The sequence below is a fragment of the Segatella copri genome (assembly GCF_051861805.1).
Classification (GTDB): domain Bacteria; phylum Bacteroidota; class Bacteroidia; order Bacteroidales; family Bacteroidaceae; genus Prevotella; species Prevotella copri_M.
This window is the reverse complement of sequence record NZ_CP146520.1, coordinates 3,580,343-3,638,013: the sequence shown is the minus strand read 5'-3', so window position 1 is coordinate 3,638,013 and position 57,671 is coordinate 3,580,343. Positions and strand designations below refer to the sequence as shown.

Sequence of the window (57,671 nt, the reverse complement as noted above, 5' to 3'; positions counted from 1 at the left end):
ATGAATACGTCTTTCTGTATTCTTGGCTACAGGAATCTTTATATTGAAAATATACTCTGCACCTACTACCAGCTGTATTGGATACATGATGTTGATATTCAATCTTGCACCAAGAGGGAAACGGGCTGAGTTAGAAGTAGCGCCCCTTGCGTATGAGGTATCTCTTGGACCAGCTTGTGATCTGGTAGGGCCATTTGGTGATGCTTTTTTAGAAATGAAGAACATTGTTTCCCATTGTGCTAAAGCGTATGGCTCGATTTCGAGGCAATGAGCAAACTCGTAGCCAATACCATAACCAAAACCTAAGTTGGTAATGAGTGGACTGTATACAAGAGCTCCATTATCTGTAGAATAGAGACGCTTTTCAGACTTCTCGTATCCACCCACACCAAACATCATGATGAAATATTGAGAAATTCCGGCAGGACTCAATTTGAAACGGTGATCGTAAGTGAAGTTGAGGTTGCCGGAATGATCCATATAATTGGCAGAGATTGTCCAACTGGCATTTTGGCTTGGCTGGTATACTGCGATATCACCTCTTTTGTAAGACGCCTGTCCACCTGCAAAGGTATAGAGATTGGCAATGCTATCCATTACGTTGCAAGCTCTGGCAGTACTTACTCTTGAAGAATACAATTCTCCATTTTTCTCCTTGGTACGGTAGATGACGACTTTATCTCGGTCATCAATGCCATTAACATAACCGATATTCATTCTGAATGGGTGGCGACTGATAACCTGACCACGAATGGCAAAAGCGGGAACCTCTGTAGCAATCTTCCTCAGAGTCTTTATTTTTAATTTCTGGACAGTAGACTGAGTCTGGCCATTGTTGGATTTCAAAGTGTAATTGTCATTCTTTGCCACTCCTGATGCTATATAAGAGATGGTTACTTTTATCTGATTATACTTCTCCATGTCGTTCCAGCTATTGAATACCTGCTCGAGTATATCCTTATTGATGTTTATTTTGTATGCACTCCAGCGGGCCTTGTCGCCTAATCCTGGTCTTTCTTTGATACATTCGTTGATGAAGATGTATTGGTTCTCCAAGATTGGCAAATAGTCTTCCTTCAGAATATTTTCCTTGCCAATAACACCGATGGCAGCACGTTCATCGTCTGCCTTGAGCACGTTTTTAAGCGCAAGGTCTTTCAACTTTTCTTCAGAAAGTGATGTTCCGTTATAATCGAGCAAGGCATCCAGTACCTTCTTGCCAAGATTTGACTGGTTCCAATATTTGCATATTTCCTTTGGCGACATATTTTTAGGACAATCAGGAGTAATGCCTAATGAATAGAACTTTTCTGTATTTTCTAAAAGCTGGTAATCACCTGTGATTCCCACGATGTTGCTCTTTGAATCATAGAATACTTTTTTCTTGGCAGAGAGCGGAGTGCCCATGATGCATAATAGCAGGATGGCAATCAGATATTTCATATTGTTATATTTCATTGTTGTAATTGATTATTTTGAATAAACTGGACGGATAAGGATACAACGCCTTGCAGCTTCACATTGTACGATGGTCTTCTCTTCTGGGTCGAACTCATATACATCGTAATATTCCCCATTGTCTGTTATGGTGCCTGCTCTATCTGATGTGTTATAGTTTAGGCTAAAATGTGGAAGTATGATTCTCTTTCCGGAAGGTCCTGTTATGAGCCAATAAGTATCATGGTCCTCCCATTGACATTTATCAATAAGCTCCTGCCATTCTGCCTTTGTTGGTATATGCCAGTCTTTACCCATATATTTGGTCACAACATCATACTTAGGATTTCCTGCTATATTCTGGGGAGAGTTCTTGTCGCTATTAGAGACTTGTGGCCAGTCGTCGAGTGCTCCCCAGGCATAGCTTCCTCCCGCTTCCTTGATGTTCTCATAAAAAGAAACGGAATTGTGATGAAATTTTTCTACTGCAGAATTGTAGGCATTCTTCATTTCTGTTACGTATCTATCGTAGGCATGATATTCCTTTTGAAGCTTTTCCATATCCAGATATTCCAAGTATTCATCATAACTCATGATAGCAGGATACTGCTGGTTATACTCCTTGGTTCCCGGACGTTCTACATAGGTGATTTCTTCCTGTTCCTTTTTATATAGGTCATTGGCACTGATGTTTCCATCATTATCATTCAATGGATTGTTGAAATTATTGGTTGCCCACTTTACAGATAGACCCAAATCTACATATCCGTAGTATCCATCTCTACTACCATTATTTGATTTGATATAGTCAGTATAGCCATTTGGCATCAGGTATATGTAATCCTTATCTTCTTCGATATCTTTATCTGCCACTTCTTTCTTTGGTTCAGGTATGGCTTTGATAGCTTCGATAAGTTCTTGATTTCTTGTGTCTTGTGCCACGAAAACTTCCATATCGCTATCCTTGCATGATGACAAGGATAAGATTCCTCCAAGTGTGAGGAATGTAAATGCAATGTTCTTTTTAAAAGAATGATTCATATTACTGTTTATTTTATATTTTTTGTTATCATCTTAATCTGCTTCGGTTTTACCACCAGTAATAGTAGCGGTAAACAACCTTAGGACGGCTGGCTGCATAAGCTTTGGCTACAGAAGCAGCGGCACGGATGGTTGCCATCTGAACATCTTTCTCGTTTTGTGCCTTTTGAGCTTCGAGCCTAAACTCGCGGTCGCTTACGGCTTTGATCCTTGCTGCCATTTCGTTTTGCAGGTTCTTGGCTTCAGCTTGAACTTTAGCTGATGGAGATTCCATATTCTCCAATAATTCCAAAGCCTTGCTGGCTCCGTCTTCTGTAGGATTTGCACTCCATGCTGAGCGGGCTTGGCGAACAATGTCCAGATTCTTCTGTTCGAGCGAAGTTCTGCCATATTGAGCTATCAGAGATTGAGCGGTCTGGAAATCCTTATTGCTCATCGGAATAGCAAAGAGCATATTGATGGCATCTTCATATTTTCCTGAGGCTGCGGTAGATTTGGCAGTCTGAATGATATTGCCCGACATTTTATCGTAATAGTTCAATATCATTTTCTTGCCTTTGGCGATTGCTTCCTGCAATTCTTCCTGCTTAGGATTTACCTTTCTGATGGCGGAAGAGATTGCTTGGTCTTCTGAATTTCCGATACCTTTTACGTCACAGTTATAGCTGGAGTAAAGGGTGCCGTCCAAACCGTCACCTACATAAATACCGACGTTGATTTCTACAGCATTCTTCTGGGGAACCGTCTGGGTCTGACTGCTCTTCAGCTTTTGGATATGGGCTGTGATGATAAAACGGTTGTCAAATCCAGCTCCCGACATGCCATTTGCTGTTGCTATCTGTTGCAATTTGCTGATCAGCATAGAGTTGGCATTCTGGCCTAAGTTCTCTGTCTCAGGCACATAAGGGTTGAGGCTGATCAAGCCAATATCCTTTGTTGTTTGTGCCATAGTGCTAAGCGCAACACAGAATGTTGCGCTTAGGCTGATTAAAAAATGTTTTATTTTCATTTTGATAGATTCTTTTTAAGATATGTTTATTTGCCTCCCAATATAACGTATGTCTTACCGATACCGATAGGTTTGGTTGCAACAGATATGCCAAATTGTGAGAGGAATGAGGTGATAGGTTTGATGAAGCTATCCATATTGATTGCTCTAGGCTTACCGCCAAACTTGCCTTTGCTAAAGAGAGGGAAGCGTACCTGCTCATAAGAGAGGCGGTTGCGCGTATTTCCATTCTGGGTGAAAGAACCGTTCACAGTGTGTTCGTTCAGCCAATAGTCGATAACTTCGTTCAATTCGCCTGTTTCTCCATTCAAAGTAACCTCAGATTCGAAGTTTAGAGGGCAGTCGCTGGCAATCTTGAAGATGACAGAACCTTCACGACCATTGGTCGCCAAGTCTTCGAAATGTCTCTGAATACTTCCTGTGAAGTTGTCGATGAAACCCAATACAGATTCTTCGAGCAATGCAGAAATCGGAGCACCAGAGGCAGAACTTCTTCCGGTTTCACCGCCAATCTGCTTGCTTGTGGCAGCATCAATAGAGGTTACACGGAATTCTATCATGTTACGAGGGCCGTATGTGGTGCGTGTGAAGGCGATATTCACCAGAATATCAGCTTGAGCCACGCGGGTTAACATGTCGAGCTCATCTTCCACAATCTCGCCATCGGCTTTCGACTTGAAGCTTGTATCAAGCGCTTCTTCGTTTTTCAATTCATCCAAAGCACTCTGCAGGTTCTTGAGAGGATAACCGCGTTCTTGCATGATGCCGCCCATTTTGGTGATTACATTGAGTACGTCATCATTGAGAAGTGCCTTTTCGTAATCAGGTGATTTCGGGTCGTTGTCCTTCACAAAGCCTTGATTGATACACCAGGCTTTTTCTGGAATTACCATGATGATTGGTTTCATGGCTTTTGGACTGTTGATAGTCTCTACTGTAGATTGTGCAAAAGAGCTTACAGCAAAGATGAGAGCCATGAATGATAAAATGATTCTTTTCATTTTTCTTTTTAAATATGATTATTTATAATAATGTATAGTCTGTTTAGAAATAGCTATTGAGTGCTTTGATGATACCCTCATCTTCCAGGCGTTTGCGCAAGTTGTCGTACATTATTACTACATAGAGTCCCACTTTGCGGCCTTGGCTGGTTTTCACATTGTTCTCGCCAGTAGGATAGCCGGAGTTGGCATTCTGTACATAATTCATAAACTCGCCTTTTTTGAAGAAGGTATCAAAAAACTTTTTGTGCTGGTTGTAAGCATTCGGGTCTGTAACAAGTGCAGGTATCTTTCCGGCGATGTCGTTTCCTGCCACACCGGTAAAGATGCAGGCTGCTACAGCGTCTTGCATGGCTCTATCCATAGCTTTGTTTGGAGAACCAGCAATGCCCCATACTTTCAGAAATTTAGTACCCTGTTGGGCTACACGGACAATTTGTACTTCATAACTGTGGGTCATGTCGAAAGGATAGCTTTTGGCATGCACAGAAATCATAGCCATAATCATGAATACGGCTAAAAATACGATTCTTTTCATTATTATATTCATTTACTTTTGTTGTGAGTTATCTCTGTTCAAATAATTTTGGGTGCAAAGTTAATGAAAAAAAATAAAAGTAGATTGGTTCAAAACGGTTCATTTTTTAAAATGCTGTTATTTTTCTATGTTTTTTCTTTTTGCTTAGAAGCATCTCTTCTGAATCCGTCTCATCGTATGGCAGTTCATCTAATCCCCTTTTATCCTTGGCAGCCTGGTTTCTCTCCCAGATCCATTCGGTGGTAAGCGGAGTACCGACAACGATGGCTAGTTTCACCTCATGTTCACCTTGTACTCATTTCTCTCATAGAATGTGGAAGTCTACCCCCCCCTTAATGTCCATTTTCAAAACAGAAACTGTCCCTATGAGATAGGGGAGGAAGAGGGGATGTGTTTGCGATAGCACCGCCCTAACTATATAAAAATAGGTAGTTAGGGCGGTATTATCGTTTATAGATGCGCCCTAACTATGTTAAAAAAGGTAGTTAGGGCGGTACTATCCTTGCAGATTTCATTTTTTTTGTTTATCTTTGCACCGATAGAATTTAGTATAAATGAAATAAAATCAGAAAGTTATGGATGCAAACGGAATAATAGGACGTGAATATGAGCAGAAACTCATTCTGGAACGTTGTAAAAGCAACAAGGCAGAACTGATAGCTGTCTATGGTCGTAGGCGCGTAGGAAAGACTTTTCTGGTTCGAAAAATGTTCAACGACCAGTTTGCCTTTTCCTTTATTGGTATGTATGAAGTGAGCCGTGCGGTACAGCTGGAGCAGTTTCGGATGGCGTTGGCGCAGTATGCTAAGCAGACCGTGCCCAAGCTGAAAACCTGGTTTGAGGCTTTTGCTGCTTTGCGTGAATATCTGTCGGGCTTATCTCTGCAGGAACCGATTGTTCTGTTCTTTGATGAGTTGCCTTGGATGGATACGCCCAAAAGCAATTTTATCGCAGCTTTCAGTTATTTCTGGAATTCATGGGCTTCTATGGTCCCTCAACTGAAACTTATCGTCTGTGGTTCTTCCACCACGTGGATGTTGGCTAAGTTTATAGGCGATAAGGGCGGATTGTATGGTCGCGTTACCCGGCAGATCTATCTGGCTCCATTCTCTCTGGGCGAGACAGAACTGTTCTTAAACGAATTGAAAGGCCTTGCTCTTACCCGCCAGCAGGTATTGGATGTGTATATGATATTGGGGGGTATTCCTTATTATCTTGATATGCTGGAGCGTGGTGTGCCGTTAGACGTGTGCATCGACAGACTGTTTTTCTCGCAGGATTCGCCATTACGTGGAGAATTCGATTTCCTCTTCCGTTCCCTCTTTAATGACTCCAAGCATTATCGCAAGATAGTAGAGGTGCTTTCTGAAAAAATGAAGGGGATGACCCGTAAGGAATTGATGGATGAGTTGAAACTGAAAGGCGGTGGACAGTTATCAGAAATCCTGGAGAATCTGAAGAAATGCGATTTTATCAGGAAATATGCTACCATAGGAAAGAGTGAAAGGGATGCCCTATATCAGTTAACTGACTTATACTCATTGTTCTATACCCGTTTTGTGGCAAATAACAGTGGGCAGGATAAGAACTTCTGGAGTAACATGCGCAATTCGGGAAGTAGAACAGCCTGGAGCGGTTATGCTTTCGAACAGGTATGCCTACATCATATCCCACAGATCAAGAAGGCATTGGGTATTTCTGGTGTTTTGGCGAATGTTTATTCCTGGTCCTGCCGTCCTTTTGTAGATTCTACTGGTGCAGAATGGCGAGGAGGTCAGATAGATATGCTGATAGACCGTGCTGATGGAGCTATCAATATCTGTGAGATGAAATATGCCAAGGATGAGTTTGTGATAGATGCCAGCTATGAGCAGCGGCTGCGTGACAGGATGTCTTCCTTCTCTGTGGCGACCAAGACGAAGAAGGCATTGCTGCATACTTTCATCACGACTTATGGGGTGAAGCAGAATATGCATAGTGGATTGGTGAATAGTGAGGTAAGGATGAATGATCTCTTTGGATAAATGGTATTTTAATGTCCGTTTTCAAAACTGATACTGCCCCCATGAGATAGGGGGCAGGTCGGTGAAAAACGTTGAAAAATCGCCTAGAAATATCTCTTCTTCATTTTCTTCAAGAAATCCTTGGTGATAGGGAAGCCGGAGGCATCACCTATTACGGAGTCGGTATGACAGAAGGGACATTCGGCTGTAGGCGGCTCATCAGGGAGGTAATCCGTGATTTCTGATGGCGTGAAGAATCCGTTTCATCGTATGGCAGTTCATCCAATCCCCTTTTATCCTTGGCAGCCTGGTTTCTCTCCCAGATCCATTCGGTGGTAAGCGGAGTACCGACAACGATGGCTAGTTTCACCTCATCGCCACGATATACTTCCACGATGTCACCCTTCTGGAATCCTTCTCCTCCAGCTCTTCCGTTTCTAAAACTTCGAGTTTGAAGATGGCAGGAACATCCCGATGCTGTGGATGCTCAGCCAAATGCTTAAAATCTTCGTATGTCATGGGATGTTTATCTTAAGAATTTGTGAAAGTCAATCGTAATCCATCGGCTAACCCACTCTGTGTCAGGAAATCACCCATTCCAGAGTATTCACATCGTCTTTGACAGAGAAGTTCAAGCCCACCTTTACCACCTTCTTGCCGCTCATCTTGAAAGCATCGGCATAATGCCTTGCCTCTATCTGGGCGAGAGCCTCCTCGGCACTCTTGTTGAATTTCAGTTCCATCACATAGATGGTGTCGGCAGTCTCCAGCGTGATATCGATTCTGCCCTTCGCCGTATGCTGCTCCACGAGGATATCGTAGTTGGTAAGCAGGGCAAAGAGGATGTAAAGCATCTGCTGGTAATGCCCCTCGTAATTGGTGTTGTCGCAATACGGAATGGTTTCCAGGAAATCAGCCAGCATTTGCAGGGCTTCATCCATTTTACCACTATTAATATAGGAAGAAATGTCAGCTATCACAACCCTACCCGTATCTATTCCCGATCCAAGGTAGCCTGGCAACAAACTGTCGAACAGTCCCACCTCAATCTCCTTGTTAGGAAAGTCGAGCGTATAAACATCTATCTTCTTTTCGTAGTCCTTGATGGTGAGATAGCCACTCTGATACAGCAGAGGAGTGAGCGAAGTCATTCTTTCCGTTGCAGCGTCAAAGGAGGAAGCCTTAGCCCTCACTCGCCCCAACTGCGATGGCAACACATGAAACTCCCTCATTTTTTCAATCAGATAAGTAGGTGTACCGGATCCAAACCAATAAGCCTTCAGCTTGCCATCAGCAAAGCAATTGAGCAAGCTGTAAGGATTGAAGACATCAGGCGATGGCCAAGTGAAGTGATAACCATCATAATGGTCTTTGAGTTCCTGGATAGTCTCCTCCCTGCTCAGTTCCAGATGCTCGGCAAGAGCATCGATGTCATCACTCATCTGGGTCAACAGTTCCTCCTTGGTGATGCCACAGATGCCGGCATAAGGCTCGTCCATGCTCACATTCTTGATGTTGTTCAGCTCGCTGAAGATGCTGAGCTGCGAAAACTTCGTGATGCCCGTCATAAAGACAAATCGAAGCATAGACTCGTTTCCCTTCAGAGGACTATAGAAGTTGCGCATCAAATTACGAAGCTCATCGAGTTTTTCCTTTTCATGCGCCACATCCAGCAGCGGAGCATCATATTCATCTATGAGCACCACCACCTGCTTGCCTGTCTTATGATAAACTGCATTTATCAAATCGTCAAGTCGAATATTAACATCTATTCTATTGCTCTTGCAATCGAACCTAGCCTCTTGCTTTTCAATAATATCCAACAAATAACGATTCAGCTGCTCCTTCTCCATGTGCTTACCCTTGCTCAGGTCGAAGTGCAGCACGGGATACTCGTTCCACTCCTTCTCCAGCTTCTCGATGGCAAGCCCCTTGAACAGTTCCTTCTTTCCTTTGAAATAACTTTTGAAGGTAGAAACCAGCAGCGATTTGCCGAAACGGCGTGGGCGACTCAAGAAGAAATACTTTCCATCGGTATGTGTCATACGATAGATGTATTCCGTCTTGTCGATATAGAGGTTGTCCAACTTGCGGATTTCCTCAAATGTCTGAATTCCTATAGGATATAATTTTCTTGCCATTGCGTCATCGAATTAATTCATTTGCAAAGCTACAACAAAAAAATGATACCACCAAATTTTTATGAGGGAAAAGTTCTATTCTTTTCGTGGTGAAAGCTTGCGGACAATAGGTGTTGCTTGAAATCTTCGTATGTCATAGGATGGTTATCTTAAGAAGTGAAAGTCAATCTTGGGTCTAAGTTCAGGGAGACCATCTTCATCAGGTTCTATCTGATTCAAAACTGATACTGCCCCCATGAGATAGGGAAAAAGATGGGGGAAAACGTTGAAAAAAACAGCCCCCATCTGAAAGTGTATCAGATGAGGACTGTTTCTGTAAAGTATAGTTGCCTTTTTATCTGTTTCTTTGTACAGTATCGACTACAACATCGCTAGGAATCTCTGTAGGAATGTCTTCAGATGGTTCTTTGTAATTTGGATCTGGCTCATCTTGTGGAGAATCATCTTCGTCTGTGATATCTGGTGCATTGAGCTTTCCTTCCTTCTTGGCTTTCAGATACTCTTCGTATTCCTGACCATTATAGTCTATCTTTTTGAGTAAACTCTCTTTAACGGCACCCTGGTCTTTGCCGATAATATTAGTGATACAACTTATATCTCTATTACATGCATAGTTGTACAGTTCAGGTATGTCATCTGAAAAAATAGTACTTTCTCCAGAGGCCAAATCTACTCCTTGATGTACTTTCTTTGCTTTTATAACACCAGTTGAAGATTGCATGATAGTGATTTCAACTGAGTAATCTGAACCCTTTACCATTTCTGATCCTGTATTTCGGATAGGTTGATCGATTTGGCAATGAAGTCCAGTGGCATCACGTCTCCAAGCATAGTTGCCTGTTTCATTAATAAGTGAGAGCGACATGTTGTTGGAGTACTTATTGATAAGATAGCTTATAAAGTCACTACTTTCAAGCATCAGTTTGCCAAGTTCCAAGTCAGGCATCTTTTTGATTGGCACTCCTGTTTTCAGAGCAAGTTCGTTACTTACAGAGTCGAGTTTGAGGACGGAGAATGTATTGATAATCTTAAAAGTCTTGTTGTCTGTTGACTTGAAAATTATCTTTGACATTCTTGCGTTCTTGATGCTGACCATATAGCTACTGTCCTTCTCATTCTTCTGAATGTCGAGATCACCTTTCTCGATACTGTCAGGCAATGATAAGTCACCATACAGCTTTGCTGCTGGATAAATGTCATATGCTGTCGCTTTGTCACCGTCTTTGACGGCTGCGATAAACTGGTTGGTCAAATCTTCGACCGTACTCTTGTTAGAGTCGCATGATGACAGTCCTAGGACTGCCATCAATGCTATAGTTATGATACTTTTTGCTTTCATAAAAAATGCATTTGTGTCCGGATAAAATCTCAGAAGAGGTAAACCCCTCTATGTATTGAGGCTTCGGACTATTAATACTTAATTCTTTAGTTACTTTGAATATGGAATGGATATCATCTTGCTCCGTAGTGCCATAGAACTTCTTGATATGTAGATGTTGTTTAATCCAGCGAAATTGGCATGCCAATCACCTTTGTAACGGTCAATACATTTCTGGAAGTCATAACGAAAAACCAGAGACATAATCAGAGAAAATATGGTCTTCTTTGTACGCATTACAGAAAATCAGAGCTATTTGAGGCTCGTCTACAAAAGTACAAAATTTAATCCAAAAATTCAAAGAACGATATATTTAATTATTTTTCAATAACTTAGACTACATAATCCGGATTTTATCCGGACAGTAGTGGACCTCTAATTTGTAATTACCACTTTATAGCAGCCACTTTCCCGTTTTTGGTGTAGATGGCTCTAGGAAATCTTGCATTTATATATGACGCAGTCATTGCAAAGAGTCGTGTCGGGAGATATACCTTATAGCCGCTTTCTACTCTTACAAAGCCATATGCGATAAAATTAACGTCCTGCATTACAAGTTTATATTCTCGAACAATGCCCTCAGGCATACCTATGTATGGTCTAAAGTCTTCCATCGCATCGAATGCTTTTCGACCATACTTCTGTACGAGAACCTTTTCCATTTGTGCATGCTTATTCCTTGCAGCGTCTTGTATTTTCTTTTTAGCTATTTGGATTTTTTGTCCCTTGGCTTTAATAGCTTCATCTGGGGTATCATATCCATAATATGTAGGCTTGAAAACACCTGTGTTGAAGTCGAGGTTTATACCAGCAACCAATTCGTATTGTAAGTTGTCTTTATACTGATGTAATCTGTTGTCTCTTGCAGGACGTTCAAAAACAGAACAGTCTGGTCTCATATTGTCATAGATTTCTGTTCCTTTTTCTTTGAAGTAACCAAACATACATTTTCCTGAAGGGTCGTAAAGGAAAGCTTGCTCGTTACAACTATAGAAATCATTGACAAATTCTGGCATTCTTGAAGTTAGTGAGACCAAGTTATCATAATTGTCAATATCTACTTCCGGTATATTGAGAATGACTACTCTGCCATCGGAAAAAAGAATGACATCATATAAGCATCCTCCATAAATATCATCCTGACAATCTACGTCTTGATAATAAAACTTTTTCGGAGCTGGAAGTTGTTTGATGATTTCATACCATTCTTTCGGGTCTCTGCCACTTTGGCAAAGAAGATATCCGATACAAGTAGCAATCTTGTCGTTCTTGCCTAGAAAGTATTGGAATGCTTCTTTGATGGTTTTGCGCGATCCAGGACCATTCAGGTAGGGGGTTAACTCTTTCTTTATTTGTGGGACAAACTGCTCTGGATTTGAAGAATTCTTCATTCCATCAATAAAGTCTGTTAAACTTTTCTGAGCAAATCCATTAGTTGAAAATAGCAAGAAGAATGCTATAAATAAGTATTTAACAAATGTCTTCATAATTGTTATTATTAAATGTACGTTGTTTTTTATCAGTTGCGGGGCTATGAGTTTTATTTTTTTCTTTCAGATATAAATGCTTACTTTATGAAAAAATCTAATTTAAAACCTTCGTCTCCCCAATATAATTTTCCATTCTCTATTCCTAAATATCTTGAGTCATGTATCAAATTTGTGCCTTGGTATGGTTCATAAACATCAGAATCGCGCATATTGGCACCTTGCTCTTTTTCTGGATATGGAAAAGGAAAACCTACCTCTATATCTGCTGCTTCTTCTATTGTTCCAAGGCCTGCAGGACCATTGTCGCGTTCTTTTCCAGTGATATATTTTCCTGATAAACTCTTGAGTATAGGAGAATAATGCCCTGTACTTTTGTCTCTTGCAGTCTCTACAGTCCATGTATTGTCATCATTTTGCTCTCCTTCTTCAAATGTCAGTTCGTTTCCTTTGCAGGTAAGAGTCTTATTTGTACCATGCAAGAATATCTGGAACTTTGTCTCTGGTATTTCGGATTTTCCAAACATATCACCCGTTGTGAAGAAATGCTTGCGTGCAAAACTGTCTCCGCGATCTGCGGCTTTTCCATACCATTTTATTGCTGATTTGTAGTCTCTTTTGCAACCAATTCCTTTACTGTAAAATATTCCCAAAGCTCTTTGTGAATGGGCAACCCCCTGTCTGGCAGATGCTTCGAACCATTCTTTAGCCTCTTCTTTCTTTGAGGCTTTATAAAGTAGGTATGCATAATGATTTTGGGCAATAGGATCGCCTTGATTGGCTTTCTCCAAGATTTGGATACTGTCATTGTCATTTCCTGCCAATGCGAAAGATGAGCCTGCGATAAACATAGTTATCGTTAGCAGCATAAGTTTAAAAAGATTCTTCATAATAATACAATTTATATTATAGTTTATATTCTCTGCTCTTTCTGCGCCAAATACATTTGTTTTGTTTCTTGCTCTCTTCTATATCGAGAGCGAAGATTCCAATGAACTTATAGAATTCCATTCCAAGTTCGTCTTTATGACGAAAGAATGTGATGCGTAGTTTGTTGTCTTCAATGCAAGCGTTAACATGCTTCTTACGCTTTATCTCATCCTTTTCATTGAATTCTTCGAATGTGTCTTGGTCTTCCGAAAGATGGTTGCTCCACCCGCTGCGGTTATGAATATTAGGATACCAAATTTCCAGTTTCTCCTTGTTGGGTACAGAGGCTGTTCCAACTCTCAAATAGCCATGATACTTCGGCTTAGTATTGAAAACGGCGCAAATGTCATCTATAGTTCGGAGCTGATCATTGTCCTCGGCTTTAAACACACCTTTCTGTTTGTGATATTCCACAGAGAGCCATTTGCTCATATCCCACGGCTTTAAGTCTTGGATTTGATTAATGCGCTCCTTGATGAATGCTACACATTGGTCTATTTGCTGATGAATCTCATTTAGACTTAACCATTCGCCGTTTTTGTTTGGATTGCCACAGGAGATGATGAATTGGTCGTTTTGAGTTAATTTTATGATATTCTCATTTCGATAATCATCTTCTTTCTTTTGAAAGGCGTGGAAAGGCTCGTTGATTTCGACAAAAATTCCAATTTGTGGAAGATATAAGTCTGCCAAAGCATATCTTCCATTTGGAAGTTCTACTTTCTGTTGTACGACAAATCGAATTCTCATATCATCTAGTTTATCCCAGATTCGATGGATAACATAGCTTTCGGTCTTCTTGTGTTTAATGCTGAAGAAGAGGTGCTCCATGTAGTCCAATTGGTAATCAATAGGTGCTTTCTGTTGTCTCATACGCTAATCATTTACTTGTTTGTTATTTCATTCTTAGGCACAAAAAAGGTGCGAACCAATTTCATTCTGTTCTGAAGGTTCTGGACTACCTGTACACAAAGAATGAAAATCAGCTCACACCAATGGGTGTATGTTGATACCCATCCCACTAATGCGGAATGGTTACAATAATACACGATTGGCTGAACAACTTCTGACTTCGTTCTTGCGTACAATGAATTGTCCAGATTCTCAGTACGAACTAAGCATGGTTGTTTCCTTAACATGTCTGCTGTTTGTTTAGAACAGCGCTGCAAATTTACTATTTTTTTTTCAAAGTTGATCATTGTGAACTGATTTTTTTGCAAAAATAGGTGATTTTTCTATTTTTTCAGCGTTCCATTCTGTTCCATGTTTAAAATATGGGGCATTTTTAACGAAAATGTTGACTTTTTGTGTGCTGGTTGGATTTGTTTCTGTATCTTTGCAGCATGGAACAGATATTACGTGAAATGATAGAAAGGATGGTGGGGCGCAAGATGGTTGTGCCTCGTGACTTCGTATGGTTAAGCGAAAAGGTGTTGGAGCGTACCCAGCAGAGAGTGAGTGCTTCTACGCTGCGACGATTCTGGGGATACGTGAACGAAGGGGTTACTGCCAGTAAGTTTACCAAGAATGTTCTGGCAATTTTTCTCGGCTATGCGGACTTTGAGGAGTTTGTCTTGTTGCAGGGGGCTGGAGAACAGCAGAGCCAGATGGTTATGGGCAGGGAAATATCTTGCGATGATCTTTATGAGGGACAGATGCTCAAACTTTCCTGGCTGCCCGACAGAACCTGCATCATCAGGTATCAGGGAAACGGAAGTTTCAAGGTGGTGTCATCAGAAAATACCAGATTGGCGAAAGATGATACTTTTGAGTGCCGTCATTTTATCAATCATGAGCCTGCTTATCTCCATGCTTGGAAACATGGAGATAGGGAGCCGGTCACTTATGCCATAGGTAAGAAGAATGGCATTATCGTGGAGCATTATCTGGAAGATTGAAATTCCGCCAAGGTGGGCTTCACATATCTCTCAGCGGTATAGGAGGATAGCTCATAGATGATATCTGCCTTGCCGGCGATGTCTTTAGAGAATGTCTGCGGATAAGTCGTTGTGATGAATTCATTACTCTTATCGACAAACTGATTGAATGCTTCGCTCTTTTTCACTACAGACTGGATGGTGTCTATGCCGGATTCCTTCCACATCTTGTCGATTGTCTTCTTGCCTTCGGATATGAGTTCGGCGCTTTGTAAATGGGATGCAGAAGATGGCTCAGCAGCTGCTGGCTGCTGGGAATGTTTGCTTTCAGAGAGTGGGGCTGCATCACCCGCTTGCTGGCGGATGACTGTATCCTTCTTGGCTTCGTGATGTGCCGGGGGGATGCTAATGCTCTTTTTCTGCTGATGCAGTAAAGGGTAACTGATGAAGCCAAATAAGATGATACAGACCAAAGCTGCGATTCCGATACGCTTGATACCGGATGGATGGCTGTTTCTGCGAGCCATGAAATCGGCTCTGAGTTCGTCAACATTGGCATATCGCTGGGCTATGGGAGCCTTGCAACGCTTGATGATTGCTGTATAGGGTTTGCCTGGAAGTATCTTTTCCAGGATACAGCCTATGCTGAAGACGTCGTTGCGGATGTCTGCCTGCTGGGATACAATCTGTTCTGGAGAGATGTAGCCCGGTGTTCCGGCTGGCTGTTTGAGGATGGCAAAGTCGTCGGTATCTGAAAGTCCGAAATCGATGACCTTTACATGATTGCCGTTATGGGTAATCATGATATTGGAAGGCTTAAGGTCTCTGTGTACTATCTGCTTGGCATGGATGTAGTGTACGGCATCAAGTAGCTGGAGGAAGATTGCTTCTCCTTCAGTCTTGCTGCCGCTCCAGTGTTCCAGCGTGATGCCATCTATCCATTCCATCACGATGCAGATACCCATTTCCGGTATTTCTTCCATGCTGTAGACTGATACGATGTAGGGATGCTGCAGGGATATGAGAATGTCGAATTCCTTATGCAGTAAGTTCTTGTAATTTTCGTCTTGACGGTATTGCTCCTTCAATCCTTTGAGTACCCACCATCTGCCATAGCGCTTTGCCTTGCAAAGAATGTTGAATCCTTTGCAAGGTAAGGGAGTAAAGTCTGAAAATTGCTCAGACCTTCTGCTTTCTTCTATGATAATTCCAGAATATGAATCCATGTTACTCAGACTGGGTTGATAATTCGGTTGCAAAATTAACTAAATAGAGATACCCATCCCACAGAAGCGGGATGGATATGAGTATACATATTGGGGCAAACAACTGGAACTGTCATTCTTGTGTACTGCGAACTGTCCAGATTCTCAGTCCGAACTAAGCGTAGTTGCTACCTCTTTATGTCTGCCGTCATTTCTAATGGCATTGCAAATATAGGCATTTTAAAAGGAATTTTCAAGCGAAAGAGAATCTTTTAGTATTCTTTAAATTTTTACGATGTTTTTTGCCTGTATTTTTGTGGTATTTTACTTTGTGTTTTTGCGATAAATGGTATCGCATTTGCAAATATATATGAAGTTCCAGAATATGCAAATCCCCAACCTGCTAAGAAAAGCGGGTTGGGGAAATTATGATAGATTTTGCTTTCTTCAGATAATATCCGATTGTGAATTACAATGGATACTCCTCGAAAGCATAGAGTACAGTGCTTAAATAACGCTCGCCAGTATCTGGCAAGAGGGCTACAATCTTCTTGCCCTTGTTCTCAGGACGCTTCGCAATCTCGGTGGCTGCAAAGGCGGCAGCACCTGATGAGATTCCTACCAGGAGGCCCTCGGTCTGAGCCAGGTCACGACCTGCCTTGATGGCATCATCGTTCTGAATGTCCAATACCTCATCGATGAATTCTGAAGAGTAGGTCTCTGGAACGAAGCCGGCACCGATGCCCTGAATCTTGTGAGGACCGCTCTGTCCGCCGTTCAATACAGGCGATGTGGCAGGTTCTACGGCAATCACCTTCACGTTAGGATTCTGCTCCTTCAGGTACTTGGCGATACCCGAAATGGTTCCACCAGTACCTACACCGGCTACGAAGATATCAATCTCGCCATCGGTATCTGCCCAGATTTCTGGTCCAGTTGTGGCATAGTGCTTGGCAGGATTGGATGGGTTGGTAAACTGTCCCAGAATCACGGAACCCGGAATGGAATCGCGGAGTTCCTCTGCAGCCTTGATGGCACCAGGCATTCCGTCCTTGCCGCTGGTCAATCTCACTTCTGCGCCGTAAGCCTTCACCAGGTTTCTGCGCTCCACACTCATGGTTTCTGGCATGGTAAGGATGAGGTGATAGCCCTTTACGGCTGATACCAGAGCCAGGCCTACACCCGTGTTACCGCTGGTTGGTTCGATGATGGTGGCACCTGGTTTCAGGATGCCCTTCTGCTCAGCGTCTTCGATCATTGCAAGTGCGATACGATCCTTTACGCTTCCGCCAGGATTGAAGAATTCTACCTTGGCAATCACAGGAGTCTCCAAACCCTTGGATGCTGAATACTTACCCAATTCTACCAATGGGGTCTTACCGATTAAATCAGTAATCTGCTTATATATCTTTGCCATAACTGTACTCTAATTTAAATCATTAATATTTTTACTTTACGTAGGTAAATGCCTCATCGAGAGCCTCAATCAGGTCGTCGATGTTCTCAATACCGATGCTCAATCGAACGGTAGAAGGATAGATGTGCTGCTCCTCCAATTCCTCTGGGCTCAACTGAGAGTGGGTGGTTGTTGCTGGGTGGATAACCAGTGACTTCACGTCGGCTACGTTAGCCAGCAAAGAGAAGATGCGCAGGTGGTCGATGAACTCCCATGCCTCTTTCTCACCGCCCTTGATATCGAAGGTGAAGATAGAACCACCGCCGTTAGGGAAGAGCTTCTTGTAAAGCTCGTGGTCTGGATGAGAAGGAACGGCTGGGTGATTAACCTTAGCTACCTTAGGGTTGTTCTCCAGATACTCTACTACCTTCAATGCATTCTGAACGTGACGCTCTACGCGGAGGCTCAATGTCTCCAAGCCCTGAAGAAGAATCCAGGCATTGAATGGAGAGATGGTTGCACCGGTATCACGAAGGATGACCGCACGGATTCGGGTTACGAAGGCTGCTGCTCCGGCTACATCTGCGAATACGGCACCATGATAAGATGGGTCTGGCTTGGCGAGAGTAGGGAACTTGTCGGCATTTGCCTTCCAGTCGAACTTACCGCCATCTACGATGACACCACCGAGAGATGAACCGTGACCGCCGATGAACTTGGTTGCTGAGTGAACCACGATGTCAGCTCCGTGTTCGATAGGACGGATGAGGTATGGGGTGCCGAAGGTGTTGTCGATAATCAATGGGATGTTGTGGCGATGAGCAATCTCTGCCAACTTATCGATATCGGTTACATCAGAGTTAGGATTTCCGAAGGTCTCTGCATAGAGTGCCTTGGTATTGTCCTGGATGGCAGCCTCTACCTGCTCGAAGTTGCGAGGATCCACGATGGTGTAGCTAACACCCTGTGTGGATAATGTATGAGTGATGAGGTTATAAGTACCACCGTAGATGTTGTCGGCAGCTACGATGTGGTCGCCATTCTGAAGGATGTTCTGCAGAGCGTAGGTAACGGCGGCAGCACCAGAAGCGACAGCCAAACCGGCCACACCACCTTCGAGGGCAGCTACACGGTCTTCGAATACACCCTGAGTAGAGTTGGTCAAGCGACCATAGATGTTACCTGCGTCACGGAGTCCGAATCTATCGGCAGCGTGCTGAGAGTTGCGGAACACATAACTTGTGGTCTGGTAGATAGGCACCGCACGAGCGTCGGTAGCTGGATCTGGATTTTCCTGACCTACATGCAACTGAAGTGTCTCAAAGCGAAGTTTCTTTTCTGTACTCATAATCTATGTCCTTTCTTTAATTTTACGTTAATATTCAATCTATTCATTTATATAAATTGCCGCCCAGTTATCCAGTCATGATTGGCATCATGCTGTTTGTTCTGATTGACGCTGCAAAGGTACGGCGATTTTTTGGATTCTGAAATAGCACATGAGTAGTATTCCTGCTACCACGTTTGTGGTATTCGGGTGATTTTTTGCTAAAAAAGGGGCAAAATTACCTAATTTGGCCGTGATTCGTTACTTAATTTGGCTGCGTGAACCATCTCTTGTTCATTAGGCCTATTTTATTTTTATGTTTTTAACTAATTCTTATGCAGTCTTTTCGCTTTTTCACGTATCTTATATATATTGTGCACAATATCGTACACCCAACATGAAGATAGAAAAGCTGATAGAAAGAGTAAAGGCAGGTGATACTGACGCCTTAAAAACTGTTTATCAGGCGTATTCTCAAAGGATGAGAAACGCTTGCATAAAAATTACCCAAGAGGACGAGGACACGGTGGATGACCTCGTCCAAGAATCGTTTATACGTGCCTATTATTCTTTGGAAAAGCTAAAGGATGCTTCAAAGTTTGGGGAATGGCTTGTTGCCATTACTAAAAATGTATCCTTGCGATATTTAGAGAGGAAGCGTAAGATACAAGTGCTATCTTTCTCTGAAATTGGGGATGGGTTTGATGTGGAAAGTTCTTATACTTCTGATTCCAAATTGGAAGAAAAAGAACTTTTTGAGCTTATCGACAAGTTGCCTTCCGGATACCGCAACGTGTTCAGAATGGCTGTCATTGACGGCTTTTCGCATAAAGAAATTGCAGAAAAGCTTGGTATTGAGCCACATAGTTCATCATCACAATTGACAAGAGCAAAGGGATTGTTGCGTAATATGATAAACAGGCGAATGCTGACAGTCATTTCCATATTGCTCGTCAGCATACCTATATATAAATATCTGTTTTGGAAGAGAGGTACGGAAAAGGAGCAACAACCTGTAGCCAATATAAATGATGCTGCCAAGGGAAAGCGTTCTGTTGATCGTGTAACAGTGCAGCCTACTACCCAATCTCCTGTGGTTGACAAGAATATAATAGCAACGGCAAGTCCGAGCAAAATGAAATTGCCGGATTACATTGTTGTTGATTCTGTTGGCATTCAAACAGATCATGAAACTGATTTCAAAACTGATGTCGAAACTAATTATGAAAAGACTGATTCGGCAATCAATATTGTAGTAGCAATAGATAAAGATAGTGTTTCACTCGATACAATAAAACAGGTTGTTCCTGAGCTAGAAAAATTTATAGCAAAGGAAGTTACTCCAAGTTACAAAAGCAAGTTGCATCTGCTTGCCATGGGTTCTGTGGGTTCTGCATTGGCTCAGAGTGCTTATAAGATGCTTGTGGGCAAGGGAGAAGATATAACCGATGGTCCTCAACCTTCAGGTCCACAAATGTTTTCAACTTGGGAGGAATATTCTCAGTATTTACAGCAGAATGCGCATGGCAATATGTCGGAGGCAGAAAAGGCTCTTATGGAAATCGCCATCAACAATACAAACAACATCAATAACATTAAAAACGGTGGAAAAATCGTAGAGCATGAGTATCATGACAAACCAATCACATTTGGATTGTCCATGACTAAGACTATCAATAGAAAATGGAACATGGAGACTGGTCTTCAATACTCCCAACTGAAGTCTGAATTCATATTAGGTGAGGATGACTACTATGTACAAAAGCGACAGAAAATTCATTATTTGGGTATTCCTTTGCGTTTGTCATACAAGTGGTTTGGCGCAAACAGGTGGACAGCATACACTTCTGCAGGTATCATCCTGAACATACCTTTATCTGGCAAGACAGATGAACAATATGTAACAGGAACAGTAATTCCATATTCAGATAGCTGGCATTTTACCCCACCATTCCAATGGACAGTTGGTACGGGTGTCGGATTACAATATAATTTTGCGAAGAATTGGGGTGTTTATCTGGAACCGACATTCAGTTGGCACATACCTAATGGAAGTACGACGCATACCATTTGGACAGAACATCCATTTACCATTACCGTTCCTTTTGGAATCAGGTTTACATGGTAAAAACAATGTCCCATGCAGTCTTTAGAACTTTTGGTGTATCTTTAATAGTAGAAACACAAAAGTTTCTTAAGACACATGTACAAGACGAAAGAGTTCCTCAGAACAATCGTTAGAAGCGATAATCGATACTTATAAGTTGATTGAGTCAATTCGTTCAATTCAAAATTAAAAATAGATATAGTTATGGTTAAACAAGTTGTATTTTTAGTTATGGCTGCTATGGCAATGGGAGCTTGTTCTACGGAACAGAATGTCATGGAGCAGGTAAGAATGAGTGATGTGGTAAACTCTGGCTGTACATCATCCTTCTCAGCAACAGAAAGTCGTCCTGAATATTATAAAGCAGAAAAAGAAAAGCCTACACAGATGTCGGTTTCTGTTGATGCAAAAGGTATTGCTCATTTTCAAGTAACAGACCTTCAGGCAAATTGTGCAGTAAATGGATTTAGTCCTCAAGTATATTCACAAGACGGAGAAATCCGTATTGTGTTGATTCCTTTGGGAGATTCCACGATTGAGGCAGACTGTATGTGCAACTATAATGTAAGTTTCAATCTATCGAACTTAGTTTCCGGCACTTATCATGTGATGGTATATCGTTCTGATTTCTCGGGCAAATATGATTCAGCCAAGCCATGTTATGAAGGAAACATGTCCTTTGTGCCAAATAAAAATATAGAGATTGAGTTAAAATAAATAATTGAAGTTTCGCAAGTGGTTCAAGTACGGGCTGAAGGCCCAAAAGCTTCTAGCCCAGGGCATCGCCCTGGGTATAATAGCAATCAACAAGGCGCCCTGTAAGGGCAAAAGCTTTGTAAATTGCCTGATTCTTTTGAAGCTTTTGCCCTTACAGGGCGACAAACTTGCGTCCATGATTACCCAGGGCGCTGCCCTGGGCTAGGAGCTTCTGCCCTTTCAGGGCGTGTGGAGCTCACTTGCGAAACTTGAGTAAATAACAAAGTTCTCTCTGTTACTATAGCCTAAATTAAGGCGATAAATAGCAAAAAGTGGCAATAGGTGTGCGTAATCTCATAAAAAACTGTCCTCATCTGGATGGGTGTTTCAGATGGGGACAGTTTCAGTTATGTTTTGCTACATTACAGCTATATTTCTGCTACATTGCAGCTATGTTACAGTCTAAATCCTAAGCCGATGGTCATCGGGTAGCACTCGGGAGCCTTGGTCTTGTTGAGCAGCGGGGTTATTCCGGCACGGGCGTAGAGTATCACTCCAGAGTAGCCGGCACGGGCTTCCAGGTTCAGGCCGATAGGGTTGAGGTTGATATCGCCCGTTTCTGTATGCTTGTGCTTTCCTATGAAGTAGCGGGAATGCTCGTGCCAGCGGTATTCTACCGATGGACCTAACGCCAGGAATGCATCATGGCATCCTATGCGCTTCTGCCACTCCAGCATGATAGGCAGGCGGAGCACATTGTAGCTGATATAGCTTTTCTTCAGCGTCTCGCCTTCTATCGGAGTCATTGCAGATACCCCGTTTTCGGTGCTTAATACATAATTGTCCTTGAAATGGTGGTGTACCTGTCCGATGGAGAGAGAGGAGGTGAGCGCCATTTCGTTGGAAAGGCGGAAGCAGAGACTGGTGAGGGTGATGCCCCATTCCCACGACTTGGAGTCGCGACTGTGCATCTCGTTGTTGCCTCCCATGCTTCCCCTGCTGCCTGGCAACTGGCTGCAGCCGAAGAAGAAGGTTGGATAATGACTCTCCAGACTGCGCTTGCGCTTGCTCAAAGTCTGAGGGATGAAAGGCGAGGTGACAAATACCTTTTCTACTTCCTGACCATCTACGAATTGGGTCTCTGAAATCTTGGTCATCTCATTGCCGTTCATCTTATATATCTTCACAGAAGTCTGTTCACCATCCTGCTTGATGACGATGTTCTGGTCGTTCACTCTGATTGTGGTGTCGTTAGCCTCTACAGAGGCTGGTGCACAGTTGCTGTTGGTTTCAGCAAGGGCGAAGGCTGGCATCATGGCAGCCATCATCATTACGTTTTTGATATTCATAATACTATAATTTTATGTTGTTTCTTATTCTTATTGAGAGGATTCCTGAAGGAAAATGTTGTTTCTATCTTCTGGAATAGCAGAGTTGCATGATATCTTCGGGCGACAGGTCGCCTTCGATATAAATCACGGTTCCCTTGCTTTTATTCGGATTACTGAAGAGGATAAAGCGGTTGTTGCCATTGCTCAAGGGGGGCATCATGTAATAGCCGCTCACCATCTTGCCATTCTCCACCACCTCTCTGATTTTCTTTGCAGCCTTGCGGTCGGACTTCAGATAGTGGGCTATTTCCGTGGCATGGTTTTTATATACCAGGCTCTTGTATATCTTGAGCTTGTAACCTTTGAGTTGCGCATTCTGCATCGTAACCATCTTGCATCCCTTGGCATGCCCGAATCGTTGGAATATACTTTTTACGTATAGTCCCTCCTGGGCATTAGCCGAAATCGAGGCTACCACGATAAGAAGCAGTCCGATGAAGAAGCGTTTTATCAAGTTGCATCGTTTCATATTCTATACCTTATTATATATATATTATACTTTATAGTTTGATTGATTGTTTCATCTAAAAGATGAATTTATTGTTTCATCATATCCAGGGCACTGAATGGATCTTCGGAATCTGCCGAAACATCATCCAGGGCATCCAGGGCTTCATGGTGAACGAACTCCTGGTCGGTATAAACCTTACCGTCGATAACTGCATAACATTCTGGCTGAGGCTGGGCTATCTTCTGGATGCCCACAATCAGGAATGCGATGATAGCGGCGGCTGCCACAGAAGTGCCGAAATATTTGAGCCATCTGCTGCGAGAAGCTTCCTTCTTCGAGATTCTCTCTTCTTCCTTCTTTTCGATATCCTCCTTTTCTATCTCTTTCTCTTCTTTTTCTTTTAGAATTTGAGAAAGATTCATCTGTTCGAATCCGATATAACTGAAAAGGGCGCGATAGGATTCCCATTCTTCAGGAATATCATTGGCATGCTCTTCGAAATATTTTCTGAGCGTTGCCTCTTCCTCATTGGATGTGGCACCATCCATATACTTGTCGAGCAAGTTCTGTATCGTCTTGAATTCATTTGTATTCTTGAATTCATCGATTCTTTTTATTTTATCGTTCATCTTCTTTCCTCCTTCTTTATTTTGTTCTGTTCTGTTTCACGAGATTCATATAAGTCTCTCTGATTTTGAGTCGGGCTCTGGAGAGATTCTTTCGGAGATTATCGGCAGTGCATCCCGTTATCTGCATGATTTCATCGGCAGTATAGCCTTCTATCTCCTTCATGCGGAATATCTGCTGCTGCAAGGGCGGGAGCTGTGCCACTATCTGCTTGATGAGGTTTACCTCGTCCCGTTGCTCTGCCCGCCGGTCTTCTATGGGTACTTCCATCACCTTGTCGGTGGTGAAGTTCCGCTCCTCATGTCGGCACTGGTCATAAAACTTGTTGCGCATGATGGTGATGGCGAGCGCCTTGAGGTTATCTTCTGCCTGGATATTCTGGCGCATGTCCCACAGCCTGAGCATGACTTCCTGCACGAGGTCTTCGGCATTGTCGTCACTCTCAGTCAACCTTAGCGCATACGCTTTCAGGTCGCTGCGCATCGGTAGGATGATATGGTTGAATTCTTCTGTTCTCATAACCTTAACACTCTATAGACGTATGAAATTGAAAAATCGGACATCTAAAAAAAGATTTTTTTCAAAAAATGCTTTCTTTTTTCAAAGAAATATATTATTTTTGCAGGCATAAACATGAAATTTAGTAATCGAAGAAATAAAAATTAGCAATCGAAAACATTAAAAAACTGAATGGCTTATGGCATCAATAGTTTCTATTATTCCCATCGTGTTGCTGTTCATCCTGATGCTCGGCTTCAAGATGGCAGGTCATAAAAGCGCCTTGCTGACGCTCGTAGTTACCGTGTTGCTCGCTCTCTTCGCTGCTTCGCCGCTGGGCATGATTGCCCCGGAACATGCGGAGGATAGCGTGATCGCCCTGACGGGATGGGCGGTGGTGGAAGGCATCCTGAAGGCGGTGTTCCCGATTCTCATCATCATCCTGATGGCTATCTACAGCTATAATATCCTCGTGGAAAGCAGGCAGATTGAGGTAATCAAGAGACAGTTTACATCGATTACCGATGATAAGGGACTGCTCGTGTTGCTCCTTGTATGGGGATTCGGCGGACTGCTCGAAGGTATGGCGGGCTTCGGAACGGCGGTGGCGATACCTGCCGCTATCCTCATCGGACTCGGCTTCAAACCGATGTTCTCGGCTCTGGTTTCCTTAATCGGTAATACCGTGGCTACGGGATTTGGTGCCGTGGGTGTACCGGTTACTACGCTCTGCAACGAGGTGGCGGAAAGCGGATCGGCTTCGGCGGCACAGATTTGCGAGACTTCGGCCTTCGCCATTATCCAGCTGGCACCTCTCTTTATCATCCTGCCTTTCATCATCCTGACGCTTACCGATAAGCACAATCTTATCAAGAATCTCATCATCGCCCTCTGGGTGGGAGTGATTTCCGTGGTAGTGCAGTTTGTATGCGGCTATTATCTCGGTTCGGAAACACCAGCCATCATCGGTTCGCTGGCAGCCATTATCGCCATCATCGCATACGCCAAGGTGTTTGCCAGAAAGAGCAAGGTGCAGGATAAGGAAACCTTTACGCTTGCCGAGAGCCTGAAGGCATGGAGCGTTTACCTCTTTATATTGATATTCATCCTGGTTTCCGGCGCACTCTGTCCTCCGGTCAATGCTTTCCTCAAGAGTCATCTGGTGAGTGCGGTTCATCTGCCAGTGCTCGATAGCACCTTTAAGTTTGGCTGGATTTCCAATGCAGGACTGATGCTCTTCCTGGGTGCTACGATTGGTGGATTGGTTCAGGGATTGAGCCTCAAGCGACTGATGGTGATTCTTGCCCGTACCACGGTGAATCTGCGCAAGACGGTGGTGACCATCTGTTCGCTGATAGCCCTGGCGAGTGTGATGAACTATTCGGGAATGATTACTTCCATCGCCTCAGGTCTGGTGGCTGTAACGGGCGACTTCTATCCTCTGGTAGCGCCGATGATTGGTGCCATCGGAACCTTCGTTACGGGTTCTGATACCTCTTCGAATATCCTCTTTGCCAAGCTCCAGGCTCATGTTGCCAACCAGTTGGGTATGACGGGACAGAGCACATTCTTTGGTATGGAGGGTGGTCAGGAGAACTGGCTGGTTGCCGCCAATACCACGGGAGCCACGGGTGGCAAGATGATCAGTCCGCAGAGCATCGCCATCGCTACTGCAGCCTGCGATATGGAGGGGAAGGATGGAGAGATTCTCCGTTCGGCCATCCCATACGCCCTGCTTTATATCGTTTTGGGCGGACTGATGGTTTATTTTGGCTGCTAATCTTCTTCCTTATATAACAAAAGAGGATGTGTCATAAGTCCATGGCACATCCTCTTATATTTTTTGCCTTAAGGCTAATTATATTTTCCCTTAAGGCTAAATATATTTTTCCTTAAGGCTAAATATATTTTCTTCCAAGTACGCAAATCCGCCGGTACGCCTAGCGGGAAATATAACGAAATCGACATTCTATCATTTACGCATGTCTTTTCTCGTAAGCCAGGCTGTGGTCGTGTTGGTCGATATCATGCTTCGACTTGCTCTTTACCACGAGCCATACACCAGAGAATACGAGGATGGCGGCGATGGCCTGCATGCCTTTGAACACGGCGAGACCCACGATGACACTCACGGTGACTGATACCAGCGGCTGCACATAGTTATATACACTCACCACGGTAGGGCGCAGAGTCTTCTGACCAATCATCATGCAGATGTAGCCCAGATAAGTGCCGAAGAGAACCACGTAGCCCGTTTCCCACCAGGTGCTCATCGGAACATGAGCAAAGTCGATGCTCATCACGTGGCTGATGGTGAAAGGCCATATCAGGACCGTTGCCCAGAGGAACATCCACTTGTTGATGGTGAAGAGCGAATACTTAGACAGCAGGTTCTTGAAGAGCGACAGGTAGAGGGCGAAGGAAAGCTGCGCCGACATACAGAGCAGGTCGCCCCAGATGTTTCCCACCTTGGCATTGCCAGCCGTAGCACTCGTCATGATGATGATGACGGCACCTGCGCATCCCATCAGTACACCGAGCGCCTTCTTCCAGGTGATAGGCTCCTTCAATATCAGGAAGGAGAGAACCATGGCGAAGATAGGCATCGAGGTGGTCATGATGCTGGAGTTGCTAGGCGAGGTCATGTTCAGACCGATGGTGTAAGAACACTGGTTGAACACGAGGGCGAAGAGTCCGGCAGCAGCAAACTTGAAGATGTCTTTTACTGGAACATGCTCTTTCTTGGTGAATAATGAGGTGAGCCAAAAGAGGAGCGCGCCACCCAAAACACGGAAGCTCACCAGGTCGATGCCGTCGATGCCGTGAAGCATGGCATCCTTGCCTACGGGAGCCATCAGTCCCCAGAATGCGCCTGAACAGAAGAGGCACAGGTGGGCGATAAGAGGTCGTTTGTTATCCATTTTTCCTTATTTCTATTTAAATCTTCTTTATTTTGAATAAAATCGAGTGCAAAGGTACAAAAATTCGAGGAATTTTGCTATATTTGCGGTATATTTTTTAGAAGTTAAAGGAGTTAAGAAGTTAAAGAAGTTAAGACAATAGTCTTTTTTCCGTTCTTGACTATTAAAGATAGGAGATTATTCTTATGCAGAAATATGCTGATTATATCAAACAGATAGAGATAGAATCTCTCTGGAGCGGTACCAAACATATTCTTTGGAACCTCGACCGCCGTGTCAATATCCTGAGTGGTGTAAACGGCGTGGGCAAGAGTACTATATTAAATAAGGTGGTAAAGGGCCTGGCGGCTGGCGGCGAATTCCCTAGTCACATGATCAAGGGCGTACACCTGAAGGTGGAGCCGGAGGAGGCAAAGTGGATTCGCTACGATGTAATCCGATCGGTGGATAGACCGCTGATGAATGCCGAGATGATCAACAAGATAGACCTTACCCTGGTTACCGAACTCGACTGGCAGCTCTTCCAGCTGCAGCGCAAGTATCTGGATTACCAGGTGAACATCGGCAACCGCATCATCGCCGTGCTTCAGAGCGGCGAACCGGATGCCGCCTTCAAGGCTCAGCAGCTGAGCGAACCGAAGAGGATGTTCCAGAATATGATAGATGATCTTTTCAAGGATACCGGAAAGACCATCATCCGAACAGCCAATGAAATCCGATTCAACCAGATGGGCGAGCAGCTTCTGCCTTATCAGCTTTCGGCAGGAGAGAAGCAGATTCTTGCCATCCTGCTCACCGTGCTGGTGGAGGACAACCAGTCTTATATCCTCTTTATGGATGAACCGGAAATCAGTCTTCACCTGGAGTGGCAGAAGCAGCTCATCGGTCTGGTGCTGAAACTGAATCCGAACATCCAGATTGTCATGACCACCCATAGTCCTGCCGTGGTCATGGATGGCTGGATGGATCATGTAACGGAAGTGGATGATATTACTATCAAGTAAAATAACGGCTTATGGCTAAACGTTTAACCGATAACATCAACTCGCTTTACTTCGAGGCCGCCAACAGAATGACCTCGAAGAAGGCTCGGCGCAAGATTGTGGCTTACGTCGAGAGCTACGATGATGTCTTCTTCTGGCGGTCGGTATTGGGAAAGTATGAGGATGACACGCGTTATTTTGAGATTATGTTGCCTACCCGCGATAACCATCTCGACCGTGGCAAGAAGGCGGCTATCGGAAATATGCTCAAGGGGGTGGGCAAGGATATGATAGCCTGTGTGGATGCCGACTATGACTATCTGCGTCAGGGCACCACCGAGGCTTCTCAGCAGATGCTGGAGAGTCCCTATATCTTCCATACCTACGCTTATGCCATCGAGAATTTCCAGTGTTACGCCAAGGGTTTGCACGAAACCTGCGTGATGGTGACGCTGAACGATACCCATATCTTCGATTTCGAAAGATTCATGGAGGCGTATTCCCGTACAATATGGCCGCTCTTCGTGTGGCATCTTCTTTTCTATATCCGTCATCGCAAGATGTCGATGCATTTTGACATGGCTGAGTTCGACAAGGTTATCGTATTGCCATCGGTAAGAATCCAGGAACCTCAGCAGGCCATCAATTATCTCGCCAAGAAGGTAAGGGCGAAGCTTTTCCAGCTGGAGCGCCGCTTCAAGAAGTTCAAGGATGAACTTCCGGATATGATTCAGTATCTGAATGCTTTGGGGGTGAACGAGCATAACACCTATTTATATATACAGGGGCATCATCTTTTCGACTTGGTTGTGAGTCCGCTGGTTCAGAGTGTCTGCGATACCCTGCGCAATGTAAGGGAGAATGAAATCCGTGACAGGGCGGTTCATTCCGAGCAGGCACGCACCGAAATGGCTTGCTATGAGAATAGTCTGGGCAAGGTGAAAATGATGATGAAGAAGAACACCTTTTACCAGTTCTCTCCGGAATTCCAGAAGATTCAGGCGGATGTGGAGAAGTATCTGGAACAATCATCCTGAAATGAAATTGCAGAAATAAACTCTTTATATCGAAATAAAAAATGCGAGCCGGAAATGGCCCGCATTTTTTTATTTTGATATCTTATTCTTATACGTATGTCTCCAGGAACTTCAAGGTTCCTTCTACCTTCAGCGTCTGGGTGCTGGCTGGCACTACGATGCTCTCGCCGCCCTGCAGGGTAATCTCGTTACCCTCGTTGTCGGTAATCTTAGCCTCACCCTTCAGGCCTATCAGAATCACGAAGCTGTCCAACTCTGAATAATCCAGGGTCATTGGCTCATCGAGATCATAAACGGCTGTGGTGAAGTAAGGGCACTGCACCATGCTTACACCCTGGTTCTTGGCAGGAGTGTAGTTCTGGCGATAGTCTGGCAATACGGTGTAGTCGATGCACTCGGCAGCCTCCTTGGTGTGGAGCTGGCGATAGTTGCCATCCTTGTCCTTGCGCTTGAAGTCGTAGATGCGATAGGTAACATCGCTGGTCTGCTGAATCTCGGCAACGAAACAGCCTGTTCCGATGGCGTGGATTCTGCCCGCAGGAATAAAGAAGCAGTCGTCCTCCTTTACGTTATACTGAGCCAGGGCATCGGTGATGGTATCATTCTCCACCATCTCCTTATACTGCTCAGGAGTAATCTGCATCTTCAAGCCGTTGTAGAGCTTGGCATCCGGCTCACTTGGCAGCGCATACCACATCTCGGTCTTGCCGCGCTCCTTACCCTGCTTCTTGGCAATCTCATCGTTAGGATGCACCTGGATAGAAAGGTCGGTGTTGGCGTCGATAAACTTGATGAGCAGCGGGAACTCATTGCCGAAACGCTTGTAGTTTTCGGTTCCAAGGAAACTGTCCTTCAACTCGGCAACAACCTCATTGAGTTTCTTGCCCTTCATCTCGCCCTCAGCTACGATGCTCTCGTTGCCAGGAACTCCAGAGATTTCCCAGCTCTCACCTACTTTCTCTTGCTTCACGTCAAGATGCTTGAAAGCGATAATCTTGTTGCCACCCCAAATAGTGGACTTCAATAGTGGTTCAAATTTTAATGGTTTCATAACTTTATTGAATTAGTTGATAAAATGTTTCTAGTTATAGAACTCTTCATTCTTCACTCTTCACTTAAACTCTAGTTCTCCCTCCAGAAGGCAGGGGTGAATATCACCAGTACGCTGAATATCTCCAGACGTCCGATGAGCATCATCAGCGAGCAGAACCATTTTGCCACATCGGGTAGTTCGCTCCACGACATCGTAGGACCAATCTCCGTACCCAGCGTAGGACCCACATTGCCCACACAGCTCAGGGTGATGGTGATGGCATTGGTGTTGTCGATGCCCATGGCTATCATCGTGAACGAGATGACCAGGCAGATGATGAGATAGGTGGTGAGGAAGGCGAGCAGCGTTACTCGCTTCTGCATCGGCACGTTCACGCCATCAATCTTCAGCGGCAGCACGGCGTTAGGGTGTAGAATCTGTCGGAACTCATTCTTCACCATTCTCACCAGCATCACGCCACGGATACACTTCAAACCTCCACTCGTACTGCCCGAGCAGGCTCCGAAGAACATGCAGGCTGCCAATATCACCCAGGTGACATGAGGCCAGAGGGCTGCATCGTCGTTAAACAATCCCGTGGTGGTGATAAACGATACCACCTGGAAGACGGCGCTGCGGAAGGCATGCTCCACATCGTAGTTGCGCATCACCATCAGCTCTACCATAATGAAAGCCGTAAAGGCGGTGACGAGGAGCATATAGAACTTAAACTCCGAGTTCTTGAACAGGTCCTTGATCTTGAACTTGATAACTGCCGCATAAAGCAGGGTGAAGTTCACTCCCGAGAGGAAGCAGAAGAAGGTGCAGATGTATTCCAGCGCCGGAGAATGGAAGAACGATGTACTGCTGTTGTGGGTGGAGAAACCACCCGTAGCCGTAGTGGTCATCGCATAATTGAAACTGTCGAAGAGATTCATTCCTGCCACATAGTAGGATGCGATGCAGGCGATGGTGAGCACCAGATAGATACTCCATATCCATTTTGCCGAAGTGGAGAGTCGGGGATGCAGCTTGGTCTTGATAGGACCCGTAGCCTCGGCGGCAAACACCTTGGTCTGTCCGCCTACTAGCGACGGCAGCAGGGCGATGGTGAAGAACACGATTCCCAAACCGCCTATCCACTGGGTGAGCGATCGCCAGAAGAGCAAGCCGTGCGGGAAGCATTCCACATCATCCAGGATGGTGGCACCCGTGGTGGTGAATCCCGACATCGTCTCGAAGTAGGCATCCGTAAAGTTGCTGATGTAGCCGCTTATCATGAAGGGTAGGGTGCCGAAGAGACTGAAGATAATCCAGGATAGCGACACCACGAGATAGGCATCGCGGCGCGACATCGAGTTGTCGGCTCCATGGCCCCTCCATTTCAGAATGAGTCCGCCTCCGATGGTAGCGAGTGTTGATATTACGAAGGCGAAGACATCTTCCTGCTGATAGTAATAGGCTACCAGCAGAGAGATAAAGAGCAGGAAAGCCTCTATGAAAAGCAGTTGCCCCAATATCTTATATATCAGTTTGCTATTTATCATATAAAATGCTTCTCTTTATCATATAAAATACTTCTCTATCTTCTTCATGTTGATGTTGTGGCAGAACACCATCACCGAGTCGCCCGGTTCTATCTGGGTATTACCCGAAACGAGCATTCCTTCGCCGTTTCTCACCAGTCCACCGATGGTTACGCCGATAGGCATACCCAGGTCTTTCACCGGTTTTTGGGTTACCTTTGAACCTTCCTTGGCGATGAACTCAGCCACATCGGCGTTGGCGCTCATCAGGAAGCGCACGTTCATCACGTCGGCATCGAGCATCATCTGGTAGATGTAGCTGGCGGCAATCATCTTCTTGTTGATGATGGTACCGATATCCAGGCTCTCTGCCATGCTTACATAATCCACGTTCTCTACTGCCGCCACGGTTTTGCGCACACCCATTCGCTTGGCTGTGAGACAGGCCAGGATGTTGGTCTCGGCATTTCCGGTCAGCGCCACGAAGGCCTGGGTACTTCTGATTCCCTCTTCCGTAAGCAGCGGAATGTCTCGGCCGTCGCCATGGATGATGAGGGTGTGGGTATCGTCGAGGATATCGTTGAGATATTCGCAGCGCTCCTCGCTCATCTCTATAATCTTGCACTCCATGTATTCCGGCATCTTCTTCACGGCTCTCACGGCTGTGCGGCCGCCACCCATAATCATCACGTTCTTCACGTCTACATAATGTTCCTTACCTACAATCTTGCGGATGTAGGGAATGTAGTTGCGGGTGGTCATGAAGTAGGCGAGGTCGTAGAGCTTCAGCTCGTCGTTACCGCCAGGGATGATGGTATCGCTGCCTCGCTTGATGGCTACCACATGGTAGGGATCGTTAGGACCGCTGATATTCTTGAGCGGTTCGTTGAGAATCTCGCAGCCCTCACGTAGTTTGATGCCGAGCATCACGAGTGCTCCGTCGTGCACATCCCAGCGCTGGCGCACCCAACTCATCTTCAATCCGTTGTTGATATCCACGGCAGCCAGCATTTCCGGGTAAATCAGTTTGCTGATGCCCAGTTCCCTGAAGAACTCCTGTGCCTGCGGTTCCATGTACTCGGGGTTATCCACACGTGCCACGGTGCGCTTGGCACCCAGGTTCTTGGCAAGGATGCTTGCCGTGATGTTCATGCTTTCGATGGGAGTGACGGCGATGAACAGGTCGGCGTCGGCAACTCCGGCATCTCGCAGCGTGCTCAGGCTGGTAGGCTTGCCCAGCATGGTGAGCAGGTCGCAGTCTGATCCTATGCTGGCCAATCGCTCCTCGCTTTCATCAATGAGCGTAATCTCTTCCTTGCTGCGCGACAGGAGTCGTGCCAGGTGGGTTCCGATGGCGTGAGCGCCAGCTATGATTATTTTCATTTCCTATTATAATATGATAATGTATATATAATAATGTATATAGAGCATGCAAATCTTAACGTTTTGCTTACAGCCTTCTAGCTTCTGCTTACAGCCTTCAGGGTTTCTTTGATGCTGTTGTTGTCAAGATGCACAATTTCTCTGAGCTGGCTCACGGTGCCATGCTCCACAAAGTCGTCTGGCAGTCCCATTCTTGTGATGGTTGGCTGGTAGCCATGGTCGCTCATCCATTCCAGAACGGCAGATCCCATGCCTCCGTTTCTTACTCCATCCTCTATGGTGACGATGTGCTTGAACTTCTTGCCCACCTCTTCGAGAAGGCTATTGTCGAGCGGCTTCAGGAATCGCAGGTCGTAGTGGGCGATGCTCAGAGGCTTGCCTTCCGCCTCCAGTTCGGCGATGGCCTTGGCAGCATCGTTTCCGATAGGACCAATGGTAATCACGGCGATGTCGTCGCCATCCTTCAGTTTTCTTCCGGTACCCGTTTTGATTTCCTCCATCGGGTTCTTCCAGTCTACCAGCACGCCGTTGCCGCGAGGATAGCGGATTACGTAGCTGCCCTGGTTAGGCAACTGTGCCGAATACATCAGGTTGCGCAGTTCATGCTCGTTCATCGGCGATGCGATGGTGAGGTGAGGGATAGGGCGCAGGGCTGCCATGTCGAAAGCACCATGATGGGTAGGACCATCTTCTCCCACCAGTCCGGCACGGTCCAGGCAGAGTACCACCGGCAGATTGAGCAATGCCATATCATGGATGATGTTATCGTAGGCACGCTGTGCAAATGAACTGTAGATGTTGCAGAACGGAATGAGACCGTCTTTCGCCATACCTCCCGAGAAGGTGACGGCATGTCCCTCGGCGATTCCCACGTCGAAGGTACGGTCGGGCATCGCCTTCATCATGATGTTCATGGAGCATCCCGTAGGCATGGCTGGTGTCACACCTACTATCTTCGGGTTCTGCTGGGCGAGTTCCAGAAGCGTGTTGCCGAAAACATCCTGGTATTTAGGCGGTTTGTTGCTGGTGTCTGCGATGAGGCGCTCACCAGTTTCCGGGTCAAATTTGCCCGGTGCATGCCAGATGGTAGCACTCTTCTCGGCTGGTTCGTAACCTTTTCCCTTGGTGGTATGCAGGTGGAGCAGCTTCGGACCCTTCATCTTCTTGAGCTGTTGCAGCAATCTTACTACTTCCTTGACGTCATGACCGTCGAACGGACCGAAGTATCGGATATTCATTCCCTCGAAGATGTTCTGCTGATGGCTCAGTGCCGATTTCAGCGCATTGTTCAGGCGGATGATGCCCTTCTTGCGGTCGTCGTTGAGGTAGCCCTTGGAGTGGAGCCACTGCGAAGCCTTGAAACGAAGCTTGTTGTAAGTTTCATTGGTGTCGAGGTTCAGAAGATACTTCTCCATGCCTCCCACGGCACGGTCGATACTCATATCGTTGTCGTTGAGGATGATGAGCATGTCGTTAGGAGTGCTTGATACATTGTTCAGGCCCTCGAAGGCCAGGCCGCCACTCATGGCGCCATCGCCGATTACAGCCACCACGCTGCGATCAGACTGTCCTAGTTTGCGTGCCGCCACAGCCATGCCGAGTGCCGCAGAAATTGAGTTGCTGGCATGTCCGCAGGCAAAGGTGTCGTATTCACTCTCCAGTGGAGTAGGGAACGGACGGATGCCGTGAAGCTTTCTGTTGGTACAGAACACCTCACGTCTTCCTGTCAGAATCTTATGTCCGTATGCCTGGTGGCCCACATCCCAAACGATTCGGTCGTTAGGGGTGTTATACACGTAGTGGAGTGCTACGGTGATTTCAACCACGCCAAGAGAGGAGGCAAAATGACCTGGGTTGACGGCAACCTCGTCGATGATGTCTTCTCTCAATTCTTTGCATACTTGTGGCAACTGGTCGATGCTCAGTTTGCGCAAATCCTCAGGGTATTTGATGTTACTTAATAGACTAAACTTACTTTTGTCCATATTTCCTTGTTATTTGTACATGCAAAGGTAATGCTTTTTTTTAATAAATAACATTTTTATTGGGATATTTTCGCTTTTTCCGATAAATCTTTGTATTTTTCTACTCATAGTGGATTACTTGTAGATGAACTTTTCTGAGAATTGCTGTCCGTTAACAGAAATGTTGAGTATGTAGATGCCATGTGAATGAGACGATAAAGGCAGACAGATGTTATATGTCTTCTTGCTGGATTCTTTAAAACTCTGTTGGCATACCATCATTCCGTCAATGGTATGGATATTACAATCTATCTTTGCTCTTGAAGAGCAGAACATGGCAACATTTACATTACCATCGGAAGTCACGTTTACCGAATAATCAATAAATGTACCATTAGAAAATACATGTCTGGAAATACGGGGACGGCCATTGGAGGTAGCTTTTGCTCTCTCTCTCTGAGAAATATTTCTTGATTTCTCGTATTCATTGTCTTTCAATGATTGTGGAGAGTAATAATAAGCTACTTTAAATCCAATATTGTTACCCTTAACATGAGAGTCTAAGGTTTCGTAAATCGGATAAGACTCCCCTTGTGCATACCATCTGTATATGTTTGTTTCTACCAGGTTGGAATCCACAGCAAGATGTTGTATGATGCTATCATGTGTGTAGATGTTAACACTGTCAACCAACATGCGTAAGGCCTTTGCATGCTCAATGTTTTTGAGATATTGTTGTCCTGTGTGTTTCTGGATATGTACCCTTGTCACACCAGTAATCGTATCACCTGATGGAAGTAACATTGTACCGAGTCCATCAACTTGGCATTCATATGTTCCATAAATACGAGAATATACTGACTCTGAATATATGGCATATCCATTGAAATACCCCGTTGCCATGCTATTAAGTACAAAACTAGGCGGAGCAATCAAGTCTGTTAGTTTGTAGCTAATTTTCGATTGGTTGTTCTCGTAGCCATCCAAATATGTGCCAGTGTCGTTTTGATGACAAAAATAACGGGTATTGAGTCCATTAATTATAAGTCCATGTTCATCATGGGGATTGGAGGTGATTGTCAACCACGAGGCATTGTCAGATAAATTGATGTCTGTCAAGTCCCAAATAGCACCTTTCCCTTTTGGGTCAAAATGTTTGAAGGTGGCTTGCTGACGCTCAATCTTGTCTCCTATATGGTATGTATGATTACAAATGTTCTGTTCCGTTGTGGAGAGAACCTGTTTGTCGCTGATACGTTCCGTAGTCTGCACGTAGTTCTCTGAAGACACTTGGGCCTTTGTTGACAGGGCAGTAAGCCATGCCAACAAAAACAAGTAACGAAAGTTAACTTTATTCATCATAAGCTTATTGTTTGTAATTGTATTTGAATGATGAGGACACGATGCCGTTATGATCCTTGATGGCAGATAATCTGCAGAAAGCGTCATAAGAATAAGTCGTAGATTCTCCATTCGGAGAAATCATCTCCATCATCCCTATTTGGGGACTGAAACTGAAGTTTGCGACATTACAACCAGCCAACTTTGACAATTTGTTGTGTAAATCCCTTGCACTTATAGTTGGCACGGCTTCCTAGTTATGGCTCTTTCTGTATCTAACGAGTATTCCGTGATAATATTGCCATTGTTGTCATATAAATATTAGGGTGTCCAGTTTTGTGTTCCAAAAACATGGCCTGGAAGCACCCTCTGAATTGTTTCTTTATTTATTGTTTTTGTACATTTCATCAAGTTTTTTAACCCACATCAAAGTGATGGTATCTTTTGGAGGGATATTGTAGATTTCAACCAAAACATTTCTTAGGTCTTTGTAAATGGTATCGTTAGGGTGATATTCATTCATAAGTAAACCATAGAAAATGTCTTCTTTTTTTAAATGCCCGCCAGATAATTCTTTAAGTAATTCATAGTCTTTTATGCTCTTCTCTTTAATAATTGCAGATTTTATCTTGTTAATATTCCATTGAGGGATGACTGGTTGCTTTACTCCCAAATTCCATTCAAACTTAGGGCGTGCTTGAAAAATTCCCCCCAAAAACAAACCTATAATGATGCCTAAGGCAACATTATGCATATTTCTTATTTTGTCCATTTTATCTTATAAATTTCGTTTATCTTATTCTCATAGAATTTTGCTTTTCTCTGATTTCTTTCGAATAATATTCCTTTTTCGTAATATTCCTTTAATTGAAAACAAGAACTTGAACTTCCGTTTTTTGCCCCATACAATAAGTAATATCTCATCATTTCAGACAATAATAAAGTGTTGTTCTTTTTAAAATCTTTAATAGCGCCGAAAATATTATAAGAAGCTTCGGGATAAGAATATTTGTCTGCCATGATTAATGCATAATATAAGAGTTCTTTAGAACCATTATGAATACTTCCATAATGATATAAGAGTTCTGTATATGAATCTTCGTTTCCATATAGAAGAACAGAGTCTGAGGTAAGTTTAAATTCTACAGAATCCAATATGAATACATCTCTGCTATTGGTAACAATATATTGCTCATCTGTTTTTGTTGTACTATTTTTAAGCAAATAAGCATAAAAAAATGAAAGAGTAAATCCCAATAAAATACCTAATACAAGTTTTATTTTTTCCATACATTTATATTATTAGATAGTTCCTTTATTAAATTAAATTTTATTCTAGGGTATATAGAGCCAGGGTGGTCATGTGTCCCATATGTCAATGATCTAATTTCTCTACCAGTTTTATAACTTTTCCAAATTCCATTATTTTCGAGGTATGAGCCTAGATAACTTTTGGTATTCTTTTTGGTTAGTACATTAACTGGAGTCGTTGGAGCAATAATAATCACGTTGTCAAATTTCTCACTATTTGATATAGCTTTTGCAAACTTAGAAGCAGAACAGCTATGTAATACTATTGTTATAGGTGCATTACCTTCTCTAGTCTTTTATAATTTCTATTTTTCTGCGATAGAGCGTCTAGCTTTTCAAGCCCCTTTATATCAAGATATCGCATAGGATTATTACCGCAATATCCATAAGGGACATGTGAATAATCTTTTTCTGCTAGCTTATCTAATGTGTTCCAAATAACGATAGTCGCATCATAGTTTCTAGCCCCATAGTCATGCCAATCCAAACCATTCATTCGGTCTAGTTCCTTACCATTGTATTTGTATCTCTGAACATCGCCATTCGTGCTGCTCCCCATCAACGCACCTGTAGGATAGTAATCGTTGAATTGCTCGATAGCTCCGCTTTCGCTCATAACGACACGGTTGTCGCCTAGATGGTCTTTGAGATAGTAATGGAAAGAGAGGTTGCCGCCTTTGTCATACTTGGCATAGCCTACGTCATTCAGCACCATCGTCTCATCACCATCATAAATGATGTTGCCACAATTGTTGATTACCTTTTGCCCATTTACTGCATTTGCTGATGCTGCATCGGCAGATTGCATGACTGGCATCTGAGGCAATGTGCTGGTCATTGCCGTTAGTGTATATTGAACGGAGTGCTTGTTTCCCTCAGCATCATATACGTAACTAGCTTTCCTTCCATCATTATATAATATTTTCTGTGGCAAGTTGTTGATGTCGTATGATATCGAGCTAATCCCCTTGTTCTTGTCCATCACCATGTTGCCATTGGCATCATAGCTATACTCCGTTGCCTCCTTCGTACCATCCACAAAGTGGAAGGCACCAGCATAATATGGACCACTTACCGTATCATCAACCTTGGTAAGCTGATTGCCGTTGTAGTCATAGCTAAGGTTGGCACGATGATTGCCATCCGCTCCGAATATTGGAGCGGAGAGTATGATGCTGAGTACTATAAATAATATCTTTTTCATGACTTTACGATATATACTTTTAAACTGTTGCCAAGTATGGAGCATTCGAAGTTCCAAACTAAGTCTTTTAAAGTTTCATTTAATTCTTTGATATTATAAATGTTCTTCCTAATTTCGGCACGTTCTTCTTTAGAATAATAGTGCCAAGATAAGTATCTTGCCCAATGTGAAATTGTGGTTAATGGCAATTCTGCTTTGCTTTTGGAAATATAAATTCCACCTTTGAAATACGCAATAATTAAATTACGTTTAGATTCAGTACTTCCTTGTAAAATGGAAGATATATCTAAGAAATGTACATCTATTATTCTGTTATTTTGGAAAAAAAACATACAATGAAGCCCTTGCATTCTACGAATACAAGCGGAAGATGCAACCCCAGTAAGATATTCTTCCAGTATCTTCTTACGAGCAGCAGAACCTATATAAGGAAAACGCAATGTTTTTATCCATTTTAACACTACATTTTTCTCATTTTCAGCTTCTAATATCTCTGTTTTTACAATAAGTCCTGTTTGATAATCTGTTAAAAACAAATACTTTTTCATTAGCGATTCCCCTTCTGATTTCTACTATGATTTTCACCCTTATTATCTTTTATTCTTTGCAAATGTTTTAATTGTTTTCTAGCTTTGTTGTACTCTGCTACTTCTTCTTTAGTTTTGCTAGTTTTCGAATGTAACTGCTTAACTTTCTCCTTTAGTTGTTCGTAATTCTGCCGATTAACCTCCTTTCTCTTTTGATTAGCATGAGGAGAATTCTTGTTGCCCGATGAAACATTGCTTTTCTTTCCTCTGTTGTACCCTTGTGCCTTGTTGCTGTTGGAGTTAGCCATCATGACATAGCCTGCTGTACTTGTAGCCAAGCCTGCTGTTGTTATAGTCTTTCCTACAACAGTTATTGGTGCGGCAACTTCAGCACTAGTACCTGCTGTAACCACAATGGCTGTAGTACCAACCGCTGCTATGGCACTGCTAAAGGTGGTAGCTTTCCCACCCCAATTAGTAAAAGAATTGGCTAATCTGCTTGCTGTTTCATCAGACTGTCGTAAAGAATAGTTGTAGTCTTCGGGATCAGTGGGGGTATAGGTGTCACGTAGTCCCCCAGTAAATGGAATGACGTTTGTAACAGCACCGATTATGTAACCAATAGTGCGGTCTCTTCCATCCTGTCCATCAGGATCAGCCATGCGCATCGGATTATTATAGACATATACATAGCTGCCAATGTCCGGATGTGTTTCCTGCAAATTATCCTGGCTTCTCCATATCCCCAGAGCCGCATCATAGTTTCTTGCCCCATAGTCATACCAATCCAAACCGTTCATTCGGTCCAGTTCCTTACCGTTGTATTTATATCTCTGAACATCGCCATTCGTGCTGCTCCCCATCAACGCACCTGTAGGATAGTAATCGTTGAATTGCTCGATAGCTCCGCTTTCGCTCATAACGACACGGTTGTCGCCTAGATGGTCTTTGAGATAGTAATGGAAAGAGAGGTTGCCGCCTTTGTCATACTTGGCATAGCCTACGTCATTCAGCACCATCGTCTCATCACCGTCATAAATGATGTTTCCACAATAGTTTATTACCTTTTGCCCATTTACTGCATTTGCTGATGCTGCATCGGCAGATTGCATGACTGGCATCTGAGGCAATGCGTTGGTCATTGCCGTTAGCGTATATAGGACGGAGTGCTTGTTTCCCTCAGCATCATATACGTAACTAGCTTTCCTTCCATCATTATATATTATTTTCTGTGGCAAGTTGTTGATGTCGTATGATATCGAGCTAATCCCCTTGTTCTTGTCCATCACCATGTTGCCATTGGCATCATAGCTATACTCCGTAGCCTCCTTCGTACCATCCACAAAGTGGAAGGCACCTGCATAATATGGACCACTCACCGTATCATCAACCTTGGTAAGCTGATTGCCGTTGTAGTCATAGCTAAGGTTGTCAATGAGCCCGTATTTATTGTCGTCTCTCAAACCATAGCGTATCAATGACAGGATGTTTCCCATCTTGTCATAAGACCGGCTTTCGTCATAGTGCCCTATGTTGTCCGATAAGAATTCTCCTTCCTCATAGTCGGCATCGGTCAGCATGTCCTGACGGTTGTAGGAGAACTTGTAGCCTTTCTCTATGTTGTTTCCAGTTTTCCAACTCATGGCTGATATATTGCCATTGTACTGTGCGGTTCCAGGTATAACAAAGCCATTTGCTTTGTTATAGACAAGCGTTTGGGTAAAGTTCTTGCTACTTATCTCAGTCTTCCAGCTCCGGATGTTGTAGGAGTTGTTGATGCACTCTTTGCCCAATAATGTCTGTTTGGCAATTCTTCCATAATCGTCATATTCTGTTGTTGATAATACTCTTTTGGCGGAGCCATTGATGGCATAGCTAACCATTGTCTGTCTTCCAGCATGATCATAGGCATATTCGTAGCATTCCTGTATGGCTTTCTTGCCACTTGCGCTATGAATGTGCTTGGTTTTCAAAGGGGAACCTATGTAGTTATAAGAGGTGTAGAAATGTTCACTTCCTCCAAGCAAGTTGCTGGAATGTGTTTGTACCACTCTTCCCTTTAAACCATAGTACATAGAGGAGATTTCATGTCTATTCGTACCATCTGATGTATATACTTTCTTCCCAGTCAAGAATCCCTTAGCATTGGGGGAACTGTTGGAAGGAAACGCAGCGTCCAATGCTTGGGCTGCGTTCAGATGCAAAATGCTCTGCTCTGAGGCGTTTTGCTTCTCTATGAAAGTATAGTCATCATAGAAATTGGTAATGAGCAGGGACTTGGCGGTAAAAGTAGTGCCATTCAGCTGGTAACCGTCCAGAATGCCTGCCCCCGTGTATAGCGCATAGACATGGATTTTACTGACATCACTTGTAGATGCAGTAGTGCCTTGTACAGCCAATCGTCCAAGTTTGTCATAGACATAAAACTCCCAAAGTCCTTTCTTCCTCAGATTACCATCCTGCAAGTATGTCATCCTGCCGCTAAGGTCATACTTCATATAGATCGGCTCGCATCCTGGCAGCTTCTTCCATGTGCAATTCCCCTGTCCGTCATATTTATATTGGTAGGCATAGAGGTCAAGTGACGGCTCCTCCTGATAATTGGGAGGAAGCACAAATGCCAGGTTTCCACGGTAATCATATATATAATAGGTATCGGCTGCCTCATCGATGGAGCAGATGGTACGCTTGAGAATTACGTTGCCCGCGATGTTCTTGAACTCGTAGCTCTCATTGCCGTTTTCGTCAGTGGTCTTGGTAACGTAGAGCCTACCCTCAGGATAATACCCCTTGTCTTGCAACTGTCCTTGCATGGATACACGGTAGTATTTGCAGTTCAACGGATATTTAGAGGTGTTTACGAGATAGTCTTTCTTTACGGGATGGCTAGTCCACTCAGCTCCAACTCCCTCCACTGTGTTTATTCGATTGAGTGGGCTTCCATCATATTCTGTTAGGGAGAAGGCATGGCTATCCCTGTATTGGCTATTTCCCTGGGAGCGAGCCGCAGAAATGCTGAGGAAATCGGAGGCATCCTTGACAGGCAACCATATTTTCCAATCACGTCCTAGTCCATCATATTCTTTGAGATATATCAGGTTGGCTCCATCTGGAGTCTTCTTTTGCTCCACCATCTCGAAGGGTCTTCCCAAGCCGTCGTAGTATTCCGTGGTGGAGAGGACCTGCGTGTCGCTGATACGCTCCGTCGTCAGAATGTAGTTCTCTGAAGACACTTGGGCCTTTGTTGACAAGGCGGCAAGCCATGCCAACAAAAATAAGCATCGGATTTTTACTTTACCAATCATAGGTTTGTTGTTTGTTGTTATACAATGTGTAGCCAATACGATACTATCGTAATTTTGGCTTAGTATTTTGCTTGCAAATATAATAAAAAAACGCAATGTATTTGCAGAACTCCTTATTAATTAAGAAAAATTAAACTCGTTTTATAAGAAAATGGCTTTCATTTGTAAGCGTCTCCGCATTTTTCTGCATAAAAGTTTGGAAAGTACGCAAAATAGTGTTATTTTTGCACAAAAAATAAATAAATATAAAAGATTATGAGAAAAAACGTATTACTGATTGGAGCCATGCTGATGGCTTCCTTATCTATGATGGCGCAGACCAAGGTTGGCGGCATCAGTGAGTCAATGATTCAGCAGATGGCGAAGAGCCAGAATGGCGGTGCAGCCAACAAGGCACTCTTCAATGCCATTGCTGCTAATAACATCGACGATTTGGTAAAGAACCATGCCAACGAGGCTCCTGTTGATACTCATTTCAGCATCGAGACACCAGCGCAGAGCATCCACAACCAGAAGAGTTCCGGTCGCTGCTGGATGTTCAGCGGCTTTAACGTGCTCCGTTCTAACTTCGCCCTCAACGACAAGCAGGGGAGAGTGGTGGAGTATTCACAGGATTATCTCTTCTTCTACGACCAGTTGGAGAAGGCCAACCTCATGCTGCAGGGCGTCATCGACCTGGGCAAGAAGAGCATCGAAGACCCTCAGGTGCAGTTCTTCTTCAAGAACCCTCTAAACGATGGTGGTACCTTCTGCGGTGTTGCCGACCTGGCAAGCAAGTATGGTCTCGTACCAATGAGCGCCCAGCCAGAGACATTCTCTAGCAACAATACAGCCAAGATGAGCCGCCTCATCAGCAGCAAGCTGCGTGAATATGGATTGGAACTTCGCAAAATGGTTTCACAGGGCAAGAAACCAGCTGCTATTCAGGCTCGTAAGGGTGAAATGCTTGCTCAGGTTTATCACATGCTCAGCCTTACCCTGGGTGAGCCAGTGAAGGAGTTCACTTATGCTTTCCGCGACAAGGATGGCAAGCAGATTGGCGAGGCTAAGAAATATACCCCTAAGAGTTTCTATGAGGAGACCGTGGGCAAGGATCTGAACGGCACCTTCCTGATGGTGATGAACGACCCACGCCGCCCATACCACAAGACCTACGAGGTGGAGTACGACCGCCACACTTACGATGGCCACAACTGGAAGTATCTCAACCTGCCTATGGAGGAGATTGCCCAGCTCGCCATTGCCTCTCTGAAGGATGGTCATAAGATGTATTCAAGCTACGATGTGGGCAAGCAGCTCGACAGAAAGCGTGGCTATCTGGCACTCGACAATTTCGACTATGCCAGCCTCTTCAACACATCTTTCCCAATGAACAAGGCCGACCGTATTGCTACTTTCGAGAGCGGTTCTACCCATGCCATGACCCTGAGTGCCGTGGATCTCGATGCCAATGGCAAGCCTGTGAAGTGGAAGGTGGAGAACAGCTGGGGTGCTGACAATGGCTTCAGCGGCTGTTTCATCATGACCAACGATTGGTTCAACGAGTACATGTTCCGCCTGGTAGTGAACAAGAAGTATGCTTCAGAGAAGCTCTTGAAGGAATTCGACCAGAAGCCAACTATGTTGACTCCTGACGATCCATTGTTCCAGTTGGAAGACTAAACCTATAATATATTATGTTAGAGAAAAATAAGCGTGAGCGCATCATCGCGCTCGTCAACAAGGAAGTAGTGCCTGCCATCGGTTGTACCGAACCGATGGCGGTGGCTCTCTGTACAGCTCAGGCTGCCACCACTCTGGGCAAGCGCCCTGAGCGTATCCAGGTGCTCCTGAGTCCTAACATGCTCAAGAATGCCATGGGTGTAGGTATTCCTGGCACGGGTATGATAGGCTTGCCTATCGCCGTATCGCTCGGTGCCCTCATCGGAAAGCCTGAGTATGAACTCGAGGTGCTCAAGGATCTGACTCCCGACAGTCTGGAGAAGGGCAAGCAGTTTATCAAGAATGCCGACATCAACATCAAGCTGAAGCAGGGAGATGTGGATAAACTCTATATCGAGGTGAGCTGCTATGCCGATGATGCACAGGCCACGGCCATCATCTCCGGTTCTCATACCAACTTCGTGTATGTGGAGCGCAATGGCGATGTGGTCTTCGATAAGCGTGATGGAGCAAAGGGCGATGAGGCTGATGATGATATCCAGCTCAATTTCCCGATGGTCTATGAGTTTGCTACCACCGCTCCGCTTGATGAAATCTCTTTCATCCTCAAGACCAAGGAATATAATATGAAGGCTGCCGAGGAGTCGATCAAGGGCAACTATGGTCATTGCCTGGGCAAGACGATGGACCGTCCTTTGAGTCATGGCATCTTTGGCAACAACATCTTCTCGCACATCATCTCCCGCACCGCTTCTGCCTGCGATGCCCGTATGGGTGGCGCCATGATTCCGGTGATGAGCAACAGTGGCAGTGGCAACCAGGGCATCTGTGCCACCAACCCTGTGGTAGTTTATGCCATGGAGAATGAGAATACCGAGGAAGAGATGATTCGTGCACTGATGCTCAGTCACTTAACGGCTATCTATATCAAGCAGAGCCTGGGCAAGCTTTCAGCGCTTTGCGGTTGTGTGGTAGCCAGCACGGGCAGCAGTTGCGGTATCACCTATCTGATGGGTGGCGATTATACCCGCATCTGCAATTCGGTGAAGAACATGGTGGCAAACCTCACCGGTATGATTTGCGACGGTGCCAAGCCAAGCTGTGCCCTGAAGATTTCTTCCGGTGTGAGCACCGCCCTTCTTTCAGCCCTCCTTTCCATGGAGGGTAAGTGTGTGACTTCTGCCGAGGGCATCGTAGATGATGATGTGGATAAGTGTATCCACAACCTCACCTCTATCGGTGCCGATGCGATGAGAACCACCGATGATATGGTGCTCGACATTATGACGCATAAATAATCAGGTAGCATGCCGTATAAATAAATAGAAGTGTAGATTTTACGTTATTTATAACTAGAAAATCATAAAGGCTCGCAAGAATCTTTCTTGTGAGCCTTTTTTTAGGATATTTTGAGCCTTTTTGCTTAAAAAGATTTAAAATAATGAATTTTATTTCATTAAAAACCGGTTTATATTAAAATTTATAATAACTTTGCAGCGGCTAACTTAAATAGATAGGCTGAATAACATCGGCAGAAATAAATTATTGGACCAAATAACAATTTTTAAACTATATCTTATGATTAGACAACTATTCACAGTAAGTTCTATGATTATGGCTCTTGGTATGACTCCTACTCTCGCATATGGGGGGGTGACTCACATCCAGGAAACTAATCAGTCCAAGAATGGACAGTGCACGGGTACCATTATTGACCCTACAGGTGAGCCGGTAATTGGTGCTACAGTTACAGTTAAGGGAAAGCAGGGTGGAGCCATCACCGATTTGGATGGTAACTTTGTGCTTTCCGACGTGCAGCATGGTGCTACAATCTGTATCAGCTATATTGGCTTCGAACCAGTGGAGAAGGTATGGAAGGGTGGTGCCATCAATGTAACCTTGCAGGAAGACAGCAAGACCCTGAACGAGGTCGTTGTTGTCGGTTTCGGTACTCAGAAGAAGGTAAATCTCACTGGTGCCGTTTCTACCGTTGATTCCAAGACTCTCGGCGCTCGCCCAGTCAACTCTGTTGTTGATGCTCTTCAGGGTGCAGTAGCCGGTATGAACTTCTCTACACCAAGCAGCGGTGGTACGCTTAATTCAACCAAGAATTTTAATATCCGTGGTACAGGTACTATCGGTGCCGGTTCTTCTGTATCTCCACTCGTGCTCATCGACGGCATGGAGGGCGATATGAACGCACTCAACCCACAGGACATCGAGAACATTTCTGTATTGAAGGATGCTTCAGCTTCTTCCATCTACGGTTCACGTGCTGCCGGTGGTGTAATCCTTATTACTACCAAGAGTGGTAAGAAGGGTAAGACTTCTATTAACTACAACAACTCATTCCGTTTCGATTCTCCTCTCAATATGCCGGAGATGATGGACTCTTACACATGGGCTAAGTACATGAACGATGCATCTGTTGGTAGCGGTGCAGGTGTCTGGTTTACAGATGAGAAGCTCGAGCAGATCAAGAAGGCTCAGAGCGATCCTACCATGCAGAAGATGTTCAAGAACAGCAACAACCGTTGGGAGGTTTGGGATAATACGCCACTCTTGCCTCTTGGTAATACTGACTGGCTCAAGGAGCAGTTTGGTACCAGCTTCTCACAGGAGCATACCTTGAGCATCAATGGTGGTGATGATCGTTTGCAGTACTATGTATCAGGTAACTATCTCAACCGTGGTGGTCTTCTCCGTCATGGTGATGATAGCATGCAGCGTTATACCATGACTGGTAAGATCAACGCTCAGATAACCAACTGGTTGCGCATGACCTATAATACCCGTTTCTCACGTAATGACTTCGATTCTCCTGGTGATTTGATTAATGGTACAGATGTGTTCTTCCACAATATGTGCCGTTATTGGCCTATTTTGCCAACTACCGATCCTAATGGCAACTGGTTGCCAGAGTCTTACATCGGACGTCTTCAGAATGGTGGCCGTGCTAAGAACCAGACAGACCGTCTTTCTCAGCAGCTTTCATTTGTAGCAACTCCTGTAAAGGGCCTGACTCTCAATGCAGAGCTGAACTACCGTATTGATACAGAGTTCAACCACCGTGACTGGCAGACCACATACGGCTATGACTGCGACAACAATCCATACGTAGATACCAATGCAACATCAAGTGTGTATGAGTATTCATTCAAGTCGAACTATTTCAACCCTAACCTCTTTGCAGAGTACAGCCATTCATTTGGTGAGCACAATATGAAGGTGATGGGTGGTTTCCAGAGTGAATGGTTCCGCAAGCGCAATATGAAGGCACAGCAGAATGGTATCATGTCTGGTCTTCCTACTCTCGATACAACAACCACCAAGCCAAGTGTAGGTGGTGCTTATAACTCATGGACTACAGCCGGCTTCTTCGGTCGTATCAACTACGATTTCGCAGGCCGTTACCTCTTCGAGGCTAACCTCCGTTATGATGGATCTTCACGTTTCCTCCGTGCTAACCGCTGGAACTTCTTCCCATCATTCTCTGCAGGTTGGAACATTGCCCGTGAGAAGTTCTGGGAGCCATTGACTGATTACGTAAACACATTGAAGCTCCGTGCTTCTTGGGGTCAGTTGGGTAACCAGAATACAGACAACTGGTATCCTTTCTATCCAACCATCGGCTTCTCTGCACAGGGTGGTAACTGGTTGATCAATGGCGCTAAGCCAAATACCGCTTCACAGCCAGGTCTCGTATCTTCAACTCTTACATGGGAGAAGAGCCGTACATGGGAAATCGGTCTCGACTGGGGTGCTTTCAATAACCGCCTCACCGGATCGTTCGGCTACTATCAGCGCAAGACATTCGACATGGTAGGTCCTGCTCCTGAGTTGCCTGTTATCCTCGGTGCCAATCCTCCAAAGGTGAACAACCTTGATATGACATCTAAGGGTTGGGATCTCCAGATTGGCTGGCGTGACGTAATCGGTGAGGTAAGCTATGGTGCATCTCTCGTATTGAGTGATAACCAGGTGGTCATCGATAAGTATCCTAACCCATCCAAGAACCTCGGCTCATACTATGCTGGTGCTAAGCTCGGTGACATCTGGGGTTATACCACAATCGGTATCGCACAGAGCCAGGAAGAGATGGATGCACACCTCGCAAAGGTTAACCAGAGCGCACTCGGAAGCGGCTGGACTGCAGGTGATATCATGTATGCCGACCTCGATGGTGATGGTTATGTTAATACTGGCGAGAATACAGCTGATAAGCCAGGTGACAGACGCATCATCGGTAACTCTACTCCTCGCTATAACTTCGGCTTGAACCTTGATGCAGCTTGGAAGGGCTTTGATATCAAGGTATTCTTCCAGGGAACCCTCAAGCGTGATTATGCTGCAGGTGGTGCCGTCTTCTGGGGTGCTATCGGTCAGGGTAAGTGGCAGTCTACCGGTTTCAAGTTCCATGAGGATTACTGGCGTGAGGACAATAGGGGTGCATACTACCCACGTGCTGACTGGGGTGGTGGCCGCAACATCCAGACTCAGACCCGCTATTTGCAGAATGCAGCTTATGGCCGTTTGAAGAACCTCACCATCGGTTATACCTTGCCAAAGTCAATCACAAGCAAGGCTTATATTGAAAATCTTCGCTTCTTCGTATCTGGCGAGAACCTCTTCACCATCACTAACTTCACAGAGGCAGGTGATCCAGAGCTGATCGGAGCAGGTTATGGCGGTGAGATTGGTAAGGCATATCCATTGTCAAAGACATTCTCATTTGGTCTTAGTGTAACATTCTAACTTATCATTTAGATTATAGAAAGGAAACAATTTATGAAAATTAAATATATTTCAATGCTCTTATTGGGCGCGACGCTCGGTCTGACAAGTTGCGATGACTATCTTGACAAGGAGCCTGAGAGCAACGTGACACCTGCGTCTTTCTTTACTAGCGCAGATGACCTGGCTGCCTACACCGTGAATCTCTATGGTGTATTGACAAGTATTGGTCCTGGTAGCTATGGTATGAGTACCTTTGCTTACGATAACGATACCGATAATCAGGCAGGAACCGGTTATTCTAGCCGTTGGGTTCCTGGAAACTGGAAAGTAGGTCAGAGTGGTGGTGCTTGGGATTTCGGTAATATCCGCTCGGTGAACTATTTCCTGGATCAGGTACTGCCAAAATTCGAGGCTAAGCAGATTAGTGGTGCTGAGGCTCAGGTACGCCACTACATTGGTGAGGCATACTTCCTCCGTGCTTACCTTTATTTGGACAAGTTGCAGTCTTTGGGTGATTTCCCTATCGTGCTCACTGCGCTTCCTGATGACAAGGAAACTCTTGTTGAGGCTTCAAAGCGCCAGCCACGTTATAAGGTAGCTCAGCAGATTCTCGACGATCTTGACAAGGCACTCGGTCTTCTGATGGAGTCAGCTCCTGGTGGCAAGAACCGCATCTCTCGCGATGCAGCCCTTCTGCTCCGTTCACGTGCAGCCCTCTTCGAGGCTACATGGGAGAAGTATCACAAGGGTACTGCGTTTGTGCCAGGTGGTCCAGGTTGGCCAGGTAAGGCTGAGGATATCCAGGGCTTTGACATCGATTCTTCCATCAATCACTTCCTCGATGAGGCTATGAAGTCTTCTAAGGAATTAGGTGATAAGCTCGTTGACAACCTCGTAGAGAATACGGATACTCCAGAGGGTCAGAATGCAAGCTTGGCAAGCACCAATCCTTACTACACCATGTTCTGTGACAAGGATATGAGTGGCTATAGCGAGGTGTTGATGTATCGTGCTTTTGATAAGTCAAAGGCTAACGTTACCCACAACGTGCAGATGCAGTTGCAGCGCAACGGCGGCGGTACTGGTTGGACACGTGGCCTCGTCAACTCATTCCTCATGCGCAATGGTTTGCCTATCTACGCTGCCGGCTCAGGCTACGACCCAACTTGGGAAAACCAGGGTGTGAAGGCTACCTTGCAGAATCGCGATTCTCGCATCCAGCTCTTCACCAAGATGGATGGATCTATCGAGAACTACACCAGTGAGGGTGCTGTTCCAACCGACCTCTCATGGACAGTAAAGGGCAACAACGAGACTCGTATGGTGACAGGTTTCGCAGTAAAGAAGGGTAAAAACTATGATTCCCAGCAGGGACTCAATCACGACTACGGCGAGAGTGGTAGCATCGTATTCCGTGGCACAGAGGCTCTCCTCAACTACATGGAGGCTTCCTGGTTGAAGAACAATACTATCGACGCCACAGCTGATAAGTACTGGCGTGCTCTCCGCACCCGTGCTAAGGTAGATCCTGATTACAATAAGACCATCGCTGCTACCAACATGCAGGAGGAGGCTAAGTGGGACTTCGGTGCTTACTCTCACGGTCAGTTGGTTGATGCTACTACTTACAACATCCGTCGTGAGCGTCGTGATGAGTTCATCGGTGAGGCTTCTCGCTGGGAGGACTTGATCCGCTGGCGTGCTTGCGACCAGGTAAACGGTTATCAGATTGAAGGTATGAAGTACTGGAGTACTGTTTACGAGGGTACATGGCTCGATGGCACAACCAACCTTGTAAAGGTAGATGTTGAAGGAGGTAAGGGTAATATGAGTGATAAGACCATTAGTGGTGACTATATCCGTCCATACCAGATTTCCAAGGTTAACAATCAGGTATTTGATGGTTATCACTTTACACCTGCTCACTATCTGTCTCCTATCGCACAGAGCGTATTCCGTCAGACTGCAGCGGGTGACCAGACCGATCTTACCACATCTGTAGTTTACCAGAACCCAGGTTGGCCATTAGTTGCCGGTCAGGGTGCAACTGCAGTAAAGTAAAGCGTGTGAACATATTCATTCGGCTTATGTCTTGAAATAAAGAGATTAAGGCATAAGATACTAAAAGGCTCGCAAGAAGTTTTTGTTTCTTGCGAGCCTTTCTTGTTTACTTTGAATATTTGCTGGAACTTTTCAAGCCAAATTCATCAATTAATCTCTTCCATTCGTTTCAGGTTCCATCCTTCAAACTGCATGATAATCTTATGCAATGTGGTACCCTGGTGCACCTTCTTCCGATTCATTGAATCATCAGAAAGAAATCGAACTGGGCTTCATTTGAATTTGGAATGAGGCTCAAGTAAACTTTAATAGAGCTACACGTAAACTTTGTTTAAGTCTTAAACCAGTTTGAACTGAGGCTTACTTCAATGGCAACTGAAGCTTACTTCAATGGCAAACGAAGCCTATTTCAAATGCAGATGAAGCCTATTTCAATGGCAGATGAAGCCTTTTTTCTTTACTGCATCAGTAAAATCGTGAGGGATAAAACCCAAATCGTGAGGGATGCGTGAGGGATAAATGCCCTTTTTTTAGTATCTGTCACTCATGTTGCTTCTTGTCTATCAATAACTTATCCGGTTTCTTCTTGGAAATCGTGATGGGTGATAGATGATTTGGCAAAAATATATTCGCCTTCGGCACCCTTCTTGTCCTTGTTCTGTTTCAATACTATCTGAATCACGGTGCAAAGATACGGCTTTTACTAAAAACCTATATCTAAAACCTTGATATTCATTTCGTTTACCTTTAGAACACGCTGTATATACAAAAATTTTCACTAAAAAGATTTGCGTATTTTCTCTGTTGTAGTAAAGAGTAAGCAACAAGTTATGAATGTCTTTCTAAATTGTACTTTCATAATCTTGAACTTTTAAAATAAACTCGCTGGATGATGAAAAATCATCCGGCGAGTTTGGGATATATTTGATTTATATTTACACGAGTGTAGCAACGATTTCCTCACGGGTTCCTGGCAACATATCGATTACAGGAATTTCTGGCATGGTGTAGCAACCTGGCTGGAGACGGAATGAAGCGCGAGCCACGTTAACCAAAACCTGAGCGGTGAGGGCTGGGTTGTTGATGCTCATGTTGAACTCGAAACGCTGGTTCTGAGTCTTGCCAGATACACCCTTGCGAACGAGGTTCACACCATGACCCATATCCTTTACATCATCTACTGATGCAACAGCAAATACGTGAGTCTCATCATGAGCGAAGTATGGGTCTGCCTTGATCTCTGCTGTAACATCTTCCAACTTAGCACCTTCCTCCAACTCTACATAAACCATACGGCGGTGGATACCCTCGCCCAATGGAATAGTAACAGAAAGCGCTTCCTTCACACCCTGCTTGCTACGAACGCAAACTGAGTGACCCATGCTCATACCAGGACCAAAGTTGGTGTATGTCAAGCCCTTTGGAGCCAAGCTTTCCATCAATACACGTACAATAGAATCAGAACCTGGATCCCAACCGGCAGAGATAACACTCACCTTGCCAGCCTTCTTGCAGTTCTCCATCTGCTTAGTACGATAGTCGAGGATGCTGGTGTGGATATCGAAGCTGTCTACGGTGTTGATGCCGAGGGCAACAATCTTCTCTGCATATTCTGGGCAAGAACGGGTAGGAGTTGCAAGGATGGCAACATCAACGTCTTTCAACTTTGTGATGTCATCTACCACCTCATAATCTGCCAATTCTGCTGGTTTATCCTTAGCACCCTGGCGACGTACGATACCTGCAATCTCGAAATCTGGAGCTGCTTCGAGAGCCTCTACTGTAAACTTACCGATGTTGCCGTAACCTACTACGGCTGCTCTAAACTTTTTCATCTGTTAATCTTTTATTTCTTTTATTTTTATTGTTGTTTCTGTTTTCGTGTGCAAAAGTATAGCTTTTTCTTGAAATACGTGACGTTTTAATAGATTTTTAACTCATAAAAGTTGCAAAAGGTAATAAAATCATGGTTTTTAGGTAGGGAGAAGGCCGAATTGTAAGGCTGATTGAACAGATTCCTTATAATTTCGTGATTTCATCGTGAAATGAGATTTCTTTATTTAAGCCACCCGATATATTAATTTAAAACACCCGATAATATATCCTGGCTTTCGTACAATATTTCTCGCCACCCCTCGTTTATAATTTATAATTAATTTATTAAAGAGGTGTAACTTAGCTTCATCACATAATAAAAAGGAGAAATCAAGATATGATAGAATATATTCATGGCGATTTAACCGAGCTGACCCCAGCGATGGCCGTGGTAGAAACGGCTGGAGTGGGATATGGACTCAATATTTCGCTCAATACCTATACCGCCATTCAGGGCAAGCAGGAAGTAAAACTCTATGTTCACGAGGTGCTCGTGGCTGGTGGTAGAGACGACTCTTTCACCCTTTTCGGTTTTGCCACCAAGCAGGAACGCGAACTCTACCGTCTGCTCATCACCGTATCGGGCGTGGGTGGCAATACGGCGAGAATGATTCTCTCGTCTATGTCGCCTGCCGAACTCTGCAACGTGATTTCCACAGGCAACGACAAGATGCTGAAAACCGTGAAGGGTATCGGACTCAAGACGGCACAGCGCATCATCCTCGACCTGAAGGATAAAATCGTGAGCCTCGGCATCGCAGACGAATTACCTGCCAACGGCGGCAATGTGGCGATGGTGAACAGCGACATCAAGGATGAGGCTGTCAGTGCCCTTACTATGCTCGGCTTCTCGCCGGCACCTTCGGCAAAGGTAGTGGTGGATATCCTGAAGGCTCAACCCGACCTGCCTGTGGAGCAAGTGGTGAAACTCGCATTGAAACAAATTAAGTAAATGAAGATAAGACAAAGAATCATATATCTGGCGATGGCGTGGCTGATGGTTTCTACCTTCGGCTACGCCCTCGCTTTGCCTTTTCTGCAGGATGATAGAACCAGGCAAAGAAACCAGGGGGCACAGAACAGACAGGCTGCTCCGGCTTCGAGACCATCGGCAAAGAATGGGAATCAGAACAGAAACCAGGGCCGCAACGGTAACAATGCCGCAAAGGATGGGGATAAGAAGTCGGGCGTCAATGCCCAGCCGCTTCTCATTTCTGAAGATACCATCCCAGATTCCCTGCTGCATCCACGCTGGCAGATTCAGCGCACCCAGCCGTTTTCGCTGAGCGACCTCTACCAGAGTCCGCTCGACCTGAAGCGCCCGGATGCCCTGAAGTATGATGTGATCTACAACGATACCATCAACCGATACATCATTGGCAACAAGATGGGCAACACCTGGCTATCGGCTCCTATCATGCTCACTCCCGCGGAATATCTCGCATGGACTGAACTGAACGAGCGAAACGCTTTTTACCGAAAGAAGAACGACGAGATATATCAGGCTAAGGGCAAGGAGAAATTCGACTTCACCGATATGCACTTCGACCTGGGACCGGCTGAGAAAATCTTCGGTCCTGGCGGCATCCGGGTGAAGACGCAGGGTTCTGCCGAACTGAAGTTTGGTATCAACAAGAAGAACATCGACAACCCTTCGCTGCCTATCCGCAACCGAAAGACCACGATGATGAACTTCGATGAGAAGATTAATCTGAATCTGAACGGTAAGATTGGCGACAAGATGAACCTCAACCTGAATTACAACACCGATGCCACCTTCGACTATGATGCGCAGAACATGAAGCTGAAGTATGACGGCAAGGAGGATGAAATCATCAAGCTGGTGGAGGCGGGTAATGTTTCCTTCCCTAGCAACTCGTCGCTTATCAAGGGTGCCAGCAGCCTCTTCGGTCTGAGAACCGATATGCAGTTTGGAAAACTCAAGTTGCAGACTGTGTTCTCGCAAAAGAAGTCTGCCTCTAAGAGTGTATCGAGCAAGGGTGGCGTGCAGCTGACACCTTTCGAGTTGAATGTAGCCGATTACGAGGAGAACCGACACTTCTTCCTCTCCCGATTCTTCAGAAACCATTACGACGAGTGGATGAAGAAGTTGCCTAACCTGGTAACGGGCGTTACCATCAACCGTGTAGAAATCTGGGTAACCAACAAGACGGGAACCACCACGAATACCCGAAACATCATCGCTCTGACCGACCTGGGTGAAACCGAAAAGCTGAGCAACCCCATGTGGACTGCGGGAGGAACCAAGGTGCCATCTAACCAGGCTAACACCGAGTATACAGCGATGACAAACCAGTTTGCGGCAGCCCGTGACAACGACCAGGCTTCTTCCGTATTGGAAGGCGGCGGACTGGTGGGCGGCAGCGATTACGAAAAACTGGAGAGTGCCCGACTGCTCTCTTCCTCTGAATACTCCGTGAATACGGCGATGGGATACGTATCCCTGAAAACCGGATTGCAGACCGACCAGGTGCTTGCCGTGGCTTACGAATATACCTACGGCGGCGTAACCTATCAGGTGGGTGAGTTTGCTTCGGATATCACCGATACCAAGCAGGGACTCTTCGTGAAGTCGCTGAAGAACACCAGCTGCAGTCCGCAGCAGGGCAACTGGGACCTGATGATGAAGAACGTCTACTATCTCGCCTCTCAGGTGGAGAAGGAGAAGTTCCGTCTCGACATCAAGTACCAGAGCGATACCACGGGTGTCTATCTCAGTTATATTCCCGAGGCGCAGGTCAAGAGCCAGCCTATCATCCGCGTGGTAGGAGCCGACCGACTCGACAACAACAACAAGGCGCGCAGCAATGGTTACTACGACTATGTGGAGGGCTACACCGTGTCCAACGGTCGTGTGTTCATCCCGAAGGTAGAGCCATTCGGAAGCTATATGCGTGATTATCTGGTGAAGAACGGCGTTGCGAAGGAGCAGGCAGACAAGTATGCCTTCACCGAACTTTACGATAGTACGAAGACCATCGCCAAGCAGTTGGCAGAGAAGAACAAGTATCTCATCACGGGTCAGTTTAAGGGTTCGGCAGCCAATGTCATCTCCCTGGGTGCCTACAATGTGCCACAGGGTTCGGTGGTGGTAACGGCAGGTGGTGTAACCCTTACCGAGGGTTCCGACTATTCCGTGGATTACAATGCCGGCGAGGTGACCATCCTCAACCAGAGCATCATTGATGCCGGAACAGCAGTGAACGTATCTCTGGAAAGCAACACCGACTACGGACAGATGAGAAAGACCATGGTGGGCTTGAACTGGGAATATGATTTCTCCAAGAATTTTCAGATAAGCGGTACGCTGCAGCATCTTTCCGAGCAGGCACTCACCAACAAGGTGGCGATGGGTTCGGAACCATTGAAGAATACCATCTGGGGTGTGAACCTGAACTGGAAGAAGGAGAGCCAGTGGCTGACCAATATGCTCGACAAGATTCCGTTCCTGCATCTCACCCAGCCATCCTATATCACCTTCCAGGGCGAGTTTGCCCAGCTCATTGCGGGCGAAGCAGGAGGCACGCAAGACAACGCCTCTTATCTCGACGATTTCGAGGGAACCAAGGAAACCATCGACGTGATGACTCCTTCTTCATGGATTATTTCGAGTGTGCCATCCCTCAACTTCAAGGAAGATTACAACGACAAGTCGGGCTTGACCAGCGGCTTCCATCGCTCCCGTCTTGCCTGGTATTGCATCGACCCTCTCTTCACCCGCCGAGGCAGTTCGCTGACCCCTGGCCACATCAAGAGCGACCTGAAACAGTTGAGTAATCACTATGTAAGAGAGGTGTATGTAAAGGAGCTCTTCCCATTGCGCCAGCAGAGCACCTATCAGGGAGCTACCAACACCCTGAGCGTGCTCAACCTGGCTTACTATCCATCGGAGCCGGGTCCGTATAACTTCAATGTGAACGACCTGCAGCCCGACGGAAAGCTTCAGAACCCTCAGCGCAACTGGGGTGGTATGATGAGAAAGCTGGATACCAACAACTTTGAGCAGGCCAACGTGGAATACATCGAGTTCTGGATGCTCGACCCATTCATCTACTCCAAGGACCAGGCTGATGCCGCCGACTATGGTGGCGACTTCTACATCAACCTGGGAGAGGTGAGTGAGGATATTCTGCGAGACGGAAAGAAATTCTACGAGAGTGGAATGCCGGTGGATGGCAGCGACAGCTTCACCTATACACAGTGGGGTAAGATTCCTACCCAGAGTACCGTGACATACGCA

The 57,671-nt window shown here is 45.0% G+C and carries 44 protein-coding genes (2 of these 44 running past the window's edge); 13 read left to right on the top strand and 31 right to left on the bottom strand.

All coding sequences use genetic code 11. The features are described from left to right. The 5 genes from V8Z93_RS14405 to V8Z93_RS14385 all read right to left on the bottom strand — a co-directional run. Window positions 1–1,458: the 5' portion of a hypothetical protein gene (locus V8Z93_RS14405; protein WP_439431945.1), read on the bottom strand. Its footprint begins 87 nt before the window's first position; only the first 1,458 of its 1,545 coding nucleotides appear in the window; the start codon lies at window positions 1,456–1,458; the stop codon falls past the left edge of the window. A 12-nt stretch (window positions 1,459–1,470) separates the two neighbouring features. Further along, window positions 1,471–2,478 (bottom strand): hypothetical protein, encoded by a 1,008-nt coding sequence (locus V8Z93_RS14400; protein ID WP_439431944.1) that lies wholly within the window; start codon window positions 2,476–2,478, stop codon window positions 1,471–1,473. A 49-nt stretch (window positions 2,479–2,527) separates the two neighbouring features. Beyond that, window positions 2,528–3,427: a hypothetical protein gene (locus tag V8Z93_RS14395; protein WP_153113909.1), complete on the bottom strand. Its 900-nt coding sequence runs from the start codon at window positions 3,425–3,427 to the stop codon at window positions 2,528–2,530. A gap of 86 nt (window positions 3,428–3,513) precedes the next feature. Continuing rightward, window positions 3,514–4,488 carry a DUF6175 family protein gene (locus V8Z93_RS14390; protein ID WP_439431943.1) on the bottom strand — a complete coding sequence of 325 codons (975 nt, stop codon included), beginning with the start codon at window positions 4,486–4,488 and terminating at the stop codon, window positions 3,514–3,516. A gap of 43 nt (window positions 4,489–4,531) precedes the next feature. Then, window positions 4,532–5,026: a hypothetical protein gene (locus V8Z93_RS14385; protein WP_203051674.1), complete on the bottom strand. Its 495-nt coding sequence runs from the start codon at window positions 5,024–5,026 to the stop codon at window positions 4,532–4,534. A gap of 575 nt (window positions 5,027–5,601) precedes the next feature. Here V8Z93_RS14385 and V8Z93_RS14380 point away from each other — a divergent pair. Further along, window positions 5,602–7,050: an AAA family ATPase gene (locus V8Z93_RS14380; RefSeq protein WP_203041895.1), complete on the top strand. Its 1,449-nt coding sequence runs from the start codon at window positions 5,602–5,604 to the stop codon at window positions 7,048–7,050. A gap of 151 nt (window positions 7,051–7,201) precedes the next feature. Here V8Z93_RS14380 and V8Z93_RS14375 read toward each other — a convergent pair whose 3' ends face one another. From V8Z93_RS14375 to V8Z93_RS14345, 7 genes are all read right to left on the bottom strand, one after another. After that, window positions 7,202–7,423: a hypothetical protein gene (locus tag V8Z93_RS14375; protein ID WP_439431942.1), complete on the bottom strand. Its 222-nt coding sequence runs from the start codon at window positions 7,421–7,423 to the stop codon at window positions 7,202–7,204. After that, window positions 7,396–7,548: a hypothetical protein gene (locus V8Z93_RS14370; RefSeq protein ID WP_439431941.1), complete on the bottom strand. Its 153-nt coding sequence runs from the start codon at window positions 7,546–7,548 to the stop codon at window positions 7,396–7,398. The genes V8Z93_RS14375 and V8Z93_RS14370 overlap by 28 nt, the downstream gene beginning before the upstream one ends. Before the next feature lie 62 nt (window positions 7,549–7,610). Next, a complete protein-coding gene (locus V8Z93_RS14365) occupies window positions 7,611–9,170 on the bottom strand; it encodes an ATP-binding protein (protein ID WP_439431940.1) in 1,560 nt (519 codons plus the stop codon). Between the two features lie 334 nt (window positions 9,171–9,504). Beyond that, window positions 9,505–10,509 (bottom strand): hypothetical protein, encoded by a 1,005-nt coding sequence (locus V8Z93_RS14360; RefSeq protein WP_203041899.1) that lies wholly within the window; start codon window positions 10,507–10,509, stop codon window positions 9,505–9,507. Between the two features lie 425 nt (window positions 10,510–10,934). Next, a complete protein-coding gene (locus V8Z93_RS14355; protein WP_439431939.1) occupies window positions 10,935–12,035 on the bottom strand; it encodes a hypothetical protein in 1,101 nt (366 codons plus the stop codon). Window positions 12,036–12,115: 80 nt separating this feature from the next. Continuing rightward, window positions 12,116–12,925: a tetratricopeptide repeat protein gene (locus V8Z93_RS14350; protein ID WP_295402662.1), complete on the bottom strand. Its 810-nt coding sequence runs from the start codon at window positions 12,923–12,925 to the stop codon at window positions 12,116–12,118. 16 nt (window positions 12,926–12,941) lie between these two features. After that, entirely contained in the window at window positions 12,942–13,838 is an 897-nt protein-coding gene (locus V8Z93_RS14345) for an AbaSI family restriction endonuclease (RefSeq protein WP_439431938.1), read from the bottom strand. 470 nt (window positions 13,839–14,308) lie between these two features. Here V8Z93_RS14345 and V8Z93_RS14340 point away from each other — a divergent pair, with 470 nt between their 5' ends. Beyond that, window positions 14,309–14,863 carry a hypothetical protein gene (locus V8Z93_RS14340; RefSeq protein WP_439431937.1) on the top strand — a complete coding sequence of 185 codons (555 nt, stop codon included), beginning with the start codon at window positions 14,309–14,311 and terminating at the stop codon, window positions 14,861–14,863. Here V8Z93_RS14340 and V8Z93_RS14335 read toward each other — a convergent pair. The 3 genes from V8Z93_RS14335 to V8Z93_RS14325 all read right to left on the bottom strand — a co-directional run bounded on the left by V8Z93_RS14335 (window position 14,848) and on the right by V8Z93_RS14325 (window position 18,791). Next, on the bottom strand, window positions 14,848–16,068 hold the full coding sequence (locus tag V8Z93_RS14335) for a serine/threonine-protein kinase (RefSeq protein ID WP_439431936.1): 1,221 nt from the start codon (window positions 16,066–16,068) through the stop codon (window positions 14,848–14,850). The two genes, V8Z93_RS14340 and V8Z93_RS14335, sit on opposite strands and share 16 nt — an antisense overlap. A gap of 448 nt (window positions 16,069–16,516) precedes the next feature. Next, window positions 16,517–17,464, bottom strand: a complete 948-nt coding sequence (cysK, locus tag V8Z93_RS14330) for a cysteine synthase A (RefSeq protein ID WP_203051681.1) — start codon at window positions 17,462–17,464, stop codon at window positions 16,517–16,519. Between the two features lie 31 nt (window positions 17,465–17,495). Continuing rightward, window positions 17,496–18,791 carry an O-acetylhomoserine aminocarboxypropyltransferase/cysteine synthase family protein gene (locus V8Z93_RS14325; RefSeq protein ID WP_006849406.1) on the bottom strand — a complete coding sequence of 432 codons (1,296 nt, stop codon included), beginning with the start codon at window positions 18,789–18,791 and terminating at the stop codon, window positions 17,496–17,498. A 376-nt stretch (window positions 18,792–19,167) separates the two neighbouring features. Between V8Z93_RS14325 and V8Z93_RS14320 the strand changes: the two genes are divergently transcribed. Then, window positions 19,168–20,898 carry a sigma-70 family RNA polymerase sigma factor gene (locus tag V8Z93_RS14320; RefSeq protein WP_439431935.1) on the top strand — a complete coding sequence of 577 codons (1,731 nt, stop codon included), beginning with the start codon at window positions 19,168–19,170 and terminating at the stop codon, window positions 20,896–20,898. A 183-nt stretch (window positions 20,899–21,081) separates the two neighbouring features. After that, entirely contained in the window at window positions 21,082–21,594 is a 513-nt protein-coding gene (locus tag V8Z93_RS14315; protein ID WP_439431934.1) for a hypothetical protein, read from the top strand. A gap of 434 nt (window positions 21,595–22,028) precedes the next feature. Here V8Z93_RS14315 and V8Z93_RS14310 read toward each other — a convergent pair whose 3' ends face one another. The 4 genes from V8Z93_RS14310 to V8Z93_RS14295 form a co-directional block, all read right to left on the bottom strand. Continuing rightward, the gene (locus tag V8Z93_RS14310; protein ID WP_439431933.1) at window positions 22,029–22,922 is read right to left on the bottom strand and encodes a hypothetical protein; all 894 of its coding nucleotides are present in this window, start codon (window positions 22,920–22,922) and stop codon (window positions 22,029–22,031) included. A 64-nt stretch (window positions 22,923–22,986) separates the two neighbouring features. After that, window positions 22,987–23,433 carry a DUF6108 family protein gene (locus V8Z93_RS14305; protein WP_439431932.1) on the bottom strand — a complete coding sequence of 149 codons (447 nt, stop codon included), beginning with the start codon at window positions 23,431–23,433 and terminating at the stop codon, window positions 22,987–22,989. 68 nt (window positions 23,434–23,501) lie between these two features. Then, window positions 23,502–24,044, bottom strand: coding sequence for a hypothetical protein (locus V8Z93_RS14300; protein ID WP_439431931.1), 543 nt, complete (start codon window positions 24,042–24,044; stop codon window positions 23,502–23,504). Window positions 24,045–24,060: 16 nt separating this feature from the next. After that, a complete protein-coding gene (locus V8Z93_RS14295; protein WP_439431930.1) occupies window positions 24,061–24,561 on the bottom strand; it encodes an RNA polymerase sigma factor in 501 nt (166 codons plus the stop codon). A gap of 178 nt (window positions 24,562–24,739) precedes the next feature. On the opposite strand from V8Z93_RS14295, the gene V8Z93_RS14290 reads away from it, so the two are divergent. After that, window positions 24,740–26,320, top strand: a complete 1,581-nt coding sequence (locus V8Z93_RS14290; RefSeq protein WP_118313164.1) for an L-lactate permease — start codon at window positions 24,740–24,742, stop codon at window positions 26,318–26,320. 196 nt (window positions 26,321–26,516) lie between these two features. Here V8Z93_RS14290 and V8Z93_RS14285 read toward each other — a convergent pair whose 3' ends face one another. Continuing rightward, a complete protein-coding gene (locus tag V8Z93_RS14285) occupies window positions 26,517–27,461 on the bottom strand; it encodes a DMT family transporter (protein ID WP_203039785.1) in 945 nt (314 codons plus the stop codon). A gap of 185 nt (window positions 27,462–27,646) precedes the next feature. Between V8Z93_RS14285 and V8Z93_RS14280 the strand changes: the two genes are divergently transcribed. Both V8Z93_RS14280 and V8Z93_RS14275 read left to right on the top strand, forming a co-directional pair. Continuing rightward, window positions 27,647–28,465, top strand: a complete 819-nt coding sequence (locus tag V8Z93_RS14280) for an AAA family ATPase (protein ID WP_203049737.1) — start codon at window positions 27,647–27,649, stop codon at window positions 28,463–28,465. Window positions 28,466–28,476: 11 nt separating this feature from the next. Beyond that, window positions 28,477–29,481 (top strand): DUF4435 domain-containing protein, encoded by a 1,005-nt coding sequence (locus V8Z93_RS14275; RefSeq protein ID WP_439431929.1) that lies wholly within the window; start codon window positions 28,477–28,479, stop codon window positions 29,479–29,481. An 88-nt stretch (window positions 29,482–29,569) separates the two neighbouring features. On the opposite strand, the gene V8Z93_RS14270 is transcribed toward V8Z93_RS14275, so the two are convergent. The 10 genes from V8Z93_RS14270 to V8Z93_RS14225 all read right to left on the bottom strand — a co-directional run bounded on the left by V8Z93_RS14270 (window position 29,570) and on the right by V8Z93_RS14225 (window position 43,075). Continuing rightward, window positions 29,570–30,532 carry a type I phosphomannose isomerase catalytic subunit gene (locus V8Z93_RS14270; protein ID WP_439431928.1) on the bottom strand — a complete coding sequence of 321 codons (963 nt, stop codon included), beginning with the start codon at window positions 30,530–30,532 and terminating at the stop codon, window positions 29,570–29,572. A gap of 71 nt (window positions 30,533–30,603) precedes the next feature. Continuing rightward, window positions 30,604–32,061 (bottom strand): TrkH family potassium uptake protein, encoded by a 1,458-nt coding sequence (locus V8Z93_RS14265; protein WP_439431927.1) that lies wholly within the window; start codon window positions 32,059–32,061, stop codon window positions 30,604–30,606. An 18-nt stretch (window positions 32,062–32,079) separates the two neighbouring features. Then, on the bottom strand, window positions 32,080–33,423 hold the full coding sequence (gene trkA, locus V8Z93_RS14260) for a Trk system potassium transporter TrkA (protein WP_217764594.1): 1,344 nt from the start codon (window positions 33,421–33,423) through the stop codon (window positions 32,080–32,082). Window positions 33,424–33,500: 77 nt separating this feature from the next. Then, window positions 33,501–35,408: a 1-deoxy-D-xylulose-5-phosphate synthase gene (dxs, locus tag V8Z93_RS14255; protein ID WP_439431926.1), complete on the bottom strand. Its 1,908-nt coding sequence runs from the start codon at window positions 35,406–35,408 to the stop codon at window positions 33,501–33,503. A 114-nt stretch (window positions 35,409–35,522) separates the two neighbouring features. Next, complete coding sequence (locus V8Z93_RS14250; RefSeq protein ID WP_439431925.1) at window positions 35,523–36,749, bottom strand: hypothetical protein; 1,227 nt, start codon at window positions 36,747–36,749, stop codon at window positions 35,523–35,525. Window positions 36,750–37,110: 361 nt separating this feature from the next. Next, entirely contained in the window at window positions 37,111–37,500 is a 390-nt protein-coding gene (locus V8Z93_RS14245) for a hypothetical protein (RefSeq protein WP_439431924.1), read from the bottom strand. After that, on the bottom strand, window positions 37,488–38,018 hold the full coding sequence (locus tag V8Z93_RS14240) for a hypothetical protein (protein WP_439431923.1): 531 nt from the start codon (window positions 38,016–38,018) through the stop codon (window positions 37,488–37,490). The genes V8Z93_RS14245 and V8Z93_RS14240 overlap by 13 nt, the downstream gene beginning before the upstream one ends. A gap of 289 nt (window positions 38,019–38,307) precedes the next feature. Beyond that, window positions 38,308–39,243, bottom strand: coding sequence for an RHS repeat domain-containing protein (locus V8Z93_RS14235; protein ID WP_439431922.1), 936 nt, complete (start codon window positions 39,241–39,243; stop codon window positions 38,308–38,310). Next, window positions 39,240–39,791, bottom strand: coding sequence for a hypothetical protein (locus tag V8Z93_RS14230; RefSeq protein ID WP_439431921.1), 552 nt, complete (start codon window positions 39,789–39,791; stop codon window positions 39,240–39,242). The genes V8Z93_RS14235 and V8Z93_RS14230 overlap by 4 nt, the downstream gene beginning before the upstream one ends. Then, window positions 39,791–43,075, bottom strand: coding sequence for a DUF6443 domain-containing protein (locus tag V8Z93_RS14225; RefSeq protein WP_439431920.1), 3,285 nt, complete (start codon window positions 43,073–43,075; stop codon window positions 39,791–39,793). The genes V8Z93_RS14230 and V8Z93_RS14225 overlap by 1 nt, the downstream gene beginning before the upstream one ends. A 255-nt stretch (window positions 43,076–43,330) precedes the next feature. On the opposite strand from V8Z93_RS14225, the gene V8Z93_RS14220 reads away from it, so the two are divergent. From V8Z93_RS14220 to V8Z93_RS14205, 4 genes are all read left to right on the top strand, one after another. Further along, window positions 43,331–44,737: an aminopeptidase C gene (locus tag V8Z93_RS14220; protein WP_439431919.1), complete on the top strand. Its 1,407-nt coding sequence runs from the start codon at window positions 43,331–43,333 to the stop codon at window positions 44,735–44,737. A 14-nt stretch (window positions 44,738–44,751) separates the two neighbouring features. Further along, window positions 44,752–46,035 (top strand): L-cysteine desulfidase family protein, encoded by a 1,284-nt coding sequence (locus V8Z93_RS14215; protein WP_439431918.1) that lies wholly within the window; start codon window positions 44,752–44,754, stop codon window positions 46,033–46,035. A gap of 280 nt (window positions 46,036–46,315) precedes the next feature. After that, a complete protein-coding gene (locus tag V8Z93_RS14210; RefSeq protein WP_439431917.1) occupies window positions 46,316–49,492 on the top strand; it encodes a SusC/RagA family TonB-linked outer membrane protein in 3,177 nt (1,058 codons plus the stop codon). Between the two features lie 33 nt (window positions 49,493–49,525). Then, complete coding sequence (locus tag V8Z93_RS14205) at window positions 49,526–51,535, top strand: RagB/SusD family nutrient uptake outer membrane protein (protein WP_439431916.1); 2,010 nt, start codon at window positions 49,526–49,528, stop codon at window positions 51,533–51,535. Window positions 51,536–52,470: 935 nt separating this feature from the next. Here the strand turns inward: V8Z93_RS14205 and V8Z93_RS14200 are convergent. Continuing rightward, window positions 52,471–53,370, bottom strand: a complete 900-nt coding sequence (locus V8Z93_RS14200; RefSeq protein WP_203049756.1) for a diaminopimelate dehydrogenase — start codon at window positions 53,368–53,370, stop codon at window positions 52,471–52,473. Between the two features lie 377 nt (window positions 53,371–53,747). Between V8Z93_RS14200 and ruvA the strand changes: the two genes are divergently transcribed. Together ruvA and sprA are read left to right on the top strand one after the other, a co-directional pair. Continuing rightward, window positions 53,748–54,362 (top strand): Holliday junction branch migration protein RuvA, encoded by a 615-nt coding sequence (ruvA, locus tag V8Z93_RS14195; protein WP_439431915.1) that lies wholly within the window; start codon window positions 53,748–53,750, stop codon window positions 54,360–54,362. Further along, window positions 54,363–57,671, top strand: partial view of a cell surface protein SprA gene (gene sprA, locus V8Z93_RS14190; RefSeq protein ID WP_439431914.1) — the start only. Its footprint extends 4,455 nt past the window's final position; the window shows 3,309 of its 7,764 coding nt (coding positions 1–3,309); its start codon is at window positions 54,363–54,365; its stop codon lies off the right edge, out of view.

Excerpts from the sequence above, each read along its gene's own strand:
- V8Z93_RS14335 (WP_439431936.1), bottom strand. The coding sequence starts at position 16,068 with ATGGATTCATATTCTGGAATTATCATAGAAGAAAGCAGAAGGTCTGAG.
- V8Z93_RS14380 (WP_203041895.1), top strand. The coding sequence starts at position 5,602 with ATGGATGCAAACGGAATAATAGGACGTGAATATGAGCAGAAACTCATT.
- V8Z93_RS14210 (WP_439431917.1), top strand. The coding sequence starts at position 46,316 with ATGATTAGACAACTATTCACAGTAAGTTCTATGATTATGGCTCTTGGT.
- V8Z93_RS14240 (WP_439431923.1), bottom strand. The coding sequence starts at position 38,018 with ATGGAAAAAATAAAACTTGTATTAGGTATTTTATTGGGATTTACTCTT.
- V8Z93_RS14360 (WP_203041899.1), bottom strand. The coding sequence starts at position 10,509 with ATGAAAGCAAAAAGTATCATAACTATAGCATTGATGGCAGTCCTAGGA.
- V8Z93_RS14310 (WP_439431933.1), bottom strand. The coding sequence starts at position 22,922 with ATGAATATCAAAAACGTAATGATGATGGCTGCCATGATGCCAGCCTTC.
- V8Z93_RS14270 (WP_439431928.1), bottom strand. The coding sequence starts at position 30,532 with ATGAAACCATTAAAATTTGAACCACTATTGAAGTCCACTATTTGGGGT.
- V8Z93_RS14385 (WP_203051674.1), bottom strand. The coding sequence starts at position 5,026 with ATGAAAAGAATCGTATTTTTAGCCGTATTCATGATTATGGCTATGATT.
- V8Z93_RS14300 (WP_439431931.1), bottom strand. The coding sequence starts at position 24,044 with ATGAACGATAAAATAAAAAGAATCGATGAATTCAAGAATACAAATGAA.
- V8Z93_RS14265 (WP_439431927.1), bottom strand. The coding sequence starts at position 32,061 with ATGATAAATAGCAAACTGATATATAAGATATTGGGGCAACTGCTTTTC.
- V8Z93_RS14400 (WP_439431944.1), bottom strand. The coding sequence starts at position 2,478 with ATGAATCATTCTTTTAAAAAGAACATTGCATTTACATTCCTCACACTT.
- V8Z93_RS14365 (WP_439431940.1), bottom strand. The coding sequence starts at position 9,170 with ATGGCAAGAAAATTATATCCTATAGGAATTCAGACATTTGAGGAAATC.
- V8Z93_RS14275 (WP_439431929.1), top strand. The coding sequence starts at position 28,477 with ATGGCTAAACGTTTAACCGATAACATCAACTCGCTTTACTTCGAGGCC.
- V8Z93_RS14395 (WP_153113909.1), bottom strand. The coding sequence starts at position 3,427 with ATGGCACAAACAACAAAGGATATTGGCTTGATCAGCCTCAACCCTTAT.
- V8Z93_RS14345 (WP_439431938.1), bottom strand. The coding sequence starts at position 13,838 with ATGAGACAACAGAAAGCACCTATTGATTACCAATTGGACTACATGGAG.
- V8Z93_RS14225 (WP_439431920.1), bottom strand. The coding sequence starts at position 43,075 with ATGATTGGTAAAGTAAAAATCCGATGCTTATTTTTGTTGGCATGGCTT.
- cysK (WP_203051681.1), bottom strand. The coding sequence starts at position 17,464 with ATGGCAAAGATATATAAGCAGATTACTGATTTAATCGGTAAGACCCCA.
- V8Z93_RS14245 (WP_439431924.1), bottom strand. The coding sequence starts at position 37,500 with ATGGACAAAATAAGAAATATGCATAATGTTGCCTTAGGCATCATTATA.
- V8Z93_RS14370 (WP_439431941.1), bottom strand. The coding sequence starts at position 7,548 with ATGACATACGAAGATTTTAAGCATTTGGCTGAGCATCCACAGCATCGG.
- V8Z93_RS14215 (WP_439431918.1), top strand. The coding sequence starts at position 44,752 with ATGTTAGAGAAAAATAAGCGTGAGCGCATCATCGCGCTCGTCAACAAG.
- V8Z93_RS14295 (WP_439431930.1), bottom strand. The coding sequence starts at position 24,561 with ATGAGAACAGAAGAATTCAACCATATCATCCTACCGATGCGCAGCGAC.
- V8Z93_RS14220 (WP_439431919.1), top strand. The coding sequence starts at position 43,331 with ATGAGAAAAAACGTATTACTGATTGGAGCCATGCTGATGGCTTCCTTA.
- V8Z93_RS14280 (WP_203049737.1), top strand. The coding sequence starts at position 27,647 with ATGCAGAAATATGCTGATTATATCAAACAGATAGAGATAGAATCTCTC.
- V8Z93_RS14290 (WP_118313164.1), top strand. The coding sequence starts at position 24,740 with ATGGCATCAATAGTTTCTATTATTCCCATCGTGTTGCTGTTCATCCTG.
- ruvA (WP_439431915.1), top strand. The coding sequence starts at position 53,748 with ATGATAGAATATATTCATGGCGATTTAACCGAGCTGACCCCAGCGATG.
- V8Z93_RS14315 (WP_439431934.1), top strand. The coding sequence starts at position 21,082 with ATGGTTAAACAAGTTGTATTTTTAGTTATGGCTGCTATGGCAATGGGA.
- V8Z93_RS14390 (WP_439431943.1), bottom strand. The coding sequence starts at position 4,488 with ATGAAAAGAATCATTTTATCATTCATGGCTCTCATCTTTGCTGTAAGC.
- V8Z93_RS14305 (WP_439431932.1), bottom strand. The coding sequence starts at position 23,433 with ATGAAACGATGCAACTTGATAAAACGCTTCTTCATCGGACTGCTTCTT.
- V8Z93_RS14205 (WP_439431916.1), top strand. The coding sequence starts at position 49,526 with ATGAAAATTAAATATATTTCAATGCTCTTATTGGGCGCGACGCTCGGT.
- V8Z93_RS14235 (WP_439431922.1), bottom strand. The coding sequence starts at position 39,243 with ATGAAAAAGATATTATTTATAGTACTCAGCATCATACTCTCCGCTCCA.
- V8Z93_RS14250 (WP_439431925.1), bottom strand. The coding sequence starts at position 36,749 with ATGATGAATAAAGTTAACTTTCGTTACTTGTTTTTGTTGGCATGGCTT.
- V8Z93_RS14320 (WP_439431935.1), top strand. The coding sequence starts at position 19,168 with ATGAAGATAGAAAAGCTGATAGAAAGAGTAAAGGCAGGTGATACTGAC.
- dxs (WP_439431926.1), bottom strand. The coding sequence starts at position 35,408 with ATGGACAAAAGTAAGTTTAGTCTATTAAGTAACATCAAATACCCTGAG.
- V8Z93_RS14355 (WP_439431939.1), bottom strand. The coding sequence starts at position 12,035 with ATGAAGACATTTGTTAAATACTTATTTATAGCATTCTTCTTGCTATTT.
- V8Z93_RS14230 (WP_439431921.1), bottom strand. The coding sequence starts at position 39,791 with ATGAAAAAGTATTTGTTTTTAACAGATTATCAAACAGGACTTATTGTA.
- V8Z93_RS14285 (WP_203039785.1), bottom strand. The coding sequence starts at position 27,461 with ATGGATAACAAACGACCTCTTATCGCCCACCTGTGCCTCTTCTGTTCA.
- V8Z93_RS14325 (WP_006849406.1), bottom strand. The coding sequence starts at position 18,791 with ATGAGTACAGAAAAGAAACTTCGCTTTGAGACACTTCAGTTGCATGTA.
- trkA (WP_217764594.1), bottom strand. The coding sequence starts at position 33,423 with ATGAAAATAATCATAGCTGGCGCTCACGCCATCGGAACCCACCTGGCA.
- V8Z93_RS14350 (WP_295402662.1), bottom strand. The coding sequence starts at position 12,925 with ATGAAGAATCTTTTTAAACTTATGCTGCTAACGATAACTATGTTTATC.
- V8Z93_RS14200 (WP_203049756.1), bottom strand. The coding sequence starts at position 53,370 with ATGAAAAAGTTTAGAGCAGCCGTAGTAGGTTACGGCAACATCGGTAAG.
- V8Z93_RS14340 (WP_439431937.1), top strand. The coding sequence starts at position 14,309 with ATGGAACAGATATTACGTGAAATGATAGAAAGGATGGTGGGGCGCAAG.